We start from the raw sequence: 57,671 nt of genomic DNA, 5'->3' as shown, positions 1-57,671 counted from the left end.
CATGGAGCTATGCGTTCACGGCATTGGTGCGCAAAGATCCGGAGTTCCAGGACCCGCATCACATTGCTGCCGGTGTACGTGGCTGGAACCAGAAGATGGGCATCCTCGAACACCAGCTCGCGGCGACCAAAGCTTACGTCGCCGGGCCACGCTTCACCCTCGCCGACATTGTCATCGGGCTGTCCGTCAACCGCTGGCTGATGACCCCGATGGAGCGGCCCGATTACCCGGCCATCGACGAGTATTTTCAGCGACTGGCACAACGTCCGGGGTTCCTCAAGTTCGGCTGCAATGGCCTGCCTTGATGCCCTGCCTTGTTTGCCGCCAAGCGGCAAAGACTAACCGCAGAACCCACGTCACCCCCTCGGCCAGCACTCACCAACTAGTTGATTTATAGTGGTTTTTGCTTATAGGCATACTATTTGCTCAAAGCACCGCACCACAACTACCTGCAAGGTCTATTCATCATGTTGGTCAGTGCCACACAACAAACGTTAATGATCCCGCTCTCCAAGAAGCCCGGCGATGATCCTGCGGCTGAAGCCGCTGCCGGCCTTCAGGGGGCGATGCTGCAAACGTTGCAAAGCAACGTTCAGGCGCAAACCGCGCAGGTGCAGACTTCCGCCACCCGGGACGCCACCCGGCAAGTCAGCGAGGCGAGCAAAATCAGCGACAACGTGGATGAAGCGTTCGCCAAAACCCGCGTGCAATTGCAAGCGCTCGAGTCTTTCCAACTGCCGGCCGATGTTAAAGCCAGGGTCACGGACAGCGCCGCCATGAGCGACTTCAAGGACTACATGAGCAAAACGCCGGAGCAGCGCCTGCGCGACAGCATTCTGCAAGAGATGGGGCTGACTGAAGAAGAAGTACAAGCCATGCCACCGGAGAAACAACAGGCGATCGCCAAAGAGATCGCCGAGCGCACGGAGGACAAGGTCAAACTGGCGCAGGTCGAGAAAGAAAACGCCAACAGTGAGAAAGGCAGTAGCCAGGTGGTCGACAAGTTCCTCGCTTCGCTTTAACGGCAGGGAACCCTGCACTTCATGCAGCAACCGGCGCAGCCGGCTGCTACAAGAGACGCGACGCGATCAGTCAGTTCAACTGCAACGTTTCGTTGAACTGACTGATCGCATCCACCACATGCCGCGATCCCTGCTGAATCTCCAGGATCACCTCCCCCGCCTCGTTCGCCAGTTCCACCCCAAGTCCGGTTCGGCTCAAGCTCGACTGCATGCTGGTCACCGCGCTCAACGACAGGTCATGGTTCTTGCGCACCACGTCGACGATCTCCAGCGTCGCCTGACTCGTGCGTGCCGCGAGGCTGCGTACTTCATCGGCGACCACCGCAAAACCCCGCCCATGCTCGCCGGCCCGGGCCGCTTCAATGGCTGCATTGAGCGCCAGCAAGTTGGTCTGGTCAGCAATGCCGCGAATCGTCTGCACGATGGTGCCGATGATGTCGGACTGTTTGCTGACGGCATCGATACTGAGCGCGGCTTCGTTCAAATCCCGGGAAATGTCCTGGATGATCTGTACCGTTTGCTGCACCACCTGAGAACCTTTCTGCGCACAAGCGTCGTTTTGCACCGACGTGCTGTGCGCCGACTCCGCAGCGGTTTGCAACGTGGCGATTTGCCGGGTGATGTCGCTGGCAAACTTCACCACTTTGTAGAGCCGGCCCTTGGCGTCGAACAAAGGGTTGTAGGACGCTTCGAGAAACACGGTATGGCCGTGTTTATCTTTGCGTTCAAAACGATGAGAGTGATACTCGCCGCGATTGAGTGATGCCCAGAACGCTTTATAAGCCGACGACTCGGATTCGGCGCGGTGGCAAAACAGGCTGTGGTGTTTCCCCACCACTTCGTTGAGCGAGTAATGCATCGTCTTCAGAAAGTTATCGTTGGCCGTGATGACGTTGCCCTCGGGGGTGAACTCGATCACCGCCATGGAACGACCTATGGCGGCGAGCATGCTTTCTTCTTCGTGTTCCTTGTAAACCCTGGCGGAGATGTCAGTGGCAACTTTAATCACGCTTTTAACCTGACGGTCGGGACCGAACACCGGCATGTAACTGGCTTCGAGCCAGACCTCCTTGCCGCGCTTGTTCAAGCGCAAGAAGCTCCCGCCCACCGGTTCGCCACGGGCCAGGTCGCGCCACAACTTCGAGTAAGCCTCGCTGCGATAAAAAGCTTCCTCGCAAAAGATCCGATGATGTTTGCCGCGCACTTCGTCGGCGCTGTACCCCATGACACTGCAAAAGTTGTCGTTGGCATCCAGCACGATGCCGTCCGGCGTGAACTCGATCATCGCCATTGATCGACTGACCGCCGCCAACTTGGCGTTGGCTTCGCTCAACGCGCAGCTATAGCGCTCGATTTCCAGCAGGTCAGCCTTGTGATGTAGGTTAAACATGGGTCGTATCACCTTCAGCGCGTTCTTTTGATTGATGAAAGGTCTTTGGTCTTTCAACGGATCCACCACAACGTTCTATGGAACAGGCACACGCGTTCCTCCACGGGAGGAAGTGTCAGGTGATCAATGATGTTCAATCGGAGTGTCCATGCAGCAACGCACTCATCAAGACATCCTTCTCTTGATAGCCCGGGACCGGGCCAGCCCTAACGGTTTCATAAGTAATTCCCTTTACCGGCCAGCTCCTTGTTACTCCCTGTCGGCGCCTTGGGTTGGGCGCTCTTGCTGCGCCATCTTTCATATGGCGAGCGACATGGGTAGTTAGAAGTCAGCGTAGACAGTCGATAGAGGGGCGCAAGGCCACTAGTCGGCCAGTATTGAGGACAAAATCGGTTCAGCGAGGCAAATCAGGAATGCCTGTAGCGCTGCAGCGCATCAAACGAACTCGCAATGTCTGCCCGTGGGCGGCATCGAAGTAATGGGGCATGGCGTTGCTCAGATCGGGGACCGGTCCCCCTCTGTGCAATGGCGCAGGGAAATCTTGCGGATTATTGGGTTACTTCTTTAGGCATGCAGCAGGAGCCCGAAGACCGGGCTCCCTTGTGGCGAGATCAATGACCGAACACATCCACCTTCTTGGCCTTCTTGTCTGCGCGCTTTTCATCGGCGGTTTTCGCCGGTTTCTTCTTTGCCGCTTTTTTTGAATCCATGCCTTTGGCCATGATACGTACTCCACTCATACGGGATGTGAGATCAGGTATACACCTATCGCCGGCCGCGCGTTCTTTTATAATCGCCCGCTTTGCGCACCGACAGATCGAACCCATGCCCGACACCCAGTACACCCTGCTCGCCGAGCCGTTATGGCCGTTGATGAACAAGTTTTATCGCGCCCACCAATCGTCGATGAAAGCGGTTCGCGACGCTCAGCTGTGGGTCGCCAGACGCGAGGAGATCATTGGCGCGCTGTGTTTGCGGCCGGTCTCGGGGGGGCATTGGTTGACGGGATTGTTCGTCGATCCGGCCTGTCGCGAACAGGGCATCGCGGCGGCGTTGATCGCCGAAGCGGTGCGCGGTCTCGACCAACCGGTCTGGCTGTTCTGCCACCCGGACTTGCGGGGCTTTTATGAACGCCGAGGGTTTTCCTTCGATCCGCCAATGCCCTACGCCATGACCGAACGCTTGAGCCGTTACGCCCGCAGCAAACCGATGATCGCCATGGGCCTGGAACCGTCTGTGAGTTCGACATGTAGGAGCGAGCCTGCTCGCGAAGGCGGCGTGTCATTCGACATCATCGGTGAATGACCCGCCGCCTTCGCGCGCAGGCTCGCTCCCACCGTGGTTTGTGATGTTTTCGGCTCAGTCGTCGGCGTCAGGGTCGAGGTCGGGGAACATCACTTCGGTAAAGCCGAATTGGCTGAAGTCGGTAATCCGTGACGGGTACAACCGGCCGATCAGGTGATCGCATTCATGCTGCACCACCCGCGCATGGAATCCCTCGGCGATCCGCAAGATAGGCTGGCCCTTGGGATCGAAGCCTTCGTAGCGAATCTGCTGATAACGGTCTACCGCGCCGCGCAGGCCGGGCACTGACAGGCAACCTTCAAAGCCCTCTTCCATCAGCGAGTTCAAAGGTGTGATCAACGGGTTGATCAGAATGGTCTGCGGCACCGCTTCAGCGTCCGGGTAGCGTTCGCTGTGTTCGAACCCAAAGATCACCAGTTGCAGATCGACGCCGATCTGCGGCGCAGCCAGGCCGACGCCACCGACGCTTTCCATGGTCTGGAACATGTCGTCGATCAGTTGCCACAATTCAGGGCTGTCGAACATCTCGGCCGGCACCGGCGGAGCAATGCGCAGCAGGCGTTCATCGCCCATTTTCAGGATTTCACGGATCATTTTATGGTTTCGTCAGTGTGCGGCTTGATCGAGTGATCCCGACCCAGTCCGGAAACGTGGTGTTTGGGTTCGTGATCGAGCTCACCGGGGACTTTTTCACCGTCATTCTTGCCTTCGGTCGACATGTGCTCGATCACTGCATTCATCTCCGCGCCCAGCAACAGCACCGCGGCGGAAATATAAAAATAGAGCAGCAACACGATGATCGCGCCGATACTGCCATACATGGCGTTGTAGTTGGCGAACTCCTTGACGTACAGGCCAAAGCCCACGGAGGCAAGGATCCACACCACCACCGCCAGCACCGAACCTGGGGTGATAAAACGAAACTCTTGTTTAACGTCCGGCATGACGTAATAAATCAGCGCCACGGCCACCATCAGCAAAATCACCACCACGGGCCAGCGCACGATGGTCCACAGGGTCACGATGAAGTCTTCCATGCCGACTTGCGCGGCAATCCAGCCCATCAGTTGCGGCCCGAGCACCATCAACGCGGCGGCGATCAGCAGCATGCCGGCGATGCCAACGGTGTAGATGATCGACAGCGGAAAACGCTTCCACGCGGGCCGGCCTTCGACCACGTCGTAGGCGGCGTTCATCGCGCTCATCATCAGCCGCACGCCAGCGGATGCGGTCCACAGGGCAATCACGATACCAATCGACAGCAAGCCACCCTTGGACTGCTGGAGTTGGTCGATCACCGGGTTCACCTGTTCCAGCGCCTGGGGCGGCAGGACCAGTTCCGATTGCAGACGCAGCCACGAGAAGAAGTCCGGCAGGTGCAGGAAACCGATCAGAGCGATCAGGAACAGGATGAAGGGAAATAGCGAAAACAGCATTTGATAAGCCAGCGCCGAGGCATAGGTCGACATCTCATCGTCGACGAACTCGGTGACCGTGCGCATCATGACACGGTGCAGGCGCAGGCCTTTCATGTGGGGGAAAAACATTAGCGTCTCCTTTCGCCGCAGGTTGGGTTGAAGTCGAGGCGACTCAGGGGCCGTTTTCTACATCAAAGTAGCCTACTTGGCGACTTTGAAACAATTTCCGTGCGCAAGTTCAGGCTGACACAAAAACGGCCATCCGTGGATGGCCGTTCATGTTGTTCATCAAAGGCCGAATCAAGCCTTGTCGACGCCTTTCTTAATCGCGTCCTTGGCTTTGCCGACCGCTTGCTGGGCCTCGCCTTTTCTTTCCTGCACGACGCCTTCGGCGCGCATTTTGTCATTACCGGTGGCCTTGCCGACGCCTTGCTTGACGTTGCCGGCGGCTTCGTTGGCCATGCCTTTTACTTTATCGCCAGTGCTGCTCATGGTGTTTCTCCTGTGAACAATTCAACGGAAAAAGTCGTTACACAAAGATTGACCGGGGGCATTTGCACGGAGTTTCATTTATTTTCACGGCGACATTTCATCGTTCAGTGCAGGTTGGGCTTTATGTTTGCCGACCAACCCCCGAGAATGCGCAACGTATTCAGGCCATGGCGCTGAAGATCCAATCCCGTAGGAATGTTATGAAACTCGATAAAAAGCAGGCCATTGCCCGCAGAAACCAGGAACTCGGCGGTGCTGTGCTTGGCGTCAACAACTGCCATTTCACCGAACTGAACCGCAACCGCAACATCTGGTGGTTCGATATCCCGGTGGCGCGCCTGGCCATTGGTCAGTACGAATGGGTTCACCTGCTGATGCACACGCCGGAAACCGACGAACTGCTGCACTTGAAAGTGCCGACGGTGTTCCTGCGCGAGAAGCTTGAAGGCCTGGTGGTGCGCAACGAAGGCAAGCGCAAGGCCGCCTTGAGCCTGGAACTGAGCGCCGACAAGGACTCGTACCTCCAGGACATGCGTCCGGCGGGCACCAACGTCAATTTCGCGCCGTTTCGCCTGTAACTTTACACATCCCCTGTGGCGAGGGAGCTTGCTCCCGCTGGGCCGCGAAGCGACCCCAAATCAGACGCTGCGGTATTTTTGGTGTATCTCCATCGACTGGGTGACGACTGCTGCGCAGCCGAGCGGGAGCAAGCTCCCTCGCCACAAAAGCAGTTCTGATATCGCTGCAAACAAAAAGCCCCGCATCTGCGGGGCTTCTTGTTTGTTACGCGCCGACTTTCCTGGCGTTGAGCTTCTTCAGCTCTTCGTCGCGCAATTCGCGGCGCAGGATCTTGCCGACGTTGGTGGTCGGCAGCGCATCGCGGAACTCCACGGCGCGCGGGACCTTGTAACCGGTGACGTTCGCACGCATGTGCTCCATCACCTGCTCCTTGGTCAACGTCACGCCCGGTTTGGCGACGATGAAGATCTTGATCGCCTCGCCCGACTTCTCGTCCGGCACGCCGATGGCCGCGCATTGCAGCACGCCCGGCAGGGTCGCCAGCACATCTTCAAGCTCGTTCGGGTAAACGTTGAAACCGGAGACCAGAATCATGTCTTTCTTGCGATCGACAATTCGCATGTAGCCGTCCGGCTGGATCAGCGCGATGTCACCGGTCTTCAACCAGCCTTCGCTGTCGAGCATTTCATCGGTGGCGTCCTGACGCTGCCAGTAGCCCTTCATCACTTGCGGACCTTTCACACACAGTTCACCGATTTCGCCCAGCGGCTGTTCAACGCCGGCATCGTCGATGACTTTGCACACGGTCGATGGAACCGGAATACCGATGGTGCCGATCTGGATGTGCTGGATCGGGTTTACGGTGGCGACCGGGCTGGTTTCGGTCATCCCGTAACCTTCGCAGATGGCGCAGCCGGTGACCGCTTTCCAGCGCTCGGCTGCCGCCAGTTGCAGGGCCATGCCGCCGGACAGGGTGACTTTCAGCGCCGAGAAGTCCAGCTTGCGGAACGCTTCGTTGTTGCACAGCGCCACGAACAGGGTGTTGAGGCCGACGAAGCCGCTGAACTTCCACTTCGACAGTTCTTTGACCATCGCCGTCAAATCGCGCGGGTTGCTGATCAGGATGTTGTGGTTGCCGATCAGCATCATCGCCATGCAATGAAAGGTGAAGGCATAGATGTGGTACAGCGGCAGCGGCGTGATCAGGATCTCGCAGCCTTCGTTGAGGTTGGAACCCATCAGCGCCTTGCACTGCAACATGTTCGCCACGAGGTTGCGATGGGTCAGCATCGCGCCCTTGGCTACGCCGGTGGTGCCGCCAGTGTATTGCAGGACGGCAACGTCGCTGCTGGCCGGATTGGCTTCAGCCACTGGCTGGCCGTGGCCCTTGCTCAGCACGTCGTTGAACTTGATCGCCTTGGGCAAGTGATACGCCGGGACCATCTTCTTCACGTACTTGATGACGCTATTGACCAGCAGGCGCTTGAGCGGTGGCAGCAGGTCGGCCACTTCGGTGACGATCACGTGCTTGACGCCGGTTTTCGGCACGACGATTTCGGCCAGATGCGCCATGTTGGCCAGGCAGACCAGGGCTTTGGCACCGGAATCGTTGAATTGGTGTTCCATTTCCCGCGCGGTGTACAGCGGGTTGGTGTTGACCACGATCAGCCCGGCGCGAATGGCACCGAATACGGCGACCGGGTACTGCAACACGTTGGGCAGTTGCACGGCGATTCGATCGCCCGGCTGCAAGTCGGTATGCTGTTGCAGGTAAGCGGCAAAGGCACCGGACAATTCGTACAGTTCACCGTAGGTGATTGTCTTGCCCAGGTTGCTGAATGCCGGTTTGTCGGCGAAGCGCTGGCAGGAACGTTTCAACACTGCCTGAATATTCGGATACTCGTCTGGATTGATCTCGGCAGCAATCCCGGCAGGGTACTTATCCTTCCAAAAGTCTTCGTTCATGGAAGCCCACTCCTCAGCAACGCGAATTCAGCACCGCATTTGATGCGATTATTATTGGTGTGTGTTTGTCGGTGAATCTAGCGCTTTCATAAGCCCGAGACGTCACAAAGCGCGCCGAGAGTAGCAGCTTTGCCAAGGGTCGACTAGAGCCAAAAGCGGCCTCTACGGTCACAATTGTGACTCAAGAATTGCTAGCGGTCATTTTAGAGCAAAAATTCTATACACCCCTGAAAAGCCTGTGAAACCGGGGGCTTCAGATGTTTAAAAGCTTCGCGGGCAAGCCTCGTTCCTGCAGGCTCGCATCGTTCGCTGACTTAATGAACGACACGAACCTGCGGGAGCGAGGCTTGCCCGCGAACGTGCGAAGCGCGGCCATTCACCGACTACGCGATATCCCGCAACTCCCGCCGCAGGATCTTGCCCACCGGCGTCATCGGCAACGACTCCCGCAACACAATGTGCTTGGGCACTTTGTACGCCGTGAAGTTTTCCTTGCAGTACGCCTTCAGCTCTTCAAGGCTGACCCCTGATTCGCGGGCCACCACAAACAGCTTCACCGCCTCCCCCGAACGCTCGTCCGGCACGCCGATCACCGCACAGTTGGCGACTTTCGGGTGAGCCATCACGATGTCTTCGATCTCGTTCGGGTACACGTTGAAGCCCGAGACGATGATCATGTCTTTCTTGCGATCGACGATGCGCACAAAACCGTCCGGGTCGATCACCGCGATATCGCCGGACTTGAACCAGCCTTCGGCATCCAGCACCTCGGCGGTGGCTTCCGGTTTCTGCCAGTAGCCCTTCATGATCTGCGGGCCCTTGATGCACAGTTCGCCTCGCTCGCCCAGCGGCTGCTCGACGCCTTCATCGTTGATCACTTTCAGGGTGGTGCCCGGCACCGGCAGGCCGACCGTGCCGATCCGCGATTTGTCGCCGTAGGGGTTGGTGCAGGCCACCGGTGAGGTTTCGGTCAGGCCATAACCCTCGGTGATGCGGCAGCCGGTGAGCTGTTCCCAGCGCTCGGCGGTGGCCTTGACCAGCGCGGTGCCGCCGGAGTTGGTGAGTTTGAGGCTGGAGAAATCCAGGGTCTTGAAGTCTGGGTGATCCATCAATGCAACGAACAGCGTGTTAAGCCCCAGCAGTGCCGAGAACCGCCAGTTCTTCAGCTCCTTGATGAAGGCGCCGATGTCGCGTGGATTGGTGATCAGCACGTTGTGGTTGCCGGTCACCATCATGCACATGCAGTTCGCCGTGAAGGCATAGATGTGGTACAGCGGCAGCGGCGCGATCATCACTTCCTGACCTTCGCGCAGCAATGGCTGACCGTCGCTGCCGAACTGTCCGAGGCATGCCCGCGCCTGTTGCATGTTCGCCACCAGGTTGCCGTGGGTCAGCATCGCGCCCTTGGCCAGGCCGGTGGTGCCGCCGGTGTATTGCAACACCGCGATGTCGTCGAGGCTGACGTTCAGCGGCTTGATGCCCAGGCCCCGGCCCAGACGCAGCGCGCTCTTGAAGGAAATCGCCTGGGGCAAGGAATAGTCCGGGACCATTTTCTTGACCTTGCTCACCATCGTGTTGACCAGCCAACCCTTGGCGGCAGGCATCAGGTCGCCCATCTTCGCTTCGATCAGGTACTGGATGTCGGTGTCGGGCAGCACTTCCTGGACCTTGGCCCCGAACATGTTCAGGTACACCAACGCCCGGGCACCGGAGTCCTTGAACTGATGACGCATCTCCCGCGCGGTGTACAGCGGGTTGGTGTTGACCACGATCAGCCCGGCGCGCAAGGCACCGAACACGGCAATCGGGTAATGCAAAACGTTGGGCATCTGCACCGCGATGCGATCCCCCGGCACCAAGTCGGTGTGGGCTTGCAGGTAACCGGCGAACGCCAGGCTGTAGCGTTCCAGTTCGGCGTAGGTCAGGGTCACGCCCATGTTGCTGAAGGCGGGGCGATCAGCGAATTTCTTGCAGGAACGCTCGAACACCTCAAGCACCGACTTATAGGCCCCAAGGTCAATGTCCAGGGGCACGCCGGCCGGGCGTTTGTCATTCCAGAAATCAGGTTGCATTGTTCTTGTCCTCTTTACCTGAGCCTATCCGGGCCGCTTTTCTGTCACTTTTGTAAAAGCGGGGCTTCACGGACACTAGCAGCTATGGCGAATCAGGCAAATATGCCAATGGGCGTCATTGACCGCGTGAATCTTGCTGCAGCGGCGTGGCCTGATCAGACGGCAAGCGCTGGATGCGCTATACAATGCATCGAGGCTATTTTCATACCCGGCAGCCCCATGCAAAGGAATCGCCATGATCCACGACACTTTCTGGCTGACCGCGAGTGACCGCAGCCGCCTCTTCGTCAACCAGTGGCTGCCCGATCCGCCTTTGAAAGCCGTGATTCTGCTGGCCCATGGCATGGCGGAACACAGCGGTCGCTACGCCCGCCTGGCGGAAAAACTCTGCGCGCAGGGTTACGGTGTCTACGCGCCGGACCTGCGGGGACATGGCAAAACTGCCGAAAACGGGACACTCGGCCATTTCGCCGATGACGATGGCTGGTGCAAAGTGGTTGGCGATCTGGCGAGCCTCAACCAGCACATCGGCCAGCAACATCCTGGCGTGCCGATCGTGCTACTCGGCCACAGCATGGGCAGCTACATCGCCCAGGCCTACCTGCTGCATCACAGCGCCAGCCTGCACGGTGCGGTGCTCAGCGGTTCGAACTTCCAGCCCATCGCGCTCTATCGCGCGGCACGTCAGATTGCCCGTGTCGAAAAACTGCGTCAGGGGCCCAAGGGCCGCAGTGCGCTGATCGAGTGGCTGTCGTTTGGCTCGTTCAACAAAAAATTCAAACCGGTGCGCACGCGGTTCGACTGGCTCAGCCGCGATCCGGCGGAAGTCGATCGGTACGCCAACGACCCGCTCTGCGGCTTTCGTTGCACCAATCAGCTGTGGATCGATTTGCTCGGTGGGTTGCAGCAAATCAGCAAAGCGTCCAATCTCGCTCAGATTGATCCGGGCCTGCCGTTGCTGGTGATTGGCGGTGAATGTGATCCGGTGAGCGAAGGCAAACGTCTGAAGGATCTGGCCGATGCACTACGCGCGGCCGGCAGCCAGAACCTGCAACTGACTATTTACCCGCAGGCACGGCATGAACTGTTCAACGAGAGCAACCGCGATGAAGTGATCAATGACGTGTTGAACTGGATCGCCCAGGCGCTGAGCCACCGCCGGCCACCCAGATCGGAATAGTTTTTTTGTGGATTTTTTATTCGTCACAGGAATTGAAACAGATGACCCAGGTTACCAACACCCCATACGAAGCCCTCGAAGTCGGCCAGACCGCCAGCTACAGCAAGACGGTCGAAGAGCGCGACATTCAGTTGTTCGCCGCGATGTCGGGTGATCACAACCCGGTGCACCTGGACGCGGAATTCGCCGCCGGCACCATGTTCAAGGAGCGCATCGCTCACGGCATGTTCAGCGGTGCGCTGATCAGCGCTGCCGTGGCTTGCGAGTTGCCTGGGCCGGGGACTATTTATATCGGTCAGCAGATGAGCTTTCAGAAGCCGGTGAAGATTGGCGACACCCTGACCGTGCGCCTGGAAATCCTCGAGAAACTGCCGAAGTTTCGTGTGCGGATCGCCACGCGGGTGTTTAACCAGCGCGATGAATTGGTAGTCGATGGCGAGGCCGAGATTCTGGCGCCGCGCAAGCAGCAGACGGTGACGCTGCCTACCCTGCCGGCGATCAGCATCGGCTGATTCACCTCTCACCTGTGGCGAGGGAGCTTGTCGGAACGCCGCACCGTCCCGTTGGGGTGCGCAGCAAATCAGGCGCCGCGTTTGATCTGATCAACCGCGGCGTTAGTTTTTACGACTGCTTCGCAGCCGAGCGGGACGGTGTGGCGTTCCGACAAGCTTCCTCGCCACAATGATTGCGGCGCAGCGTATTTAGCGTTCGCTTACCTGCACACTCGCCGTCATCCCCGAACTCAGATTCATGCCCTCCGGCAATTTATCAATCTTGATCCGCACCGGAATCCGCTGTGCCAGCCTCACCCAGTTAAACGTCGGTTCTACCTCCGCCAACAACTGCCCATCTGGTGTGGTGTTGCGATCGGTAATCCCGCGACTGATGCTTTCCACATGCCCGTCCAGCGCTTCTCCCGCGCTCATCAACCAGATCTTCACCGGATCGCCAACCCGAATCCGCGACAACTTGGTTTCCTCGAAATACGCCTGCACATAGAAGGTCGAATCATCGATCAATGCCATCACCGGTTGCCCGGCGTTCACATAATTGCCTTGGGCCAGGCGCAGGTTGGTGATGTGGCCGCTGCGAGGCGCATGGACCTGACTGCGCGCCAGATTGAGTTCGGCAACCTTGGCTTCCGCCTGAGCTTCACGCAATTCACCCCGGGCGATACCGGCGTTGATTTGTGCGTTCTCGCGCAGTTCGGCGCTGATGGCTTGCGGCCCGAGGCTGGCGCGGCGACTGGCTTCGCGTTCGCGCAGATTGAGTTGTTGCTGGCGGGTCTGCACCACCGCCTGGGCCTTCTCCAGCGCCGCTTCGAACCGGTCACGATCGATGCTCAGCAACAGGTCGCCCGCCTTGACCGGCTGGTTATCGAACGCCTTGAGCTCACGCACCCACCCCGAGACGTCCGGGGCGATGACCACCACGTCGGCGCGGATCCGCGCATCCCGGGTCCAGGGCGTAAGCATGTAGTACTGCCACAAATGGAAGCCGGCAAAGATCGCCACCGCCACCAGGCACAGGGTTACCGCGACACGTACGGGGGTACGCATGTTCAACTCCTTATAAAGGTCCGAGGACGACGGTGATCAAGGCCAATACACAGACGTACAAGGCGCAATCAAACAGTGCTTCGTGCCAAATCCAGCGGCCGACCGGTGTCAGGCGCAACAGCATGCGCATGGCTCCGGTGACCAGCAGTGCCAGCAGCACATAAATCAAAAACGGACTGAGCAGCACGCCGCCCACCGACCACTCACGCAAGCCCATGGCTTTGCTCCTGTTGACGGCACCAGGCGCGCCAACTGCTCTGCAATTGCAGCACCGCGCCCTGAGCCAGTTTCACCGCGTCGCTGGGTGGCAACGCGTACAAGGTCTTCAAGAAATCTGCGCTGGGTCGTTCCAGCGCATCGGCGCGGTTGCCCGCAGGGCCCTGTTCAAGGACTTTTTCCAACTGCTCGAGATAACGCCGCTGCGGTGCGCTGACCGGCACTTGCGCCACCGCCAGGCTCAACCGCAGATGCAACAATTCATCGCCGATATCGAGGCCGAGCAAGCCGTCATCCCAGCGACTGCGCGCCGGTTCCGGCAACTCGGGATAGTGCCGCGCCAGTTGCAGCAAGCGGTCGGCCATGCGTCCGCCAAACCAGCTTTCGGCACCCCGCAGGTTACGTCGGGTCAGCCGCACCAGATCGTCGAGCGTCGCTGCCAGCAAGCGGCGGCCATGCCACGCCGGGTTACGCAGGATCAGCAAATGAAACGCCAGCACCGCCGCGCCGACACCGACCACCATCGCCTGGGCGCTGTTGAAGAACGTGGCGACGTCGAATTTCATCGCGTTCAGCGGCGACACCAGCACGATGAAATGCAGACAGAACGAAGTCGCCGTGGCCCCAATCTGCGGCTTGGCCATGCCCAGCGCACCGAAAAACAACGGCACGCCCATGCCCATGCAGAGCAAGGCAAATCCGCTCCATTGCGGCAGCAGAATCTGCCCGACGAAAAACGCCGCCGGAATCGCCAGGAAAATGCCCCGCATAAAACTCATGCCGATCTGCGCACCGTTCTCGCGACTGGCGAACAGGCTGCACACCACGCACGTCAGCACCAGGGCGCCCGACGCGGCGGGCCAGGCCGTCGCCAGCCAGAAGCACGACACCACCAGAAACGCCAAGGCACTACGCGCGCCAAACACCAGCGCCAATGACAGGTCGCGGTGCGGCGCCAGGGTGCGTGGCGGATCGACCGTTTCGCGCCCCTCCTCCACGGCTTTCATCGCCGCAGTGGCCGCCATCGCGGTATCGAGCAACAAGGTGAAACGGGCCAGGCAATAACTCTGCGCGGAGCTGATGTGCGGGTCATGGGACGCATCGAGCAACCTCGGCCGCAACGCTTGCAGGGTCGCCGTATCGTCGCCGCTGAGCGCAACCTGAACCTCGGTCATCCACGGCAACAGTTGCTCGGCTTCCTGTGGTTCCAGTTGCTTCCACTGACGGCGCACCGAACGGGCAATGCGCAGCAGCATCAAGAGCTTCTGGCTCAAGCCGCTGATGGCTCGTGCCCGCTGCCGACCCAGGCCACCTTCAAACCAGGCATGTTCGCGCTGGGCATCGACCGCGACAATTCGCCCGAGGATCTCCAGCAACCCCTTACGGGCCTGAGCATCGCCGGCCAGCGTTGCACGCGCAGCATTCATCCCGCTGTTCCAGGCGGCTCGCGCCTGATCCGCCAGTTGTCGCTCGACGCGCATCGGCCACAGCAACGCGCTGGCCGCCGTGGCGCACAGGATGCCCAGACAAATTTCCGTGCAGCGCGCCACGGCCTGGTCGAACACCGTCAGCGGATGGGTAATGGCCGGCAACGCGATGATCGCCACCGTGTAACCGGCCAGCACAAATGAATAGGACCAGGCACTGCGCAGCAACGTTGAACTCGCCGTACACAGCCCTAGCCACAACGCCAAGGCCAGCAAAAACAGCCAAGGCGTCTGGGCGAACAAGCCCATGAATACAACCGACATAATCGTGCCGACCAGCGTGCCCAGCAGCCGTGCCAGCCCCTTCTGCACCACCATTCCAGACAATGGCTGAGCGACGATGAACGCCGTCATCAATGCCCAGGCGGGTTGCTCAAGCCCCCAGCGCAATGCCAGCCACAGGGCCAGACCACCACCGATCAAGGTTTTGATTGCGAACTGTAGGGCGCGGCGGTCAGGCGCAAACAAAGCCTGCAAAGTGATAGGCACGTAAAAGACTCTTGAAAGGACGTTTTTAACGATAGTCGGGTTCACTGAAGCCACTTGAAAAACAAATTATTAGCGAGCTATCTATATTCCGTCCAGCGTTAAATCCCAGACAAAAAAAACGCCAGACTGGCTGGCGTTTTTGACAGGCTACGGACGCTTAAGAGCGTGCGCGAGCCTGGTTGCGCAGGGCTTTAACCTGGTCGTGATTGCGTTGCACGCCGTGGTACTGACGTTCAACCAGGTCACGAATGCCCACCAGATTGTGCTTGTTGATTTTTTCGAGGGCTTCTTTGTATGCCTTCAGTGCATGGTCTTCACCGCGTTCGGCTTCGTTCAGCACGGCTTCTTCATCCTTGCCGGTGAACATCGCTTTGACGTCGACCCAACGACGGTGCAGATCACCGCTGACACTGGTGGACGTTTCCGGATCGCCGCCCATCGAACGCACGGCACTCTGAAGTTCGGCAGCGGCGGTGGCGCAGTCGGCGGAGCGTTGCACGAACAAGGTTTTGAGTTCAGGGTGTTTGATGTCTTCAGCGCAAGTCTTGAACCCTTCCTGACCGTCTTTGCTGGTTTCAATCAGGTCGTTGAGTACAGAGATCGCTTCTTTATTCATGTCGGTCATTTTTCAATTCCTTGCGGGTTGATGAAAGATGCAATAGCTATTGCACCCTGCATGCCAGCTTCGAACTGAGAATTTATGCGTTATATTTCAACAAGTTAGTTATAGCGACCAAATCTGTATCCGCTTTTTTTGCATGAACTGTCAATTGGCCTGCATGCAGAATGCCTGTATTTTCCAGCCTGATGAATCAAGACGGCCGATAGATGAACCCTGAAAAGCTCGAACTGTTGATCACCCGTGAAATGCCCTTCGGCAAATACAAGGGTCGCATCATTGCCGACCTGCCCGGCCAATACCTGAACTGGTTCGCCCGTGAAGGATTCCCGCACGGTGAGCTGGGCGGATTGCTGGCCCTGATGCAGGAGATCGACCACAACGGTCTGTCGGACCTGCTCGAACCGCTGCGCGCCAAACACGGAAAACCTGCCCCGCGCCACTGACATCGTCATCAAAAAAGCCGAGTAGCTCATGCCCGATAACACCCGTCGCGCCCGTGATGAACATTTCTGGAAGACCTTTGCCGACCGCTACGCGGTCGAACCCGGGCCCATCAACCTTGAAAACGGTTACTTCGGACGGATGTCGCGCACCGTGGTCGAGGAGTACGAGCGCAATATTGAGCTGATCAACCGCAGCAACTCGGTGCATGTACGCCAGCGTTTCGAACAGATCGAAAGTCTCGAGATCCGGGCGCAGCTCGCCCGCCTGATCGACGTTCCAGTCGACACCGTGGCCCTCACCCGTAACGCGTCGGACGGCCTGCAATCGTTGATCCGCAATTACAATCGCCTTCAGCCGGGCGATCAGGTGCTGATTTGCGATCTGGAGTACGACACGGTCAAAGGCGCGATGCGTTGGCTGGCGCGGCATCGCGGCGTGGAAGTGATCGAAATCGACCACGCGCACCCCGCAACGTTTGACAGCTTGCTGGCGACTTATCGCGACGCTTTCGCGCGTTATCCAAAGCTCAAATTGATGGCCCTGACCCATGTCACCCATCGCACCGGATTGGTCATGCCCGTGCAGGCCATTGCTGCTGCCGCCAAAGAATACGGCATCGACGTGATCCTTGACGGCGCGCACGCCCTCGGCCAGATCGAGTTCAATCTGGATGAACTGGGCGTTTCTTTCGCCGGCTTCAACCTGCACAAGTGGATCGGCGCGCCCCTGACGCTGGGCTTTATCTATATAGACCCCGAGCGTTTGGCCGACATCGACCCGGACATGGGAGAGATGCACTTCCCGGTCACCGATATTCGCGCCCGCACGCCCTACAGCACACCGAACATCCCGGCCCTGCTGACGCTGCCGCTGGTGTTCGAGGAGCACCTGGCCATGGGCGGGGCCGCTGCCAAGAGCACACGCCTCAACTACCTGCGCAACCGGTGGGTCAGCGCCGTTCGCGAGCTACCGGGGATCGAGATCATGACACCCGATGACCCGCGACTGTATTGCGGCATTACCTCGATGCGCTTTACCCGGCATACCGATCAACAGGCGATGGTCGAGCGGCTGCTCAGCGATTACAACCTGTTCACCGTGGTCCGCAGTGGCGCGGCGAGCGGGCCCTGCATTCGCATTACACCGGGACTCACCACCACCGCTGCCGACATGGATCTGCTGGCCAGGGCGCTGAGCGAGTTGCGCTGACGTCAGACCGTGTATTTGTCGAAGTCCTCCGGCTTGATTTGCGTCGAAGCGGCGAACGTGTCGATACCGATGGTCGTATGCCCGAAAAAGCCATCCTCGTTCGAGTCTCGACCGAGGGTGTGGACCGTCAATGTCGAAGCCTCGCCACCCTGCTCGCGGTAATAAGTGTCTTCATTGTTGCTCAACGGCGAGACCGATCGGCCGCTGTAGTCCCGGGCGTTTAGCACCGAACGTGAAGCGGGTTCGGGGAAGTAGAGCTGACCGACCCAGGCGACGTGTCGTTCGTCGAGGTAATTGTTGCCGGACGTAATGCGCACGGCGACATGAATGTGCAAGGTACGGCCGGCATAGAACCCCGGGTAGATGGTGGTAAACCGCACAATGCCCTTTTTGTCGGTGAATTGTCCGCCTCGCAGATAGGTGTCGTCGTCGGTGCGCGGGATGGAGCCGATGTCCCCGACATCGACTTCCTGGTCCGGATTGACCTTGCTCCAGCCCGAATACGCACCGCGCGCATTGCAATGCCAGATATCGACCAGGGCTCCGGTCACCGGCTCCCCCGTCATGGCATCGACAATCGACAGTCGCAGCACCAGGGGAATGCCATCGACGCTCTCGCTGATGTTGCGCCTGATCAGTTTCGGATTGCGGAAATACGGGCCGGCAATTTGCTCGGGAGACAGCAGGTAAACGGAGGGTGCGGGTGTTGCGGAGGTGGTGTCGTCCATGACGTTCTCTCTTCCATAAGATGAACGCAGGTTAACGCTGGATGGGCGGCGAGAGGCGGTAACTATGTATCGCATCATTTCCCTTGCAGGAGCGGTATTTCATCAGGCAAAAAAAAACGGTGCACCGACCAAGCGCACCGTAAAGCCGTAGAACACACAACGAAGTGTTTGGTAAAAGCCGATCAGTCCAGCAGCGCCAAGGCCTCGGCGGTGCATTCCTGAATGCGGGCCCAGTCGCCGTTCTTGATCCACTCGGGATCCAGCATCCAGCTACCGCCCACGCACATCACGTTTTTCAACGCCATGTAGCTCTTGATGTTGGCCGGGCTGACGCCACCGGTCGGGCAGAATTTCACTTCACCGAACGGGCCGCCAAGGGCCTTGATGGCGGCAACGCCACCGCTGACTTCCGCCGGGAACAGCTTGAAGCGGCGATAACCCAGACCATAGCCTTCCATGATGCCGGAAGCGTTGCTGATGCCTGGCAACAGCGGGATCGGGCTATCGACGCTGGCTTCGAGCAGGTCACGGGTGATACCCGGGGTGACGATGAACTGCGAGCCGGCCGCTTCGGCAGCGGCGAGCATCGTGCGATCCAGCACAGTACCCGCACCGGTCACCAGCTCCGGACGCTGCTCACGCAGAATCTGGATGGCCTTGAGGCCGAACTGCGAACGCAGGGTCACTTCCAGGGCAGTCAGGCCACCGGCGGCCAGGGCATCGGCCAGCGGCAGGACGTCCTGTTCGCGGGCGATGGTGATCACCGGCAGGATCCGCGCCTTGGCGCAGAGGCTGTCGATCAGGGCAATTTTGTCCGCCATGGAAACGGTCGGGGATGTGATTGTCATAGCGGCTGATCCTTGGCTCATGGGCACCAGTAAATCTCTAACGTAGGTTGCAGAAACGCGCGAATCGGCATGGCGGCGACATCGTCACCGGCCAATGCGGCACTCAAAGTGGTCAGTTTGGACTGACCGGAAATCGATAGAACGGTGGTCTTGGCCGAGGCCAGCAGCGCGCGGCTCATGGTCAGTCGCTGATGCGGCACGGTCGGTGCCAGCATCGGATAGCACCGACGGGTGCCGTCGACTTTCAAGGCATCGATCAGGTTCGGGCTGTTGGGGAACAGCGAAGCGGTGTGACCGTCATCGCCCATGCCGAGGATCAACACATCGATCGGCGGCAATTCGGCGAGCAAACGGTCGGCCTGCTCGGCGGCCTGCTCAAGGTTCGCAGTGGCGCTGTAGAGGCTCAGAAACTGAGCCTTGGCTGCCGGGCCTTGCAACAGGTAACGCTTGAGCAGACCGGCATTGCTGTCGGCATGCTCGACCGGCACCCAACGCTCGTCGGCCAGGGTGACCACGACCTTGGACCAGTCGAGTTTCTGCTTCGCCAGGTTCTGGAAAAAAGCCACCGGGCTGCGGCCACCGGACACCACCAGCGTCGCGCTGCCGCGAGCGTCGATGGCGTCACTCAGTTGCTTGGCCACATTCAGCGCCAGACCATCGGCCAGCAACACCGGGCTTTTGAACTCATGGGCGCTGACGCCCTGAGGCAGTTTCAATTCAGATATCGCCATACCACGACCTCCCATCCCGCGTGATCAGAGCAATGGAGCTCATCGGTCCCCAGGACCCAGCCGCATACGGCTTGGGCGCATCACCGGATTTTTTCCACCCGGCGATCAACTGGTCACACCACTTCCACGCGGCTTCGATTTCATCTTTACGGACAAACAGGTTCTGATTGCCGCGCATCACTTCCAGCAACAACCGCTCGTAGGCATCGGGAATCCGTGCGCTGCGATAAGTGTCGGAAAAATTCAGCTGCAACGGACCGCTGCGCAACTGCATACCCTTGTCCAGGCCTTGTTCTTTGGTCATCACACGCAAGGAAATGCCTTCATCCGGTTGCAGGCGGATAATCAGCTTGTTGCTGATTTGCAGGCGCTGCTCGGGGGCGAAGATGTAGTGCGACGGTTCCTTGAAGTGGATGACGATCTGCGACAGCTTCTGCGGCATGCGCTTGCCGGTGCGCAGGTAAAACGGCACGCCGGCCCAGCGCCAGTTGCGGATGTCCGCACGCAGGGCGACGAAGGTTTCGGTGTCGCTTTGGGTGTTCGAATTCGGTTCTTCCAGATACCCCGGAACTGGTTTGCCTTCGCTGTACCCGGCGATGTACTGGCCGCGCACCACTTGTGTAGTCAGGCCTTCCGGGCTGATAGGCGCCAGGGCCTTGAGCACTTTGACTTTCTCGTCACGGATGCTGTCGGCGGACAGGTCGGCCGGCGGGTCCATGGCGATCAGGCAGAGCAGTTGCAGCAGGTGATTCTGGATCATGTCCCGCAGCTGACCAGCCTTGTCGAAGTAACCCCAGCGGCCTTCGATGCCGACCTTCTCGGCCACGGTGATTTCCACGTGGGAGATATAATTCTGGTTCCACTGGGTTTCGAACAGGCTGTTGGCGAAACGCAGGGCGATCAGGTTCTGGACGGTCTCTTTGCCCAGGTAGTGATCGATGCGGTAGGTGCGGTTCTCCGGGAAGAACTGCGCCACGGCGTCGTTGACCTTGCGCGAAGATTCCAGGTCCGAACCGATGGGCTTTTCCAGCACCACGCGGGTGTTTTCAGTCAGGCCGACCTTCGACAGGTTCTCGCAGATCGCGCCGTAAACGGCGGCCGGCGTGGCGAAGTAGGCAATCACACGCTGGGCGCTGCCGGCCATTTCGGCCAGGGCGACGTAATCGTCGGCCTTGAGGAAGTCGACATGCAGGTAGCTCAAACGGGCCAGGAAGCGTTCGACCACAGCTTCGTCCAGCTCTTTGGCACCTACATAACGGCGCAGTTCGGAGGCGATGAACGCCAGGTGTTCCTGCTCGCTGCCTGGCTCACGGGCCAGCGCGATAATCCGCGTTTCCTCGTGCAGCAGGCCTGCGCCATCGAGTTGATAAAGGGCAGGAAACAGTTTGCGCAGGGCCAAGTCACCGAGGGCGCCGAACAAGGCAAAGGTGCACGGTTCAACCGTAATCGAAGGCATGATGTTTGTTCTTTTATCAAGTTAAGCTACAAATACCTTTTTTCAAGGCATCACTCAAGGGAAAATGTAGTAATAACCACAACATTTTCGCAAAATACAGATTCCGAGTGGTGGTCGGTCGGAGCCATCAGTAGGATAGGCCACCGTGACGGGCCCGATCAAAGTCCCAATTTGCATAGCCGGGGCCCTTATTTGCATTGCTCTCTTGTTTGCGGAGCTAAGGAACATATATGGACCGCGTGCGAAATTTACTGGAACAGATCCAGAATCGCCTTGAAGACCTGAACAAGGCGGAACGCAAAGTCGCCGAAGTGATCCTGCTCAACCCTGAGCTGGCCACCCGGTTCAGCATTGCCGCGCTCGCCCAGGCCTCGAAGGTCAGCGAGCCGACGGTCAACCGTTTCTGCCGTTCGTTCGGCGTCAGTGGCTACCCGGAGCTCAAGCTTCAACTGGCCCAGAGCCTGGCCAGCGGCGCGGCGTATGTCAGCCGTGCAGTCGAGGCCGATGACAATCCCGAGGCGTACACCAAGAAGATTTTCGGCAGCGCCATCGCGTCGCTGGACAGTGCCTTGCAGGCACTGGACCCGAACCTGATCAGCCGCGCCGTCGACCTGTTGATCCAGGCCCGGCAGATCCACTTCTTCGGCCTTGGCGCCTCGGCCCCGGTGGCGCTGGACGCGCAGCACAAGTTCTTCCGCTTCAACCTGGCGGTCACCGCCCATGCCGACGTGCTGATGCAGCGCATGATTGCGTCAGTAGCGCATACCGGCGAGTTGTTCGTGATCATTTCCTACACCGGCCGCACCCGCGAACTGGTGGAAGTGGCGCGTATCGCCCGGGAGAACGGCGCTTCAGTGCTGGGGCTGACAGCCGAGGGGTCGCCTTTGGCCAAGGCCAGCACCTTGAGCCTGAACATTCCGTTGCCGGAAGACACCGACATCTATATGCCGATGACGTCGCGGATCATCCAGCTGACCGTGCTGGATGTGCTGGCCACCGGCATGACCTTGCGCCGTGGCGTGGACTTCCAGCCGCATTTGCGCAAGATCAAAGAGAGCCTGAATGCCAGTCGGTATCCGGTTGGGGATGAGTTTAACTAGGTCAATATCTTCATTGCCTGTCCTGGCCTCATCGCGAGCAGGCTCGCTCCCACATTAGATCTTCGGTGGACACTGTATTTGTATTCAAAGCAGGTCCACTGTGGGGGCGAGCCTGCTCGCGAAAGGGCCAGCCCAGGCGCAAAGATTCTGGAACTAAACCCCCACCCGCGCCTGCAAACTCAAATGCGCTTTCTGCCCCGGCGCCAGGCTCAAACTGTCGGTCCCGCCACTCGCCGCCTCGACACACACAAATTCTGAAATCTCGTTCCAGCTCACCCCCAGCAACGGTCGCGCCCCCGGATGCCAGACCACCGTATCCGCATGGTCACCGGTGTCGATGCACAACTCGCGCTGCCAGGCGTGGTCCTTGAGCTGCAATTCACCGTCATGCTGGAACACCCGCTGACACCCACCATCAACTCTCAACTCGCCTTCCTGCTGGCAAACCTGGCGGTTCAACTGGTCGTAACCGTGGGCGCCATCGAGTCCGGACAGCGCTATCTCACCGACATCACCAATACGCCAATAGGCATGCAACGCCTGGCTCAATTGGCACGGCAGGCTGTCCTGATGCTCGGTGCTCAGGCGCAGATCCATGCGTTCGCCCAAGTGTGCGTGCAGGTCCACTTGCCAGTCACACAGCTGAAGTTGCCAATGCAGGCGCACGCCATCGTCGTCATGGCTGCTGTCGAGCAGTTTCCAGTCGATCAACCGTGCCCAGCCATGGGAAGGCCAGGCGTTTTCGCTTGGATGACGGCCATACCACGGCCAGCATACCGGCACACCGCCACGAATCGCGCCGACTTGTGGCCACTTCGCCGCGCACCAGAGCCAGGGCTTCTGGCCCTTGGGCTGGAAGTGCAGCAACTGCGCGCCCTGCCGGCTGAACACCGCCTGACACAGCGGGTGATCGATCACCAGCACATCGCGCTTCTGATAGCGCTCCCACGCAAACACCGGACGTTCGCGCAAGGATTTGAAGAAGCGTTGTAGCGGATGCTCATGCATGTGCCACGGTCCTGAAAATCATCCGGGGTGCGCCGCCCCAAAAAAAAGCGGACAGCCAAGGCTGTCCGCAAAAATGCGCACATAGAGAGGAGCTTATCGCAACAGCGTTAGAACACCGACTGAATTTTCAGGCCGGCCACCAGCGCGTTGTCGACTTCATCCACACCGCCCGGGTGAGTGATGTATTGCAGGTTAGGACGCACGGTCAGCCAGTTGGTGACGTGGAAGCCGTAGTTGATCTCGTAGTTGTACTCAGTGTTACGCAGCGGCGCGAACAGCGGGTCCTGATAGTCAGTGACATTGTTGGAGGCGTTGACCAACTCTGAGTTTTTCTTAACGTCATCGTTGACATGGATACGGGCGGCACCGATACCGAAGTCATCCTTCGGCCGTGCATCGAACGGGCCTTTGTACACCAGCATCAGCGACTGGTAGTTATCGACGAAGTTGGTGTCCTTGTCGTGGAAGGTAGCGTTGGCAGCAATGTTCAGACCGCGGGAAGCGTCACCGTTGTGGGTGGTGAGTTGTTGCTGCGCAACGAACCAGTAGCCGGACTTGCTGCTGTGGCTGCGATAGGCGTTACCGCTGGTTGCGGCGTCATTACCGTTGTCGTCTTCACGAACGTCATCGGCCTTGGCCGTGCTTTTGTAGTAACCGACACGGTATTCGCCCGGCAGGTTGCCAGGGTTAGGCAACCAGACCAGTTCGACCGGCAACACGGTGCCCTTGGTACCACTGCCGCTCAGCTTGAAGCCGTTACCGTGCTCCAGTTGCGACGGGTTCTGGTTGTACGCGCCGATCTGCGCATACCACTCAGGCGAGATGTTGTACTTCACGCGAACCGCAGCCTGCATGACCGGCCAGTTGTACCAGATGTTGGTCGCCCAGTTACCCGCTTGGGAACCGCAGAACGCCAGGTTCTGGAACTCGCACGGGAAGGTGTTGAAGTCTTCGCCTTCGCCGAAGTAACCGGCCTTGACGTCCAGTTTGCCATCGAGGAACTGGTGCTTGATCCACAGTTGGGTCAGGCGAACCATGTGGCCACGGCCGTAGACTTCCTGGGAGGAACTCAAGGTGCCGGCACGCGGATCGCCGACACGGTCATTGGAGATGTTCTCACCGTTACGGTTGGTGAGCTGGACCTTGGCCTGGGTGTTATCCCAGCCCCACAGCTTTTGCAGGTCCAGCGCCACGCCCAGGCCAAACTGGTCGGCGTAACGCGCGGTCTTGTCGTTGTTGTAGCCACCGTGAAGGTTGCTACCGACTTCACCGACGTAGTCCATCTTGATGTCGATGCCCCGCTCGATCAGCTTGGTCCGCTCGCCCCCCCAATCGCCGGTCATCCATTCGGAATCGGCGCTGAACGCGTCAGCCGCGTGCACACTACCGGCCAGCATCATGGCCGCAACCGCGGACAACTGGCAGATAAGCTGAGCGTTGTTGTTCTTCTTCATCCCTACATCCTCGTTTTATTGTTATTAACTGTTTTTATTTAACGCGGTTACATCAGGTGCGGAGAGCGACAGGCCGCTCACCGCATATCCCCCCTGCAGGAGCCAGTTTTGCCGGCGAAGGCGACCCTGAAATCGCCTTCGTCGGCAAGCCTGGTTCCTACAGTTTTAATCTTCAGCGGCCTTTGAATTGGGCGACGTTGGCGCCGTGGCTCTCGGCTTTTGGTTGACCGGCCACCCCCAGGCGCTCCCCCGTCTTGGCATCGAACAACAGCACTTTCGATGGATCGAATTGCAGGGTCAGGGTCTCGCCCACATTCGGCGCGACGTCCGGCGCCAGGCGGCAGCAGACTTTGGTGTCGTTGAGATTGACGAACACCAGGGTGTCGGGACCGGTCGGTTCGGTGACCTGGACTTCGGCGCGAATGGTCGGCAAACCGTTCGGCTCGCTGCCCGCCAGAACGATCTGCTCCGGGCGCAGGCCGAGGATCACTTCACGGTCTTCCAGACCGGCGTCCTGCATGCCCATCGGCAATTCGCAACGCGCCTGGCCGCTGTCCAGCAGCGCCACCAGACGACCGTCCTTGCGCTGCAAACGCAGCGGAATGAAGTTCATCGGCGGCGAGCCGATGAAGCTCGCCACGAACAGGTTGGCCGGGTTGTTGTAGATGTCCTTTGGCGTACCGAACTGCTGAATGATCCCGTCCTTCATCACCGCAACTTTGTCGCCCAGGGTCATCGCTTCGATCTGGTCGTGGGTCACGTAGACCGTGGTGGTTTTCAGGCGCTGGTGCATCAGTTTCATTTCAGTGCGCATCTCGACGCGCAGCTTGGCGTCGAGGTTGGACAGCGGTTCGTCGAACAGATAAATCTTCGGACGACGCGCCAGGGCACGGCCCATGGCCACGCGCTGTTGCTGACCACCGGAGAGTTGACCGGGCTTGCGGTTGAGCAAGTGTTCGATCTGCAACAGCTTGGATACCCGCGCCACTTCCGCTTCGATGTCGGCGGCGGGCATTTTGCGGATCTTCAAGCCGAAAGCGATGTTCTCGCGCACGCTCATGGTCGGGTACAGCGCGTAGGACTGGAACACCATGGCGATGTCGCGGTCTTTCGGGCTCATGCCGCTGACGTCCTGATCACCGATCATGATCGCGCCGCCGGTGATGGTTTCCAGGCCGGCGATGCAATTCATCAGGGTCGATTTACCGCAACCCGAAGGTCCGACCAGGATCAGGAACTCACCGTCCTTGATCGACAGTTCGATGTTCTTGAGGGTGTCCGGCAGGCCGGGACCATAGGTCTTGTTTACATTGCGAAGTTCGAGCGTAGCCATGATTACCCCTTGACTGCGCCGGCCGTCAGCCCGCGCACGAAATACTTGCCTGCGACCACATAGACCAGCAGGGTCGGCAGCCCGGCGATCATCGCCGCCGCCATATCAACGTTGTATTCCTTGGCCCCGGTACTGGTGTTGACCAAGTTGTTCAACGCCACCGTAATGGGTTGCGAATCACCGCTGGAGAACACCACGCCGAACAGGAAGTCGTTCCAGATCTGGGTGAACTGCCAGATCAGGCAGACCATGATGATCGGGGTGGACATCGGCAGGATGATCAAGCGGAAGATGGTGAAGAAACCCGCGCCATCGAGCCGCGCCGCCTTCACCAGCGCATCGGGAACGCTGACGTAATAGTTACGGAAGAACAGCGTGGTGAACGCCAGGCCGTAGACCACGTGCACGAACACCAGGCCGGTGGTGGTGCTGGCCAGGCCCATCTTGCCGAGAGTGAACGAGGCCGGCAGCAGGACGGTCTGGAACGGCAGGAAGCAACCGAACAGCAGCAGACCGAAGAACAGTTGCGAGCCACGAAAGCGCCACATCGACAGCACATAGCCGTTCAGTGCACCGATGGCGGTGGAGATCAGTACCGCCGGAACGGTGATCTTGATCGAGTTCCAGAAGTACCCGTCAACCGTGCCCCAGGCCTTGACCCAGCCAATGCCGCTGACCACGGTCGGCCAGCTCAGCAGGTTGCCGGAGTTGATGTCTTCCGGCGTCTTGAAACTGGTCAACAGCATGACCACCAGCGGTATCAGGTAAAGGAATACCGCCAGGATCAGCACGCCGTAGATGGCGATGCGACTCAGGCTGATGGATGGTTTGGCAGCGAAATTAGTCATGACGCTTGGTCCTCAGCTCGGAGTACAGGTAAGGCACGATGATTGCGAGAATCGCACCGAGCATCAGAATCGCACTGGCCGAGCCCATGCCCATCTGGCCGCGACTGAAGGTGAAGGAATACATGAACATCGCAGGCAGGTCAGAGGAATAACCCGGGCCACCGGCAGTCATTGCCGCCACCAGGTCGAAACTCTTGATCGCGATGTGGGCCAGGATCATGACCGCGCTGAAGAACACCGGACGCAGGCTCGGCAACACCACTTTCAGGTAAATGCGCGGCATGCTCGCGCCATCGATCTGGGCAGCACGGATGATCGATTGATCCACGCCACGCAGGCCGGCGAGGAACATCGCCATGATGAAGCCCGAGGCTTGCCAGACCGCCGCGATCACCAGGCAATACACGACGCGATCCGGGTCGATCAGCCAGTCCAGGCGAAAGCCTTCCCAACCCCAGTCACGCAGCAATTTGTCCAGGCCCATGCCCGGGTTGAGCAGCCACTTCCACGCGGTACCGGTGACGATCATCGAGAGCGCCATCGGGTACAGGTAAATGGTGCGAATGAAACCTTCGCGACGAATGCGCTGGTCAAGAAACACCGCCAGCAGCACACCGATCACCAAGGTGATGCCGATGAACATGCCGCCGAACACCGCCAGGTTCTTGCTCGCTACCCACCAACGGTCGTTGTCGAACAGCCGCTGGTACTGCGCCAGGCCCGCCCATTTGTAAGTCGGCAGGAAGGTCGAGGTGGTGAACGACAGGATGAACGTCCACAGGATATAGCCATAGAAGCCCACCAGGACGATGAACATGCTCGGCGCCAGCACCAGTTTCGGTAGCCAGCGCTGCAGTGCATCGAACGGCGAGGCCTTGCTGAACACAGCAACAGAACTCATGGGAAGATCCCGTACGAGAGAAAATTTACGTTGGAAATGCTGACCCTTGCAGGCGTGAGACTGCTTGCGATAGCTGAGTGTCAGACTCTGGATGTATCAACTGATACACCGCTATCGCGAGCAGGCTCGCTCCTACAGGGGCCAAGCATTACTTGGCAGCTTTGACGGCCGTGCCCAATTGCTTGGCGGCAGTCGCCGGATCGGCTTTCGGGTCGTTGATGAAGTTGGTCACCACATCAAAGAACGCGCCCTGTACCGCCAGCGTGGTCGCCATGTTGTGCGCCATGCTCGGCTGCAGGCCGCCGGACTTGGCGTCCACCAGGAAGTCCTTGGCAGCGGTCTGGGCGCAGGAGTCGAAACCGTACTTGCCCATGTCGTTCAGCATGTCGATTCGAACCGGGATCGAGCCCTTGTTGATGCTGAAGACTTTCTGGAAGTTCTCACCCAGCACGACCTTGGCAATGTCCTGTTGAGCAGCAGCAGTGCCTTTGTCTTTCTGCTTGAACACAGCCAGGGAGTCGATGTTGTAGGTGAACGCCTTGTCGGTGCCCGGGAACGCTACGCACTCGTAGTCCTTGCCGGCGACTTTCTTGGCGGCTGTCCACTCGCTCTTGGCCCAGTCGCCCATGATCTGCATACCGGCCTTGCCGTTGATGACCTTGGCCGCTTCCAGGTTCCAGTCCTGGCCTTTGCCGTCGGCGTCCATGTAGGTCGCGACTTTCTTCAGCTCGGTCAGCGCCTTGACCATTTCAGGACCGGTCAATGCTGCGTTGTCCAGGTCGACCAGGGCTTTCTTGTAGCCGTCGACGCCCATGACCGACAGGACCACCGCTTCGAACACGGTGCTGTCCTGCCAAGGCTGGCCGCCGTGGGCAAGCGCAATGAAGCCCGCTGCCTTGAGCTTGTCACCGGCTGCGTAGAATTCCTGAAGGGTGGTTGGCGCTTTTTCGATGCCGGCTTTCTTGAAGACTTCCGGGTTGATCCACAGCCAGTTGACGCGGTGAATGTTCACCGGCACGGCCACGTAGTCACCTTCGTACTTCACGGTATCGGAGACTTTCTTGTCGAGCAGACTGTCCCACTTCTCGGTTTTGGCCGCGTCTTTCAAGACGTCGGTGTCGAGCAGACCGGTAGACGCCCATTCCTGGATGTCCGGGCCTTTGATCTGTGCGACGCCCGGTGGGTTGCCTGCAACGGCGCGGCTCTTCAGCACGGTCATGGCGGTCGCACCGCCACCACCGGCAACGGCGCCGTCCTTCCAGGTGAAACCGTCTTTTTCGACTTGGGCCTTGAGGACATCAACGGCCGCTTTTTCGCCACCGGAGGTCCACCAGTGAACGACTTCTACCGAACCTTTGGAATCGGCGGCAAGCGCACTGACAGGGAATGCAGAGATAGGGAGCAATGAGGCAAGAGAAATGACAGTAGCGAGGCGAGAAATCGCATTCATCTAGAATTACCTTTCTTGTTGTTATGCATGCAAGTCTGGTGCTTGCGCTGCATAGGATTTTAAACAGGAGTTATCCCCTCGCAGGTAACGAAGGGACGCTTGAATGTCACCACATGGTTACACAGGAGCGCTCTGGGACAACTGCCCCAAGGCCTTGGCCATGCTCGGCGCCAGTGGCAGGCGCGGGATCAGGACGGCTTGCCAGGCGTGATACAGATCCGGTTTACCGGCCCAGATATCGGCACTTGGACGGTTTTGCGGGTCGAGCTCATGGTGCCAACTGCCATCGCAGCGGTCGATGAAATGACTGTCACAGAAATCCCAGAACAGCCGGTACCAGGTTTCGTATTGCGTATCCCCAGTGCGTTTAAGCAACGCGCTGGCGGCGGCACTGGCTTCGCAATGGGTCCAGTGCAAGCGATGGCGAACCACCGCGCGATTGTCCCAGTCGAGGGTGTAGACAATCCCGGGCAGCCCGTCGACATCCCAGCCGTGACGGCAGTTGTGATCGAAGAGTTTTTGCGCGTCGGTGGCCAGCCAACCCGGCGTGAGCATGCCGGCTTGCACGCGTGCCGCTTCGAGGTGCAGCAACAGCCGCGCCCATTCGAAACCGTGGCCCGGCGTGGTGCCGTAAGGGCGGAAACCGTCGGCCGGGTTGTCGTGGTTGTACTCGCGCAGCGGCTGCCAATCGCGATCGAAATGCTCGACCACCAGGTAGTCGTTGGCAGCGGCATGACCATGAATGACGCGCTCGACGATGCGCTGAGCGCGGACCAGCCAGCGGTGGTCGTCGGTGACATCGGCCAGGGCGAGAAAGGCTTCGGTGGCGTGCATGTTGCTGTTGGCGCCGCGGTAGGCTTCTTCTCCGCTCCAGTCGCGAGCAAAGGATTCGCGCATCGCACCCTCCTCCTCGCTCCAGAAATGCGTGTCGATGATGTTGATCGCATCGTCGAGCAACGCCTGTGCACCGGGGCGCTGGGCGACGACCGCCGAACTGGCCGCGAGGGCCACGAAGGCATGCAGGTAAGCGGCCTTGCCGGTGTTGTCATCGTGATGATGGGCAGCGGCAAACCAGCCGCCGTGTTCGGCATCACGCAACGGGCCGCTGAGCGCCTGAATGCCGTGATCGACCAGCTCGGCAAACCCTGGCAAACCCTGAATATGCGCCATGGCGAAGCTGTGGGTCATGCGGGCGGTGTTCATGGTTTCGGCGTGGGCGTTGGCCGGGAGACGGCCCTTTTCATTGAGATTGCCGAAGCCTTCGGCAAGCTTTGAAGCCTTGGCAAATGCCAACAGGCGCAAGCCTTCGGCCGCGAGCCATTGTTGATGGGCAGGTGCATTCAGCCAACTGCTGAAGGCAGGTTGGAAGGTGTCCATGGGGTGCCTTTTTTGTTGTTTTGACTGAGGGCAGTCTAAACAACGGGCGGGGGCGGGCTTGTAACGAAGGGGGCGAGTTATGTCACCGGTTTGTGACATTTAGCTTGAGAGATTTGTTTAATGGTCTGACGTCTTCGCGAGCAGGCTCGCTCCCACATGGGTTCTGCGGTGCACACAAATTCCCTGTGGGAGCGAGCCTGCTCGCGAAGAACGATAACGCGGTCAATCTAGTCAACACTGCGAGGCAACTGCAACGTCACCCGCAACCCGCCTTCACGCAGGTTTTGCAGGCTGACTTCACCGCCATGGCTATGGGCAATGTTGCGCGCAATCCCCAACCCCAAGCCATATCCCTGCTGCTGCCCGGCCAACCGGAAGTGCGGTTCGAACACCTGCTCCATCCGTTGCTCCGGCACGCCTGGCCCTTCGTCATCGACATGCAGGATGAAGGCGCTCTCGTCGTCATCGATATGCAAATGCGCGTTCTGCCCATACTTCAATGCGTTGTCGATCAGGTTGCCGATGCAGCGCTTGAGCGCCAGCGGTTTGCCCGGGTACGCCGCCAGCGCCCGGCCCTGCTGGGTGACGCGACCATTACCGTTGGGCGCCAGGTACGGTTCCACCAGACAATCGAGCACATGGTTCAGATCCACCGGCTCGATGTTTTCGTGAATATCGGTGTCTTTCACGCATTGCAGCGCGCCCTTGACCAGCAATTCCAGCTCATCCAGATCGCGGCCGAACTTGGCTTGCAGCTGTTCGTCTTCAAGCAATTCGACCCGCAGCCTTAACCGGGTAATCGGCGTGCGCAGGTCATGGGAAATTGCGCTGAATAACTGGCTGCGTTCGGTCAGGTAACGGCTGATGCGCTCGCGCATCGCATTGAAAGCGCGGCCCACTTCGACCACTTCACTGCCGCCGCCTTCGGCCACCGGTTCGACTTCGGCACCGAGGGACATATCCCGCGCCGCCCGCGCCAGGCGTTTGAGCGGACGACTCTGCCAGTGCACCAACAGGCCGATGAACAACAGCAAAAAGCCACTGGTGAGCACAATGAACCAGACCTGCTGCGCCGGCAGGCCCTGTTCTTCAAGGCTGGTGTAGGGCTCGGGCAACAGCGAGGCGATGTACAGCCACTCGCCCGGCGCCATCTGGATTTGCGTGACCAGCACCGGCGGGTTCACCGGTTCCAGCGTCAGCGCGTAATGCGCCCATGAACGCGGCAACTCATCGAGTTTCAGCCCGCTGTTGAAGATCCGCAGGTCTTCGGGGCTGACGAAGGTCACCGAGATATCCGTGTCTTGGCCGAGGGACTCGCGCAATACCTGATCCACGGCCTTGAGCACGGCTTCCTTGCGCGGGGTGATCGGCAACACTTCCATGCCCAGCGGCTTGTCGTTGAGGGTCACCACGAAACGGGTGCCGCCCATGCTGCGCAATTGGTCGAGCACCAAGGGACGAAACGCCACCGGCAGCGAACGAAAATAACTGACGCTGGCCGTCATCGAATGGGCCAGGCTGCGGGCACTGGTGACCAGGCCTTCAAGTTGGGTGGCACGCAGTTGCGACACCCAGATCACGCTCGACAAGGTCTGCGCGAACAGCACCGCCAACAGGGTCAGCAGCAACATGCGCCCGAGCAGCGAACGCGGCATCGGCACGCGGGCGGCGAGCTTGCGCAACCACTCAGTGGCCATTGCTGGCAACCACATTGGCGGCCAGTTGGTAGCCGCTGCCACGCACGGTACGGATCAATCGCGGCGGTTTTTCGGTATCACGCAGGCGCTGACGCAAACGGCTGACCGCCATGTCGACGATGCGATCCAGCGGCATCAGATCGCGGCCACGGGTGGCGTTACCGATGGTGTCGCGGTCGAGGATTTCCTGCGGATGATCGAGGAACAGTTTCAGCAGCGCAAAATCGGCGCCGGAGAGAATCACTTCTTCGCCGTCAATGTGGAACAGCCGGTGGCTGACCATGTCCAGCCGCCAGTCGTCGAACGCCAGCACTTCACCGCCGGAACGTTCCTGACCGAACTGCGCGCGGCGCAACAAGGCCTTGATGCGCGCCTGCAATTCACGGGGGCTGAATGGTTTACCGAGGTAGTCGTCGGCGCCCAGTTCCAGGCCAATGACGCGGTCGGCCTCGTCGGAGCTGGCGGTGAGCATGATGATCGGCACCTGCGCCTGACGCGGGTGTTGGCGGATCCAGCGGCAAAGGCTGAAACCGTCTTCGTCGGGCAGCATCACGTCGAGGATCACCAGATCGCTCGGCGCTTCGTTCATCGCTTGGCGAAAGCCCGCGCCATCGGGCGTGGTGCGGACCTGGAAACCGGCGCGGGTCAGGTAGGTGTCCAGCAACTCGCGTATCTCTTGATCATCATCGACCAACAAAATCGACTTGTTGACTGAGCTCACGGGGCGGCGTCCTTGTTGTTTGAATTGGGCGGATTATGCCTGATCGCGGGTAAATCGTTGGTGCCTGTACGGACGCCTTCGCGGGCAAGCCTCGCTCCTGCAAGGTCAGAGCCGTTCGCGAATTCCGTGAACGACATAAAACCTGTAGGAGCGAGGCTTGCCCGCGAAGGGCGCGACTCGGTGTTAGGCCTGATCGAGCGCCACACCCGCACCCATCAACCCGGAATACGGCGCCGTCACCAGCCACACAGGGATGCCTTTGAAGTAATCGCTCATGCAGCCCTTGTCGGCGAAGCACCGGGCAAAGCCGCTTTCAACGAAGAAATCGGCAAACCGCGGAATCACTCCGCCGACGATATACACGCCACCGCGAGCTCCCGTGGTCAGCACGTTGTTGCCGGCGACACGACCGAGCCAGCAGCAGAACTGCTCCAGCACTTCCAGCGCAATCGGGTCACCCGCCAGACCGGCAGCGGTTATCGATTCCGGAGTATCGAGCACCGGCTCATGACCGTCCACCGCACAAATCGCCCGGTAGACCCGCGGCAAACCGCTGCCGCTCAAGGCCGTTTCAGCGCTGACATGCCCGATCTCATTGAAGATGTGTTGCCACAGTTGGGTTTCACGCAGACTGCTCAAGGGCAGATCGACGTGACCGCCCTCCCCTGGCAAGGCGGCAAAACGGCCTTCACCCAGGTCCAGCAAGGTGCCGACACCCAGCCCCGTGCCCGGACCGATCACCACGGCAGGCCGCAGCGGCTCAGGCGTGCCTTCGCAGACCACCCGAAACTCACCCGGCTGCAAACGGGTCATGCCCAGCGCCATCGCCGAAAAATCATTGACCAGCAACAACTGATCGACCTGCAATGCCTTGCAAAAATCTTTGCGACTGAGCCGCCAGTGATTATTGGTGAACTTGAATTCATCACCGCTCACCGGGCCGGCCACCGACAGGCATACCGAGCCGATCGAACCCGGCGCCAGGCCAAGCCCGCCCAGATAGAGGGCAATCGCCTCTTCCGGGCTGGCGTGGTCGGCCGTTGCCAGCACCTGGATCGCTTCCAGTTGCTGGTTTTTCCACAACGCGAAACGTGCGTTGGTCCCACCGATGTCACCGACCAAAGCCAGTTTCAATTAAGCGTCTCCAGGGCAGAAGTAAAGGCGCTGGCGCCCTGCTCTGCGGAGCTGAAGGCCATGCGCATGAAACCAAACAGTTCGCGACCGCTGCCAATGTTGTTGCCCAACAGGCCCTTGGCCGGGGTGCGCGCTGCAAATTCTTCGGCGTCCACCTTAAGCTCCAGGGTGCCTTTGACGCCATCGACGCGGATGATATCGCCCTCTTGCACCCGCGCAAGAGCACCGCCGACATAAGCTTCGGGACTGACATGAATCGCTGCCGGGATTTTCCCCGACGCGCCGGACATGCGCCCGTCGGTCACCAGCGCGACTTTGAAGCCGCGATCCTGCAGCACGCCGAGGAACGGCGTCATTTTGTGCAGCTCCGGCATGCCATTGGAGCGCGGGCCCTGGAAGCGCATCACCGCGACAAAATCCTTCTCCAGCAAACCGGCCTTGAACGCGTCGGCCAGGTCCTGCTGATCCTGGAACACCATGGCTGGCGCTTCGACGATCTGGTTTTCCAAGGCAACGGCGGAGACTTTCATCACGCCACGTCCGAGGTTGCCTTCCATCACCCGCAAGCCGCCCTCAGGCGAGAACGCACGCGCGACCGGGCGAAGAATGGTTTCGTCGAGGCTTTCGATCGGGCCTTCGCGCCAGACCAGCTCGCCGTTTTCGAGGAACGGCTCCATGGTGTAACGGCTCAAGCCGTGGCCCAGCACCGTGTTGACGTTTTCGTGCAGCAGCCCGGCTTCCAGCAGTTCGCGGATCAGGAATGACATGCCGCCCGCCGCCTGGAAATGGTTGATGTCGGCTTTGCCGTTCGGGTAGACGTGGCTCAGGGTCGGCACGACTTCGGAGAGGTCGGCCATGTCCTGCCAGGTCAGTTGAATGCCGGCCGCCATGGCGATAGCGGGCATGTGCAAGGTGTGGTTGGTCGATCCGCCGGTGGCGTGCAGCGCCACGATGGAGTTGACCAGCGAACGCTCGTCGACGATTTCGCCGATCGGCATAAAGTCACCGTTCTGCTTGGTCAGACGCGTCACCTGATGCGCCGCTTCGCGGGTCAGGGCATCGCGCAACGGGGTGTTCGGGTTGACGAACGAGGCGCCCGGCAAGTGCAGGCCCATGACTTCCATCAGCAACTGGTTGGTGTTGGCGGTGCCGTAAAAAGTGCAGGTACCCGGGCTGTGGTAGGACTTCATTTCCGATTCCAGCAGCTCTTCGCGACTGGCCTTGCCTTCGGCATAACGCTGACGCACGTCGGCTTTCTGCTTGTTGGAAATGCCCGAGACCATCGGCCCGCCCGGGACGAAGATCGTCGGCAGATGACCGAAACGCAGTGCGCCCATCATCAGGCCCGGGACGATCTTGTCGCAGATGCCGAGCATCAGCGCGCCATCGAACATGTTGTGGGACAGCGCCACGGCGGTGGACAGCGCAATCACCTCACGGCTCGGCAGGCTCAGCTCCATGCCCGGCTCACCTTGGGTCACGCCATCGCACATGGCCGGGGTGCCACCGGCGAACTGACCGACGGAGCCGATCTCGCGCAGGGCTTTTTTGATCTGTTCAGGAAAGACTTCGTAAGGCTGATGCGCCGAGAGCATGTCGTTATATGACGAAACAATCGCAATGTTGGCGGAGTTCATCATCCGCAGACTGTGCTTGTCTTCAGTGCCGCAACCGGCCACGCCGTGGGCGAAGTTGGCGCATTGCAGCTTGCCGCGCATCGGACCGTCGCTGGCTGCATCGCGAATAAGCGCAAGGTAAGCCTCACGGGTTGCGCGGCTACGGGCGATAAGCCGTTCGGTGACCTCAAGGACGCGGGGATGCATGTGTAGAACTCCAGGCTAACGGATGTGGCGACCTGATTGTCTATGCTGAGCAAGAGCCGGTGTCGATGGGATGACAGACGGTTTTCTTGATCGGTCGGACCAGTTGATTCAGGTCACTCGTTGTAGATTGAACAAAATATTGCCATTAAAAAGGCTTGTTTTCTATTTTTATGCGAATAATCTTGTAATTCCAACAACAAAACGACGGCGGCCCTGTTAAATGACTCTTCGAATCGCAATCAATGGTTTTGGCCGAATTGGCCGCAATGTCCTGCGCGCACTGTATACCCAAGGCTATCGCCAGGATCTGCAGATCGTTGCCATCAATGACCTTGGCGACAGCGCGATGAACGCTCATCTGCTCAAGTACGACACCGTTCACGGCACGTTCGACGCCGATGTCCAGCACGATCAAGAAAGCCTGACCGTCAACGGTGACCGTATTGCCGTCAGTGCCATCCGCAACCCGGCCGAGTTGCCTTGGGCCGCGGAAAAAATTGATGTGGTGTTCGAGTGCACCGGTCTGTTCACCGACCGTGCCAAAGCCGCCGCGCATATTACGGCCGGCGCGCGCAAAGTGATTATCTCGGCCCCGGCCAAAGGCGCCGACGCCACCGTGGTCTACGGGGTCAACCACGACATTCTGCGCCAATCGCACCAGATCATTTCCAACGCGTCGTGCACCACTAACTGCCTGGCCCCGGTGGCGCAGGTGCTGCACCGCGAACTGGGCATCGAAAGCGGTCTGATGACCACGATCCACGCCTACACCAACGACCAGAACCTGACCGATGTCTACCACACGGACCCGTACCGCGCCCGTTCGGCCACCCAGAACATGATCCCGAGCAAGACCGGCGCCGCTGAAGCGGTCGGCCTGGTGCTGCCGGAACTGGCCGGCAAACTGACCGGCATGGCGGTACGTGTTCCGGTGATCAACGTGTCGCTGGTGGACCTGACCGTGCAGCTCAAGCGTGAAGCATCGGCCGATGAAGTGAATGCACTGCTCAAAGAAGCCGCCCAGCACTCGAAGATTCTCGGCTACAACACCCTGCCGCTGGTCTCCAGCGACTTCAATCACAACCCGCTGTCGTCGATCTTCGACGCCAACCACACCAAGTCCAGCGGCAAGCTGCTCAAGGTACTGGCCTGGTACGACAACGAATGGGGCTTCTCCAACCGCATGCTCGATAACTGCCTGGCGCTGTGCAACGCTGAGTAACGGGGAGCTAAACCGATGATCGGTATCAGCTTCACGCAAAAGACCATGGCGGCGCGCAAGCGTATCGCCTTGGTCGCCCATGACCACTGCAAGGTATTTTTGCTGGACTGGGCCGAGCGGCAGAAGGACAAGCTTGCGCAACATGAACTGGTCGCCACCGGCACCACCGGGCTGTTGTTGCAACAACGCCTGGACCTGCCGGTGGAAAGCATGATCAGCGGCCCCTTGGGCGGCGACCAGCAACTCGGTGCGCGCATTGCCGAGCAGCGGGTCGACATGCTGGTGTTTTTCTGGGACCCGTTCGAACCGCAACCCCATGACCCGGACATCAAGGCGTTGCTGCGGGTCGCGGCGGTCTGGAACATTCCGGTGGCGTGCAACGAATGCAGCGCCGACTACCTGCTCAGCAGCCCGATGATGGAGCAGGCTCACGCCCACCGCATCCCCGATTACGCGACCTATCTGTTGGGTCGCGCCTGAACCGCTTTCGGATCCATCACTGATCCCTTGAACGGATAATGGACATCATCGTCCGTTCAAGAAGGATCAGGTACGCCAGCCTCAGAATCTCCCCGCGATTTCCCCCGTTTTAAGCCCTGTTTTCGGCAGATTTTTCCGCGCAAACGTTCAACCCCTACCGTTCGTCGGGGCCACCATCATGCATCCTCGTCCCACGCCGATGTGCATTGAATGGCGCTGAATGGACTTGGCGAACCGGGTCGACATCGACCCACAGCCAACACTTCATCCCTTCGCGAGTTCGCCCTATGTTCGACTCTCTCTCTATCCGTCTGAAAATCGTCTTGCTGTCCGGCCTGTGCCTGCTTGGCGTGGTCGCGTTGATCGTTGGTATGAACTTCTACCAGACCAACCAGAACGATGAGCTGGTCAGCGCCTCCAGCCGCAAGATGCTCACCACCAGCGTGCAGGACCTGCTCCAGGCCAAGGCCGCCGAGCAAGCGGTGCGGGTGCAGAAGACATTCGGTGAAAGCCTGTTGGTGGTGACTGCCCTGGCCGATCAGATCAAGGACATGCGCGCCATGGCCGCCAAGCGTTCGCTTGAGGCCGGGGCCCTGCGTGAGGAGTTGAACCAGAGCCTGAAAACCGCGTTTGAGCGCAACAGCAAAGTGCTGGGGATCTGGTTGGCGTTCGAGCCCAACGGCCTGGACGGCAAGGACAGCGAGTTCGCCAACGATGCGGCCCGCCAGTCCAACGAATCTGGGCGTTTTGCCAGTTACTGGAGCCGTGCCGGCGGGGCCGGGATCAACACGATCATGGTCGAAGACGACATGACCAAAACCACCCTGAGCCTCAGCGGCACGCCGTACAACAGCTGGTACACCTGCCCTCGCGACAGCAAACGCACCTGCTTGCTGGACCCGTATGCCGACACCGTCGGCGGCAAGGAAATGCTGATGACCACCATTTCCGTGCCGCTGCTGGTGGACGGCAAATCCATCGGCGTGGTCGGTATCGACATCGCCCTCGACGCCCTGCAAGCGGCCGCGGTCGATTCCCAGCGTGACCTGTTCAATAGCGCCGGGCACATGCTGATTGTCTCCGGCAGCGGTGTATTGGCTGGTTACAGCGTCGATGCGAGCAAGGTCGGCAAAGGCATTGATGCGACCCTCGGCGCTGACGGCAAGGACATCCTGCAACTGCTCAGCGGTGGCACGCCGAAGATCCTCGAACAAGGCGAAGTGATTCGTGCGGTGTACCCGGTCAGCCCGATCAGCGACTCCAAAGCCTGGGGCGTGGTGATTGACCTGCCCAAGCAAGTGCTGCTGGCCGATTCGGTCAAGCTGCAAGCGGTGCTCGATGAAGCCCAGCAAAGCGGCACGATCAAAGCGGTGCTGGTGGCTGTCGCGGCAGGCCTGGTCGGTCTGTTGCTGATCTGGCTCACCGCGTCCGGCGTGACCCGGCCGATCAACAGCGTCGCCGAGATGCTCAAGGCGATTGCCAGCGGCGACGGCGACCTGACCCAACGCCTGCACTACAGCAAAAAAGATGAACTGGGCGAACTGGTCAGCTGGTTCAACCGCTTCCTCGACAAGCTGCAACCGACCATCGCGCAGATCAAACAAAGCATCACCGACGCTCGTGGCACCGCCGACCAATCCTCGGAAATCGCCCGTCAGACCAGCGAAGGCATGCAGGTGCAGTTCCGCGAAATCGACCAGGTCGCCACAGCGTCAAACGAAATGAGCGCCACCGCCCACGAAGTCGCCAACAGTGCGTCGAACGCGGCCAACGCGGCTAAAGGTGCGGATCAATCGGCGCGCGATGGCATGTCGATCATCGAGCGCAGCACCCGCGACATCAATCAACTGGCCGACGAAGTCAGCAAGGCTGTGACTGAAGTCGAGGCGCTGGCGGTGAACAGCGAGCAGATCGGTTCGGTGCTGGAAGTGATCCGCAGCATTGCCGAACAGACCAACTTGCTCGCCCTCAACGCGGCGATCGAAGCGGCCCGTGCCGGCGAAAGTGGTCGCGGGTTTGCCGTGGTGGCCGACGAAGTGCGCAACCTGGCCAAACGCACCCAGGACTCGGTGGAAGAAATCCGCGTCGTGATCGAGCGCATCCAGACCGGCACACGCGGCGTGGTGGCCACCATGCATTCGAGCCAGACCCAGGCCCACAGCAACGCCGGACAGATCCAGCAAGCGGTCCAGGCCTTGAGCAAAATCAGCGACGCGGTCACCGTGATCAGCGACATGAACCTGCAAATCGCCAGCGCCGCCGAACAGCAAAGCGCGGTGGCCGAAGAGGTCAACCGTAACGTCTCGGCGATCCGCACCGTCACCGAAACCCTGACCGGCCAGGCCACCGAATCGGCGCAGATCAGCAGCCAGCTCAACTCGCTGACCACCCACCAGATGAAATTGATGGATCAGTTCCGGGTGTAACAGCCACAGCCCTGTAGGAGCGAGGCTTGCCCGCGAAGGGAGCGCTGCGGTTTTCAGATAGACCGCATTATCGTTCTTCGCGGGCAAGCCTCGCTCCTACAGGTTTCATCCGCTTCATCACCTGTTTGATCTATGCTCGGGCTCTCGTTCCGGAGGGCCTTCGATGACTGGTTTACTCACGTCCATTCAAGCCGCGCTTGGCTTGTCTCACACGCCAATTCCCTTTACGTCGAGCGGCGCCCTGCCCTCGGCGTTTGCCGTCACTGATCTGGCCTGTGCCAGCATCGCCGCCGCCGGTCAGGCAGTCAGCGAATTACTGCAACAACACACCGGTCGCTTGCCCAACCTTGAAGTCGACCGCCGCCTGGCCTCTTTCTGGTTCGCCACCTCGATCCGCCCCGTGGGCTGGAGCGTTCCGCCGCTGTGGGACCCGGTGGCCGGGGACTACGCGACCCAGGACGGCTGGATCCGCTTGCACACCAACGCGCCGCATCACCGCGCCGCCGCCGAAAGCGTGCTCGGCACTTGTGCCGACCGTGCGGCGATGGCGAGCAAGGTTGCGCAATGGGCGAAAACCGATCTGGAACAGGCCGTGGTCGATGCCGGCGGCTGCGCCGCCGAGATGCGCAACTGGGCACAATGGCAGGCGCATCCCCAGGGCCTGGCGGTGAACGCCGAGCCGTTGATTCAGTTCAGCGCCGGCAGCGGTCAACACGCGAAACCCTGGAAAGGTTCTGTGGCGCAACCGTTGGCAGGCATCAAGGTGCTGGACTTGACCCGCGTGTTGGCCGGTCCCGTCGCCAGTCGTTTTCTCGCCGGCCTCGGCGCCGATGTATTGCGCATCGACCCACCGACCTGGAACGAACCCGGCGTGGTGCCCGAAGTCACGTTGGGCAAACGCTGCGCACGGCTGGACCTGCACAACAACGATGATCGAGCGGTGTTCGAAAGCCTGCTCAAGGACGCCGATATCGTGCTCCACGGCTACCGCGCCGACGCACTGGAAAAGTTGGGTTACGGTGTCGCCGAGCGGGAAAAACTGGCGCCGGGCCTGATTGATGTGTGCCTCAACGCCTACGGTTGGAGCGGCCCGTGGCGTAACCGCCGTGGCTTCGACAGCCTGGTGCAGATGAGCAGCGGCATTGCCGACGCGGGCCGGCAGTGGAAGAAAGCGGACAAACCGACGCCGCTGCCCGTTCAGGCGCTGGATCATGCGACCGGGTATTTGATGGCGGCTGCGGCGATCACGTTATTGGGACGGGGTGGGTCGGCCAGGTTGTCGTTGGCGCGAACGGCGAAATTGTTGATTGAAAACGGTGCCGGGACGGATGAGGCGCTGCGAGCTGAAGATGAAAATGATCAGGGGATGTTGATCGAGCAAACGCCTTGGGGGCCGGCGCATCGGCTTCATATGCCTTTGAAAATCACCGGCACACCGTTGCAGTGGACACTTCCGGCTTCGGAATTGGGTGCCCATCGCGCGCAGTGGTGGTGACCGTCAGATAGCTATCGCGAGCAGGCTCGCTCCCACATTGGATCTGCGTCGAACACAAAACCTGTGGGAGCGAGCTTGCTCGCGATGGGGCCAGAACACTCAATACAAAACCGGTGCCAGCCGCCACCTCACAACGACAGCAACCCGCTGTACAACCCATACGCCGCCAGCCCCGCCCCGCTGATGACGCAGGTAAAAATCCCTTTCTCGAGATGGGTAAACAGCGGCTCGCCTTGCTCTCGCTTGGCCTTGGCAAACAAGATCACCCCCGGCGCATACAACAACGCCGACAGCAGCAGATATTTCACCCCGCCCGCATACAACAACCACACCGCGTAACCCAGGGCGATGCCGCCGATCATCAGGTCCTTGGTCCGCTCGGCCGATGCGTGCTCGTAGGTTTCGCCGCGTCCGCTCAACAGCACCGCATACGCTGCCGACCACAGATACGGCACCAGGATCATCGACGACGCGAGGTAGATCAGGCTGGTGTAAGTGCCTGCCGAAAACAGCGTGATCAGCAGAAAAATCTGGATCATTACGTTGGTCAGCCACAGCGCATTGACCGGTACATGGTTGGCGTTTTCCTTGGTCAGAAAGGCCGGCATGGTCTTGTCTTTAGCCGTGGCGAAAAGGATTTCGGCGCAAAGCAGCGCCCAGGACAACAATGCACCCAACAGCGAAATCGCCAGGCCGATGCTGATCAGCAGCGCCCCCCAAGGACCGACAATGTGCTCCAGCACCGCCGCCAGTGACGGGTTTTGCAGGGTGGCCAATTCCGGCTGGCTCATGATCCCCAGGGATAACACGTTCACCAGCACCAATAACGCCAACACGCCGAGAAAACCGATCACCGTTGCCCGGCCGACGTCCGAGCGTTTCTCCGCCCTGGCCGAGTACACACTGGCGCCTTCAATGCCAATGAACACGAACACGGTGACCAGCATCATGTTGCGCACCTGCTCCATGACACCGCCGAAATTCGGGTTGCTGCTTCCCCAGATATCGCGGGTGAAGACGTCCGCCTTGAAGGCCACGGCGGCGATGACGATGAACATGATCAGCGGCACGATCTTGGCCACGGTGGTCAGCTGGTTGATGAACGTCGCCTCCTTGATCCCGCGCAGCACCAGAAAATGCACGGCCCACAGCAGCACCGAGGCGCAACCGATGGCGATCGGCGTGTTGCCCTGGCCAAACACCGGAAAGAAATAACCGAGGGTACTGAACAGCAACACGAAATAACCGACGTTGCCCAGCCAGGCGCTGATCCAGTAACCCCAGGCGGATGAAAACCCCATGTAATCGCCGAACCCGGCCTTGGCGTAGGCGTACACCCCGGAATCGAGTTCGGGTTTGCGATTGGCCAGGGTCTGGAACACGAAGGCCAGGGTCAGCATGCCGACCGCAGTGATCGCCCAACCAATCAATATCGCCCCGGCATCGGCACGCGCCGCCATGTTTTGCGGCAAGGAAAAAATCCCGCCGCCGATCATCGAACCGACGACCAGGGCGATCAGCGCACTGAGGCGAAGCTTTTGCGTCGTTTGCACCATCTTGCGTCCCTTTTTTACGGCATGGCCATTGAGGCATAACTTTAACTAAATGGATAACGGGTTTAAGCGTTTATTAACTAACGGAAAATAACGCCTTCTATTTATAGCCGATAATTCTATGGGATCGGTGTGTAACAGTTTTGTATGTCAATTTTGATAAATCCATTCCACACCGAAAACAGATGACAAAATTGGCAGAAAGCCAAAACCGGACTAAGGTCAAAATTCAAAAGTGCTATGCATCATTCACGCCTGAACTGGCCGAAGCCTCTGGAAAGGGCTTTTCCAGCGATATCCTTATGCCCGTAAAAGTTTCATAAGTCTTTCATTAACAATGGAATGTGTCGATGTACTGATCTATGTCAGATGTCTGAATAGCTAACAGCATTAATCTGCTGTCTCTTTTCTCCTGCATTGGAGGTCATGCAATGTCTGAATCCCCCGGTAAACTGAAACTCGGCGCACTTGTGGCGCTGGTTGTCGGCTCAATGATTGGTGGCGGGATCTTCTCTTTACCGCAAAACATGGCCGCCAGTGCCGATGTCGGTGCCGTGCTGATCGGTTGGGCGATTACCGCGGTCGGCATGCTGACCCTGGCCTTCGTGTTCCAGACCCTCGCCAACCGCAAGCCTGACCTGGACGGCGGTGTCTACGCCTACGCCAAGGCCGGTTTCGGCGACTACATGGGGTTTTCATCCGCCTGGGGTTACTGGATCAGTGCGTGGCTGGGCAACGTCGGTTATTTCGTGTTGCTGTTCAGCACCCTCGGCTATTTCTTCCCGATCTTCGGCGAAGGCAACACCGTCGCTGCGGTGATCGGCGCGTCGGTGCTGCTCTGGGGCGTGCATTTCCTCGTGTTGCGCGGGATCAAGGAAGCGGCGTTCATCAACCTGGTGACCACCGTCGCCAAGGTCGTGCCACTGGTGCTGTTTGTGCTGATCGCGATTTTTGCCTTCAAACTGGACATCTTCACCGCCGACATCTGGGGCCTGAAAAACCCGGACCTGGGCAGTGTGATGAACCAGGTGCGCAACATGATGCTGGTCACCGTGTGGGTGTTCATCGGCATTGAAGGCGCGAGCATTTTCTCGGCCCGGGCAGAAAAACGCAGCGACGTCGGCAAGGCCACCGTGATCGGTTTTATCACAGTGTTGCTGTTTCTGGTGCTGGTGAACGTGCTGTCGCTGGGCATCATGACCCAACCGGAACTGGCCAAACTGCAGAACCCGTCGATGGCCGCGGTGCTGGAACACGTCGTCGGTCCATGGGGCGCCGTGCTGATCAGCGTCGGCCTGATCATCTCGCTGCTCGGGGCGCTGCTGTCGTGGGTGCTGTTGTGTGCGGAGATCATGTTCGCCGCCGCCAAGGACCACACCATGCCGGCGTTCCTGCGCAAGGAAAACGCCAAACAGGTACCGGTCAACGCCTTGTGGCTGACCAACGCAATGGTGCAGCTGTTCCTGGTCATCACCCTGTTTTCGGCCAGCACTTACCTGTCGCTGATCTACCTGGCCACCTCGATGATTCTGGTGCCGTATCTGTGGTCCGCGGCTTATGCCCTGCTGCTGGCGGTACGTGGCGAGAGCTATGAAAACGCTGCGGCCGAACGTCGCAAAGACCTGTTCATCGGTGCCGTCGCGTTGATTTACGCGGTCTGGCTGATCTATGCCGGCGGCGTCAAATACCTGCTGCTCTCCGCCCTGCTCTATGCCCCCGGCGCGATCTTGTTCGCCAAGGCCAAGATGGAGCTCAACAAACCGGTTTTCACCAACGTCGAGAAGCTGATTTTCGCCGCTGTTGTCGTCGGCGCCCTGGTGGCGGCCTACGGCCTGTATGACGGCTTCCTGACCCTGTAACACTCGACTCATTTGTCATCTGGAGGATCACTGTAATGACCACCGAAAAAGTTAAGTACGGCGTCCATTCCGAAGCCGGCAAACTGCGCAAAGTCATGGTTTGCTCCCCAGGCCTGGCCCACCAGCGGCTGACTCCGAACAACTGTGACGAACTGCTTTTCGATGATGTGCTGTGGGTGGCCCAGGCCAAGCGTGACCATTTCGACTTCGTCACCAAGATGCGCGAACGCAACGTCGATGTGCTGGAAATGCACAACCTGCTGACCGACATCGTTGCCATCCCCGAAGCCCTCGACTGGATTCTGGAACGCAAGGTCGCCGCCAACTCGGTCGGCCTCGGCCTGATCAACGAAGTGGGTTCGTGGCTGCGTAGCCTGGAACCGCGGCATATCGCCGAGTTCCTGATTGGCGGTGTCTCCGCCGATGACCTGCCGGACAGCTTCGGCGGCAAGACCATCCAGATGTTCCGCGACTTCCTCGGCCACTCCAGCTTCATTCTGCCGCCGCTGCCCAACACCCAGTTCACCCGCGACACCACTTGCTGGATCTACGGTGGCGTGACGCTGAACCCGATGTACTGGCCGGCGCGACGTCAGGAAACCCTGCTGACCACTGCCATTTACAAATTCCACCCACAGTTCACCAACGCCGATTTTGAAATCTGGTACGGCGACCCGGACCAGGATCACGGCAGCGCCACCCTGGAAGGCGGCGACGTGATGCCCATCGGCAACGGTGTGGTGTTGATCGGCATGGGCGAACGTTCGTCACGACAGGCCATCGGCCAACTGGCGGTGAACCTGTTCAAGCACAACGCCGTGGAGAAAGTCATCGTCGCCGGCCTGCCGAAGTCCCGCGCAGCGATGCACCTGGACACCGTGTTCAGCTTCTGCGACCGCGACCTGGTGACGATTTTCCCGGAAGTGGTAAACCAGATCGTAGCCTTCACCCTGCGCCCTGACGACAGCAAGCCGGGCGGCATCGACATCCGCCGCGAAGAAACCAACTTCCTCGACACCGTCGCCAAGGCCCTCAACCTCAAGGCGCTGCGCGTGGTGGAAACCGGCGGCAACAGCTTCGCTGCCGAACGCGAGCAATGGGACGATGGCAACAACGTGGTGGCCGTGGAGCCCGGCGTGGTGATCGGTTATGACCGCAACACCTACACCAACACCCTGCTGCGCAAGGCCGGTGTAGAAGTCATCACCATCAGCGCTGGCGAACTGGGGCGCGGCCGTGGCGGCGGCCACTGCATGACCTGCCCGATCATTCGTGACCCTATCGACTATTAATTTTTATGCCCTGCTTCGCGCTCATAAAGCGCGAAGCAGGCGGATAACCGAAACCCAAGGAGATCCAAAATGGCTTTCAATATGCGCAACCGCAGCCTGCTCTCGCTGATGCACCACACCACTCGCGAGCTCAACTACCTGCTAGACCTGTCCCGCGACCTCAAGCGCGCCAAATATACCGGCACCGAGCGTCCGCACCTGCAAGGCAAAAACATCGCGCTGATCTTCGAAAAAACCTCGACCCGCACCCGTTGCGCCTTCGAAGTCGCGGCCCATGACCAGGGCGCCCACGTCACCTACATCGACCCGGTGTCGTCGCAGATCGGCCACAAGGAAAGCATGAAAGACACCGCCCGCGTGCTGGGGCGGATGTTCGACGCCATCGAGTACCGGGGCTTCGAACAGGAAATCGTCGAAGAGCTGGCCAAGTTCGCCGGCGTACCGGTGTTCAACGGCCTGACCGCTGAATTCCACCCGACACAAATGATCGCCGACACCCTGACCATGCGTGAGCACAGCGACAAGCCGCTGCACGACATCAGCTACGCCTACCTGGGCGACGCCCGTTACAACATGGGCAACTCGCTGCTGATGATCGGCGCCAAACTCGGCATGGACGTGCGCATCGCCGCGCCCAAAGCCTTGTGGCCGCACGCTGATTTCATCGCCCAGTGCAAAGCCTTCGCTGAGGAAAGCGGCGCACGCATCACCATCACCGAAGACCCGAAAGTAGCGGTCAAGGGCGTGGACTTCATCCACACCGACATCTGGGTGTCGATGGGTGAGCCGGTAGAAGCGTGGGACGAGCGCATCGAGCAACTGCTGCCGTACCAGGTCAACGCCGCGATGATGAAAGCCTCCGGCAACCCGCGGGTGAAATTCATGCACTGCCTGCCGGCGTTCCACAACAGCGAAACCAAGGTCGGCAAGGACATCGCCGCACGCTATCCGCACCTGGCCAACGGCGTGGAGGTGACTGAAGAAGTCTTCGAATCGCCGGCCAACATCGCCTTCGAGCAAGCGGAAAACCGCATGCACACCATCAAGGCGATCCTGGTGTCGGCGTTGGCGGATATCTAACGGCCCACCCGGCTCTCCCGGCTGGAACAAAGCCCCTGTGGGAGCGGGCCTGCTCGCGATAGCGGAGTAACAGTCAACGTCTCTGTTGAGTGTTAAATAGTCATCGCGAGCACGCTCACTCCCACACTGATCGGGTTTCACCTGGGAGACCGAGTCACCTCATTTAGAAGGACTGCATTATGCGTATCGTCGTTGCTCTGGGCGGTAACGCCCTGCTCCGCCGTGGTGAACCCATGACCGCGGACAATCAACGCGCCAACATCCGGATCGCCACTGAACAGATCGCCAAGATTTATGCTGGCAACGAACTGGTGATCGCTCACGGCAATGGCCCGCAAGTCGGGTTGCTGTCGTTGCAGGCCGCCGCTTACACCTCGGTTTCGCCTTATCCGCTGGACGTACTCGGCGCCGAAACCGAAGGCATGATCGGCTACATCATCGAACAGGAACTGGGCAACCTGCTGGACTTCGAAGTGCCCTTCGCCACCTTGCTGACCCAGGTCGAAGTCGACGCCAACGACCCGGCGTTCCAGAACCCCACCAAACCCATCGGCCCGGTCTACGCCAAGGCCGAAGCGGAAAAACTTGCCGCCGAAAAAGGCTGGGCGATTGCCCCGGACGGCGACAAATACCGTCGCGTGGTGGCCAGCCCGAGACCGAAACGCATCTTCGAAATCCGCCCGATCAAATGGTTGCTGGAAAAAGGCAGCATCGTGATCTGCGCGGGCGGTGGCGGCATCCCGACGATGTACGGCGCCAGCGGCAAACTGCAAGGCGTGGAAGCAGTGATCGACAAAGATCTGTGCTCGGCGCTGCTGGCCGAACAGCTGGAAAGCGATCTGCTGGTGATCGCCACCGACGTCAACGCCGCCTGCATCGACTTCGGCAAACCGACCCAGAAAGCCATCGCCCGAGCCCACCCTGACGAAATGGAAAAACTCGGCTTCGCCGCCGGCTCCATGGGACCGAAGGTGCAGGCCGCCTGCGAGTTTGCCCGCCATACTGGAAAAACCGCGGTGATCGGTTCACTCTCGGACATCGAAGCGATCGTCCAGGGCACGGCCGGCACGCGCATCAGCACGGCGACACCTGGCATTACTTATTTATAAGGAGAAACGTCAATGGCAACGTTCGCCCCCGGTCACTTGCACATCGAGCGCCACGCGCTGACCTCGGATGATGTCAGCTACAACCTGCACTTCGACTATGAGGTCAGCAATAACGACAAAGGGGAAAAAGGCATCCAGTTCACCATGCATGGCAGCATTCAGGGAAAGGATATGAGCGAAACCTTCTTTCTACCCAAGGTTGAGGCCTACAACTTCGCCAACAACATAACGAATATCGCCGAGAAGTACGGTATTCCAAGGACACACAGCCAGATCGGCTCGGTTCACAAAAATTACGACGAGGTATTTGAAGACATTCGGAAGAAGCTGGATATGAAATCCGGCGACCCGGTAGATCTCAAAAACTTTGAGTAGCCTGCGTCCCCTTGTGGGAGCGGGCCTGCTCGCGATGACGGACTTTCATTCGCTATGGATGCCGACTGAAAGACTGCGGCCCCACGACCTGTAGGAGCGAGGCTTGCCCGCGAAGCTTTTAGCGGTCTTGATGGCCTCTTCGCGGGCAAGCCTCGTTCCTGCAGGTTGAACACGTGCATTTCACCTGAGACCCGCCCCAAGGCATACTTGCCCCCCCTCCGCTCGCCAGATTGAAAACCGCCCCATGCGTATCCACGTCAGCTTCATCGACCGCGTCGGCATTACCCAGGAAGTCCTGGCCCTGCTCGGTGGGCGTAATCTCAATCTGGATGCGGTGGAAATGGTCCCGCCCAACGTGTACATCGACGCTCCGACCCTGAGCCCGGAAGTGCTCGAAGAGCTGCGCGATGCGTTGCTCAGCGTGCGCGGCGTGCAAGCGATGACGGTGGTCGACATCCTTCCGGGGCAACGGCGGCACTTGCAGCTCGATGCGCTGCTCGCCGCCATGACCGACCCGGTGCTGGCCCTGGACAGTGACGGCAAAGTGCTGCTGGCCAACCCGGCGCTGATCGCGTTGTATGGTCGCGAACCGGCCGGTGAAAGCGTCGCCGATCTGTTTGCCGACCCGGCGCTGCTTGGCGTATTGCTCGAAAACGGCTTCCGCCTGCCGCTGCGCGAGATCACCGTCAACGGCCAGACCCTGCTGCTCGACGCCACCCCGATCACCGACGCCGGCGCCCTGCTGACCTTGTATCAACCGAACCGCATCGGCGAACGCCTCTCGGCGCTGCACCACGACCATGCCGAAGGTTTCGACGCGTTGCTCGGCGAGTCCCCGGCGATCCGTACCCTCAAGGCTCGCGCCCAGCGCGTGGCAGCACTGGATGCGCCGTTGCTGATCCAGGGCGAAACCGGAACCGGCAAAGAACTGGTGGCGCGGGCCTGCCACGCCATCAGCGCCCGGCACGGTTCGCCGTTCCTGGCGCTGAACTGCGCCGCATTGCCGGAGAACCTCGCCGAAAGCGAACTGTTCGGCTACGCCCCTGGCGCCTTTACCGGTGCGCAACGGGGCGGCAAACCGGGGCTGATGGAACTGGCCAACCAGGGCACGGTGTTTCTCGATGAAATCGGTGAAATGTCGCCGTACCTGCAGGCGAAGTTGCTGAGGTTCCTCAACGACGGCAGCTTCCGGCGAGTCGGGGGTGATCGCGAGGTAAAGGTCAATGTGCGAATCCTCAGCGCAACTCACCGCAACCTGGAAAAAATGGTCAGCGAAGGTTCGTTCCGCGAAGACTTGTTCTATCGCCTCAACGTCCTGAATGTCGAAGTCCCGCCCCTGCGCGAACGCGGTCAGGACATCCTGCTGCTGGCGCGCTATTTCATGCAGCAGGCCTGCGCACAGATCCAGCGCCCGGTCTGTCGTCTGGCGCCGGGGACTTATCCTGCACTGCTGGGTAACCGCTGGCCGGGCAACGTGCGGCAATTGCAGAACGTGATCTTCCGTGCGGCGGCGATTTGCGAAAGCAGCCTGGTGGACATCGGCGACCTCGACATCGCCGGCACCTCGGTGGCGCGCCAGAGTGACAGCGATGTCGATAGCCTGGAGCAGGCGATGGAAGAGTTCGAAAAGACGCTGCTGGAAAAACTCTACGTCAGCTACCCCTCTACCCGGCAACTGGCCAGCCGCCTGCAAACTTCCCACACGGCGATCGCCCATCGACTGCGCAAGTACGGCATTCCCAATAAGCCGTGAGGCCGGATATACAATCTCCCAACCGACACAAAACAACTGTAGGAGTGAGCCTGCTCGCGATAGCGGAGTGTCAGTCGCTGCATCTGTTGACTGACACACCGCTATCGCGAGCAGGCTCACTCCTACAGAGGTTTGTGTCTGGCCTGAAGACCTGTTTAAAAACGACCTCCATCTGTACTGAAAGCGCTACAGCGGAACGATATCGCTACACCCTCCCCTGATCACCGCAGTGCAAGGCTTTGATCCACTTAGGCTTTTTTCTTCGCCTCTTGCTGTAGCGATTTCGCTACAGCCATCAATCTACCGCACATCGCAATATCAACTAAGCGATTGATTTATAACGATAAAAAAACATTGGCCGCGAAATTGCTTAGTAACCCGCCATAAAGCAGGGCTTTAGCCCAAGCATTCCATCGCGTCCACCAGACAAGTCTGGCCCCCTTAGGAGTTTCCATGAGCGAGTTGCGTTTTACTGAAGATCACGAATGGCTGCGCACCGAAGCTGACGGCAGCGTCACTGTCGGCATCACCGCCTTCGCACAGAACGCCTTGGGCGACGTGGTTTTCGTACAACTGCCTGAGCTGCAGTCCTACGACAAAGGCGCCGAAGCCGCCACCGTGGAATCGGTAAAAGCCGCCAGCGGCGTGTACATGCCTTTGGACGGTGAAGTGGTCGAGACCAACCCGGCCCTCGAGAGCAGCCCTGAACTGGTCAACGAAGATCCGCTGGGCGAAGGCTGGTTCTTCCGCTTTAAGCCAACCGACGCTTCGGCTGTCGCCAAACTGCTGGATCAGGACGCTTACGACCGTCTGATCAAAGCCAACGCCGAAGCCTGAGGAGCGCTGACATGACTCAAGTCAACCTGACGACCGCCAACGAATTCATCGCCCGCCACATCGGCCCGCGTTCCGGCGACGAGCAAGCCATGCTCAACAGCCTCGGTTTTGACTCCCTGGAAGCCCTGAGCGCCAGCGTCATCCCGGAAAGCATCAAAGGCACCAGCGTCCTCGGTCTCGAAGACGGCCTGAGCGAAGCCGATGCCCTGGCCTTGATCAAGTCCATCGCCGGCAAAAACCAGCTGTTCAAGACCTTCATCGGCCAGGGTTACTACGGCACCCATACGCCGTCGCCGATCCTGCGCAACCTGCTGGAAAACCCGGCGTGGTACACCGCGTACACCCCGTACCAGCCAGAAATCTCCCAGGGTCGTCTCGAAGCGCTGCTGAACTTCCAGACCCTGATCAGCGACCTGACCGGCCTGCCGATTGCCAACGCATCCTTGCTCGACGAAGCCACCGCCGCCGCCGAAGCGATGACCTTTTGCAAACGCCTGAGCAAGAACAAGGGCAGCCACGCCTTCTTCGCGTCCGTGCATTGCCACCCGCAAACCCTCGACGTGCTGCGCACCCGTGCCGAGCCGCTGGGTATCGACGTGGTCGTTGGTGACGAGCAGGCACTGACTGACGTGACACCGTTCTTCGGCGCCTTGCTGCAATACCCGGCGAGCAACGGTGACGTCTTCGATTACCGCGAACTGACCGAACGCTTCCACGCCGCCAACGCGCTGGTCGCCGTCGCCGCCGACCTGTTGGCCCTGACCGTGCTGACCCCTCCGGGTGAGTTCGGCGCCGACGTGGCCATCGGCAGCGCGCAACGCTTCGGCGTGCCGCTGGGCTTCGGTGGCCCGCACGCGGCTTACTTCTCGACGAAAGATGCGTTCAAGCGCGACATGCCGGGCCGTCTGGTCGGTGTCTCCGTGGACCGTTTCGGCAAACCGGCCCTGCGCTTGGCGATGCAAACCCGCGAGCAGCACATCCGCCGCGAGAAGGCCACGTCGAACATCTGCACCGCGCAGGTTTTGTTGGCCAACATCGCCAGCATGTACGCCGTGTACCACGGCCCGAAAGGCCTGACGCAGATCGCCAACCGCATTCATCACCTGACCGCGATTCTGGCCAAGGGCTTGAGCGCACTGGGCCTGACGGTCGAGCAAGAAAGCTTCTTCGACACGTTGACCATTAAAACCGGCGCCAACACTGGCGCGTTGCACGACAAGGCTCGCGCCCAGCAGATCAACCTGCGCGTCGTGGATGCCGAGCGTCTGGGCCTGTCCCTCGACGAAACCACTTCGCAAGCCGACGTGGAAACCCTGTGGGGCCTGTTCGCCGACGCTAAGGCGCTGCCAGACTTCGCCGCCCTCGCCGGTTCCGTGGTCAGCACCCTCCCGGCCGCGCTGGTTCGCCAATCTCCGATCCTCAGCCACCCGGTGTTCAACCGTTATCACTCGGAAACCGAGCTGATGCGCTACCTGCGCAAGCTGGCCGACAAGGACCTGGCCCTGGATCGCACCATGATCCCGCTGGGTTCGTGCACCATGAAACTCAACGCCGCCAGCGAAATGATCCCGGTCACCTGGGCCGAGTTCGGTGCCCTGCACCCGTTCGCCCCGGCCGAGCAAAGCGCCGGTTACCAACAGCTGACCGACGAACTGGAAGCGATGCTCTGCGCCGCCACCGGTTACGACGCGATCTCCCTGCAACCGAACGCCGGTTCCCAAGGTGAATACGCCGGCCTGCTGGCAATTCGCGCCTATCACCAGAGCCGTGGCGAAGACCGTCGCGACATCTGCCTGATCCCGTCCTCTGCCCACGGCACCAACCCGGCCACCGCCAACATGGCCGGCATGCGCGTAGTCGTCACCGCGTGCGATGCCCGCGGCAACGTCGACATCGAAGACCTGCGCGCCAAGGCCATCGAGCACCGCGAACACCTCGCAGCATTGATGATCACTTACCCGTCGACCCACGGCGTGTTCGAAGAAGGCATCCGTGAAATCTGCGGCATCATTCATGACCACGGCGGCCAGGTGTACATCGACGGCGCCAACATGAACGCGATGGTCGGCCTCTGCGCCCCGGGCAAGTTCGGCGGCGACGTGAGCCACCTGAACCTGCACAAAACCTTCTGCATTCCCCACGGTGGTGGCGGCCCGGGCGTTGGCCCGATTGGCGTGAAATCGCACCTGACCCCGTTCCTGCCGGGTCACGGCACCATGGAGCGTAAAGAAGGCGCGGTCTGCGCGGCACCGTTCGGCAGCGCGAGCATTCTGCCAATCACCTGGATGTACATTCGGATGATGGGCGGCGCCGGCCTCAAGCGCGCTTCGCAGCTGGCGATCCTCAATGCCAACTACATTTCCCGTCGCCTCGAAGAGCACTACCCAGTGCTGTACACCGGCAGCAACGGTCTGGTGGCGCACGAATGCATCCTCGATTTGCGTCCGCTGAAAGACAGCAGCGGCATCAGCGTCGATGACGTCGCCAAGCGCCTGATCGACTTCGGTTTCCACGCCCCGACCATGTCCTTCCCGGTCGCCGGCACGCTGATGATCGAGCCGACCGAAAGCGAATCCAAGGAAGAACTGGACCGCTTCTGCGACGCCATGATCCGCATCCGCGAAGAAATTCGCGCGGTGGAAAACGGTACGCTGGACAAGGACGACAACCCGCTGAAAAACGCCCCGCACACCGCTGCGGAAATCGTTGGCGAGTGGACGCATCCGTACAGCCGTGAGCAAGCGGTATACCCGGTTGCGTCGCTGATCGAAGGCAAGTACTGGCCACCGGTCGGTCGCGTCGACAACGTGTTTGGCGATCGCAACCTGGTTTGCGCTTGCCCGTCGATCGAAAGCTACGCTTGATCCATAGGGGGCGGTTCACCGCCCTCACAAGGACACACCGGTTCTGTAGGAGCGAGGCTTGCCCGCGAAGAGGCCATCACGGCCGCTAAAAGCTTCGCGGGCAAGCCTCGCTCCTACAGGTCGTGTGGTGCTCCTCATAACAAGAAACCGGAGAACAACCATGTCGTTAAGCGTGTTCGACCTGTTCAAGATTGGCATCGGCCCTTCCAGCTCCCACACCGTCGGCCCGATGCGCGCTGCTGCGCGTTTTGCCGAAGGCTTGCGCCGTGAAGGGCTGCTGACTGCAACCGCCTGCGTCAAAGTCGAGCTCTACGGCTCGCTCGGCGCCACCGGTAAAGGCCACGGCAGCGACAAGGCCGTGTTGCTCGGCCTGGAAGGCGAACACCCGGACACCGTGAACACCGAAACCGTCGCCGCCCGTCTGCAAGATATTCGCGGCAATGGTCGCTTGAACCTGCTCGGCGAACACAGCATTGCGTTCAACGAGAAAGAACACCTGGCGATGATCCGCAAACCGCTGCCCTATCACCCCAACGGCATGATCTTTCGTGCGTTCGACGCGGCGGGCCTACAGGTCCGCAGCCGCGAGTACTACTCGGTCGGCGGCGGATTCGTGGTCGATGAAGACGCCGCTGGCGCCGACCGCATTGTCGAAGACGCCACGCCGCTGACCTTCCCGTTCAAAAGCGCCAAGGACCTGCTCAGTCATTGCGCCACGTACGGCTTGTCCATCAGCCAGTTGATGCTGACCAACGAAAGTGCCTGGCGCCCGGAAGCGGAAACCCGCGCCGGCCTCCTGAACATCTGGCAAGTGATGCAGGATTGCGTCGCCGCCGGTTGCCGCAATGAAGGAATTCTGCCCGGTGGCTTGAAGGTCAAACGTCGGGCCGCTGCGCTGCATCGGCAACTGTGCAAGAACCCGGAATCGGCGCTACGTGATCCGCTGTCGGTGCTGGACTGGGTCAACCTCTACGCTTTAGCGGTCAACGAAGAAAACGCCAACGGCGGGCGCGTCGTCACCGCGCCCACCAACGGAGCAGCGGGCATCGTCCCGGCGGTGCTGCATTACTACATGCGCTTCATTCCCGGCGCCAACGAAGACGGCGTCGTGCGCTTTCTGCTGACCGCCGCCGCCATCGGCATTCTCTATAAAGAAAACGCCTCGATCTCTGGCGCCGAAGTCGGTTGTCAGGGTGAAGTCGGCGTCGCCTGTTCCATGGCAGCCGGCGCGCTGTGCGAAGTGCTTGGCGGCACGGTGCAGCAAGTGGAAAACGCGGCGGAAATCGGCATGGAACACAACTTGGGCCTGACCTGCGACCCGATTGGCGGGCTGGTGCAAGTGCCTTGCATCGAGCGCAACGCCATGGGTTCGGTGAAAGCCATCAATGCCGTGCGCATGGCCCTGCGCGGCGACGGTCAGCACTTCGTCTCCCTCGACAAGGTCATCCGCACCATGCGCCAGACCGGCGCCGACATGAAAAGCAAATACAAGGAAACCGCCCGTGGCGGTTTGGCGGTCAACATTATCGAGTGCTGATGCCCACGCGCATCCGCACACTTTTTCAGGAGCTGAATATGTCCACCGAACAATTGCTGAAAACCCCGCTGCATGCACTGCACATCGAACTCGGCGCGCGCATGGTGCCGTTCGCCGGCTACGACATGCCGGTGCAATACCCGTTGGGCGTGATGAAAGAACACCAGCACACCCGTGATCAGGCCGGGCTGTTCGATGTCTCGCACATGGGCCAGATCCGCCTGACCGGCGCCAATGCCGCCAAGGCCCTGGAAACCCTGGTGCCGGTGGACATCATCGACCTGCCGGTGGGCATGCAGCGCTACGCGATGTTCACCAATGAAACCGGCGGAATCCTCGACGACCTGATGGTCGCCAACCTGGGTAACGACGAACTGTTCCTGGTGGTCAACGCCGCCTGCAAGGATCAGGACCTTGCGCATCTGCAAAAGCACATTGGCGACCAGTGCACAATCGAACCGCTGTTCGAAGAACGCGCGCTGCTGGCCCTGCAAGGCCCGGCCGCCGTGACCGTGCTCGCTCGTCTGGCGCCTGAAGTCGCGAAGATGACTTTCATGCAGTTCACCCGAGTGAAACTGCTGGGTGTCGAATGCTTTGTCAGCCGTTCGGGCTACACCGGTGAAGACGGCTTCGAAATCTCCGTACCGGCCGCCAACGCTGAAGCCTTGGCGCGCGCGCTGCTGGCTGAGCCTGAAGTGGCGGCCATCGGCCTCGGCGCTCGCGACTCCCTGCGCCTGGAAGCCGGCCTGTGCCTCTACGGCCACGACATGAACACCGAGACCACTCCGATCGAGGCCAGCCTGCTGTGGGCCATCTCCAAGCCACGTCGCGCCGATGGCGCACGGGCCGGCGGCTTCCCTGGCGCAGAGACTGTGTTCGCGCAACAACAAGCCGGCGTCAACCGCAAGCGTGTGGGCCTGTTGCCTCAGGAACGTACACCGGTGCGTGAAGGCGCGGAAATCGTCAACGAAGCAGGCGACATCATCGGCGCTGTGTGCAGCGGTGGTTTCGGCCCGACTCTGGGCGGACCGTTAGCCATGGGCTACCTCGACAGCGCTTATATCGCTATTGATACACCCGTATGGGCGATTGTTCGTGGGAAAAAGGTGCCTTTGCTTGTAAGCAAAATGCCATTTGTTCCACAACGCTACTATCGCGGCTGATTGACTGTTTCTATAAGTAACGCGGTTGCGTTAACAGTGCACTAATGTGTAACGCAACCGCCATAAAACAGTGCATGTCTTTGGCTCTAAGCTTCGTTTATGAACGTTGCTTATAACGTTCGAAAACAATTGAACAACCCGATCGAATAAGCCCGCACTAGTGGACACGCTATCGCCATCAACCTGAGCAAAACCGGGGCTCTCACAGGGCTTGTTTTTTCTCACGTAGTTGGCGTAGAGTTTGTTCACTGTGTTTGCATGGGTCGCTTGGAATCGTGACCTGGGCAGTAGCCTACAAGTTAGCTACATCCCGTTCGACGTCTTCTTACTCTCCTGCAACCAGCCCCAGTACTCTTTCATGAGAAGGAGACTGTCATTAATTTTTGCGTCAAAGGAAATAAGAAATGTCCCAACGTCAGAGCGGTACCGTCAAGTGGTTTAACGACGAGAAAGGTTTTGGTTTTATCACTCCAGAAAGCGGTCCGGATCTGTTCGTGCATTTCCGCGCTATTCAGGGCAACGGCTTCAAAAGCCTGAAAGAAGGCCAGAAAGTGACTTTCGTTGCTGTGCAAGGCCAGAAAGGCATGCAGGCTGACGAAGTACAAGCAGAAGCCTAATCTTCTGTAAC

49 protein-coding genes and 3 pseudogenes (1 of these 52 only partly in view) are annotated in these 57,671 nt (G+C 59.8%); 25 read left to right on the top strand and 27 right to left on the bottom strand.

The window, feature by feature from the left end:
• On the top strand, positions 1-305 hold the end of the coding sequence (locus AB4N91_RS04100; RefSeq protein ID WP_010457337.1) for a glutathione S-transferase family protein. 328 nt of this gene lie to the left of the window's left edge; 305 of the gene's 633 nt are visible here — the last part of the coding sequence; its start codon lies off the left edge, out of view; the stop codon is at positions 303-305.
• Between the two features lie 162 nt (positions 306-467).
• Positions 468-1,022, top strand: a complete 555-nt coding sequence (locus AB4N91_RS04095) for a hypothetical protein (RefSeq protein ID WP_460112642.1) — start codon at positions 468-470, stop codon at positions 1,020-1,022.
• Between the two features lie 70 nt (positions 1,023-1,092).
• Here the strand turns inward: AB4N91_RS04095 and AB4N91_RS04090 are convergent.
• Positions 1,093-1,521, bottom strand: a pseudogene (locus tag AB4N91_RS04090) (methyl-accepting chemotaxis protein); the annotation flags it as partial.
• 171 nt (positions 1,522-1,692) lie between these two features.
• A pseudogene (locus AB4N91_RS04085) lies at positions 1,693-2,307 on the bottom strand (PAS domain-containing protein); the annotation flags it as partial.
• 930 nt (positions 2,308-3,237) lie between these two features.
• Here AB4N91_RS04085 and AB4N91_RS04080 point away from each other — a divergent pair.
• Positions 3,238-3,717 carry a GNAT family N-acetyltransferase gene (locus AB4N91_RS04080; protein ID WP_010457343.1) on the top strand — a complete coding sequence of 160 codons (480 nt, stop codon included), beginning with the start codon at positions 3,238-3,240 and terminating at the stop codon, positions 3,715-3,717.
• Between the two features lie 54 nt (positions 3,718-3,771).
• Here AB4N91_RS04080 and def read toward each other — a convergent pair whose 3' ends face one another.
• The 3 genes from def to AB4N91_RS04065 all read right to left on the bottom strand — a co-directional run bounded on the left by def (position 3,772) and on the right by AB4N91_RS04065 (position 5,627).
• Complete coding sequence (gene def / locus AB4N91_RS04075) at positions 3,772-4,311, bottom strand: peptide deformylase (protein WP_010457345.1); 540 nt, start codon at positions 4,309-4,311, stop codon at positions 3,772-3,774.
• Positions 4,308-5,264 carry a YihY/virulence factor BrkB family protein gene (locus AB4N91_RS04070; RefSeq protein WP_010457347.1) on the bottom strand — a complete coding sequence of 319 codons (957 nt, stop codon included), beginning with the start codon at positions 5,262-5,264 and terminating at the stop codon, positions 4,308-4,310. Before AB4N91_RS04070 ends, def begins: the two co-directional genes overlap by 4 nt.
• 171 nt (positions 5,265-5,435) lie before the next feature.
• Positions 5,436-5,627 (bottom strand): CsbD family protein, encoded by a 192-nt coding sequence (locus AB4N91_RS04065; RefSeq protein ID WP_010457349.1) that lies wholly within the window; start codon positions 5,625-5,627, stop codon positions 5,436-5,438.
• A 200-nt stretch (positions 5,628-5,827) separates the two neighbouring features.
• On the opposite strand from AB4N91_RS04065, the gene AB4N91_RS04060 reads away from it, so the two are divergent.
• Positions 5,828-6,205: a hypothetical protein gene (locus AB4N91_RS04060; protein WP_010457352.1), complete on the top strand. Its 378-nt coding sequence runs from the start codon at positions 5,828-5,830 to the stop codon at positions 6,203-6,205.
• A 205-nt stretch (positions 6,206-6,410) separates the two neighbouring features.
• On the opposite strand, the gene fadD1 is transcribed toward AB4N91_RS04060, so the two are convergent.
• Together fadD1 and fadD2 are read right to left on the bottom strand one after the other, a co-directional pair.
• Entirely contained in the window at positions 6,411-8,111 is a 1,701-nt protein-coding gene (fadD1, locus tag AB4N91_RS04055; RefSeq protein WP_010457354.1) for a long-chain-fatty-acid--CoA ligase FadD1, read from the bottom strand.
• 383 nt (positions 8,112-8,494) lie between these two features.
• Positions 8,495-10,183 carry a long-chain-fatty-acid--CoA ligase FadD2 gene (gene fadD2 / locus AB4N91_RS04050; protein ID WP_010457356.1) on the bottom strand — a complete coding sequence of 563 codons (1,689 nt, stop codon included), beginning with the start codon at positions 10,181-10,183 and terminating at the stop codon, positions 8,495-8,497.
• A 235-nt stretch (positions 10,184-10,418) separates the two neighbouring features.
• On the opposite strand from fadD2, the gene AB4N91_RS04045 reads away from it, so the two are divergent.
• Positions 10,419-11,363 carry an alpha/beta hydrolase gene (locus AB4N91_RS04045; RefSeq protein ID WP_010457358.1) on the top strand — a complete coding sequence of 315 codons (945 nt, stop codon included), beginning with the start codon at positions 10,419-10,421 and terminating at the stop codon, positions 11,361-11,363.
• 41 nt (positions 11,364-11,404) lie between these two features.
• Positions 11,405-11,875 carry a MaoC family dehydratase gene (locus AB4N91_RS04040; RefSeq protein ID WP_008151121.1) on the top strand — a complete coding sequence of 157 codons (471 nt, stop codon included), beginning with the start codon at positions 11,405-11,407 and terminating at the stop codon, positions 11,873-11,875.
• 189 nt (positions 11,876-12,064) lie between these two features.
• On the opposite strand, the gene AB4N91_RS04035 is transcribed toward AB4N91_RS04040, so the two are convergent.
• From AB4N91_RS04035 to AB4N91_RS04020, 4 genes are all read right to left on the bottom strand, one after another.
• Positions 12,065-12,922, bottom strand: coding sequence for an efflux RND transporter periplasmic adaptor subunit (locus AB4N91_RS04035; protein ID WP_010457361.1), 858 nt, complete (start codon positions 12,920-12,922; stop codon positions 12,065-12,067).
• Between the two features lie 10 nt (positions 12,923-12,932).
• A complete protein-coding gene (locus AB4N91_RS04030; RefSeq protein ID WP_154912411.1) occupies positions 12,933-13,139 on the bottom strand; it encodes a DUF1656 domain-containing protein in 207 nt (68 codons plus the stop codon).
• A complete protein-coding gene (locus AB4N91_RS04025) occupies positions 13,126-15,114 on the bottom strand; it encodes an FUSC family protein (RefSeq protein ID WP_154912410.1) in 1,989 nt (662 codons plus the stop codon). Before AB4N91_RS04025 ends, AB4N91_RS04030 begins: the two co-directional genes overlap by 14 nt.
• Positions 15,115-15,271: 157 nt before the next feature.
• Positions 15,272-15,739 carry a ferritin-like domain-containing protein gene (locus tag AB4N91_RS04020; RefSeq protein WP_010457366.1) on the bottom strand — a complete coding sequence of 156 codons (468 nt, stop codon included), beginning with the start codon at positions 15,737-15,739 and terminating at the stop codon, positions 15,272-15,274.
• Between the two features lie 203 nt (positions 15,740-15,942).
• On the opposite strand from AB4N91_RS04020, the gene AB4N91_RS04015 reads away from it, so the two are divergent.
• Entirely contained in the window at positions 15,943-16,179 is a 237-nt protein-coding gene (locus tag AB4N91_RS04015) for a DUF3820 family protein (RefSeq protein ID WP_010457368.1), read from the top strand.
• Between the two features lie 28 nt (positions 16,180-16,207).
• Positions 16,208-17,389, top strand: coding sequence for an aminotransferase class V-fold PLP-dependent enzyme (locus AB4N91_RS04010; protein WP_154912409.1), 1,182 nt, complete (start codon positions 16,208-16,210; stop codon positions 17,387-17,389).
• Positions 17,390-17,391: 2 nt separating this feature from the next.
• On the opposite strand, the gene AB4N91_RS04005 is transcribed toward AB4N91_RS04010, so the two are convergent.
• The 4 genes from AB4N91_RS04005 to zwf form a co-directional block, all read right to left on the bottom strand.
• A complete protein-coding gene (locus tag AB4N91_RS04005) occupies positions 17,392-18,117 on the bottom strand; it encodes an intradiol ring-cleavage dioxygenase (protein ID WP_460112138.1) in 726 nt (241 codons plus the stop codon).
• 182 nt (positions 18,118-18,299) lie between these two features.
• A complete protein-coding gene (locus tag AB4N91_RS04000) occupies positions 18,300-18,965 on the bottom strand; it encodes a bifunctional 4-hydroxy-2-oxoglutarate aldolase/2-dehydro-3-deoxy-phosphogluconate aldolase (protein WP_010457374.1) in 666 nt (221 codons plus the stop codon).
• A 17-nt stretch (positions 18,966-18,982) separates the two neighbouring features.
• The gene (pgl, locus tag AB4N91_RS03995) at positions 18,983-19,696 is read right to left on the bottom strand and encodes a 6-phosphogluconolactonase (protein WP_083375895.1); all 714 of its coding nucleotides are present in this window, start codon (positions 19,694-19,696) and stop codon (positions 18,983-18,985) included.
• Positions 19,683-21,152 (bottom strand): glucose-6-phosphate dehydrogenase, encoded by a 1,470-nt coding sequence (zwf, locus tag AB4N91_RS03990; RefSeq protein ID WP_010457378.1) that lies wholly within the window; start codon positions 21,150-21,152, stop codon positions 19,683-19,685. The genes pgl and zwf overlap by 14 nt, the downstream gene beginning before the upstream one ends.
• A gap of 239 nt (positions 21,153-21,391) precedes the next feature.
• Here zwf and AB4N91_RS03985 point away from each other — a divergent pair, with 239 nt between their 5' ends.
• Positions 21,392-22,252: a MurR/RpiR family transcriptional regulator gene (locus tag AB4N91_RS03985; RefSeq protein WP_169858048.1), complete on the top strand. Its 861-nt coding sequence runs from the start codon at positions 21,392-21,394 to the stop codon at positions 22,250-22,252.
• A gap of 153 nt (positions 22,253-22,405) precedes the next feature.
• Here the strand turns inward: AB4N91_RS03985 and AB4N91_RS03980 are convergent, their stop codons facing one another.
• From AB4N91_RS03980 to edd, 11 genes are all read right to left on the bottom strand, one after another.
• Positions 22,406-23,260, bottom strand: coding sequence for a D-hexose-6-phosphate mutarotase (locus tag AB4N91_RS03980; RefSeq protein WP_010457382.1), 855 nt, complete (start codon positions 23,258-23,260; stop codon positions 22,406-22,408).
• Between the two features lie 107 nt (positions 23,261-23,367).
• Positions 23,368-24,714 (bottom strand): carbohydrate porin, encoded by a 1,347-nt coding sequence (locus AB4N91_RS03975; protein WP_154912407.1) that lies wholly within the window; start codon positions 24,712-24,714, stop codon positions 23,368-23,370.
• Between the two features lie 172 nt (positions 24,715-24,886).
• Entirely contained in the window at positions 24,887-26,047 is a 1,161-nt protein-coding gene (locus tag AB4N91_RS03970; RefSeq protein ID WP_010457386.1) for an ABC transporter ATP-binding protein, read from the bottom strand.
• A 2-nt stretch (positions 26,048-26,049) separates the two neighbouring features.
• Positions 26,050-26,895 carry a carbohydrate ABC transporter permease gene (locus tag AB4N91_RS03965; RefSeq protein ID WP_077748691.1) on the bottom strand — a complete coding sequence of 282 codons (846 nt, stop codon included), beginning with the start codon at positions 26,893-26,895 and terminating at the stop codon, positions 26,050-26,052.
• Positions 26,888-27,796 carry a carbohydrate ABC transporter permease gene (locus tag AB4N91_RS03960; RefSeq protein WP_010457390.1) on the bottom strand — a complete coding sequence of 303 codons (909 nt, stop codon included), beginning with the start codon at positions 27,794-27,796 and terminating at the stop codon, positions 26,888-26,890. Before AB4N91_RS03960 ends, AB4N91_RS03965 begins: the two co-directional genes overlap by 8 nt.
• Before the next feature lie 148 nt (positions 27,797-27,944).
• Positions 27,945-29,246, bottom strand: coding sequence for an ABC transporter substrate-binding protein (locus tag AB4N91_RS03955; RefSeq protein WP_010457391.1), 1,302 nt, complete (start codon positions 29,244-29,246; stop codon positions 27,945-27,947).
• A 117-nt stretch (positions 29,247-29,363) separates the two neighbouring features.
• Complete coding sequence (locus AB4N91_RS03950) at positions 29,364-30,623, bottom strand: D-mannose isomerase (protein WP_460112137.1); 1,260 nt, start codon at positions 30,621-30,623, stop codon at positions 29,364-29,366.
• Positions 30,624-30,850: 227 nt separating this feature from the next.
• On the bottom strand, positions 30,851-32,320 hold the full coding sequence (locus AB4N91_RS03945) for an ATP-binding protein (protein WP_042932631.1): 1,470 nt from the start codon (positions 32,318-32,320) through the stop codon (positions 30,851-30,853).
• Complete coding sequence (locus tag AB4N91_RS03940; protein ID WP_010457397.1) at positions 32,310-33,041, bottom strand: response regulator; 732 nt, start codon at positions 33,039-33,041, stop codon at positions 32,310-32,312. The genes AB4N91_RS03945 and AB4N91_RS03940 overlap by 11 nt, the downstream gene beginning before the upstream one ends.
• A gap of 183 nt (positions 33,042-33,224) precedes the next feature.
• Positions 33,225-34,175 (bottom strand): glucokinase, encoded by a 951-nt coding sequence (locus tag AB4N91_RS03935; RefSeq protein WP_010457399.1) that lies wholly within the window; start codon positions 34,173-34,175, stop codon positions 33,225-33,227.
• Entirely contained in the window at positions 34,172-35,998 is a 1,827-nt protein-coding gene (edd, locus tag AB4N91_RS03930; protein WP_010457401.1) for a phosphogluconate dehydratase, read from the bottom strand. The genes AB4N91_RS03935 and edd overlap by 4 nt, the downstream gene beginning before the upstream one ends.
• Positions 35,999-36,218: 220 nt before the next feature.
• Here edd and gap point away from each other — a divergent pair, with 220 nt between their 5' ends.
• The 5 genes and pseudogenes from gap to AB4N91_RS03905 all read left to right on the top strand — a co-directional run bounded on the left by gap (position 36,219) and on the right by AB4N91_RS03905 (position 41,621).
• Entirely contained in the window at positions 36,219-37,220 is a 1,002-nt protein-coding gene (gene gap, locus AB4N91_RS03925; RefSeq protein ID WP_077748694.1) for a type I glyceraldehyde-3-phosphate dehydrogenase, read from the top strand.
• Between the two features lie 15 nt (positions 37,221-37,235).
• Positions 37,236-37,700 (top strand): methylglyoxal synthase, encoded by a 465-nt coding sequence (locus AB4N91_RS03920; protein ID WP_200666866.1) that lies wholly within the window; start codon positions 37,236-37,238, stop codon positions 37,698-37,700.
• A gap of 287 nt (positions 37,701-37,987) precedes the next feature.
• A pseudogene (locus tag AB4N91_RS03915) lies at positions 37,988-39,220 on the top strand (methyl-accepting chemotaxis protein); the annotation flags it as partial.
• A gap of 150 nt (positions 39,221-39,370) precedes the next feature.
• Complete coding sequence (locus AB4N91_RS03910; protein ID WP_412070806.1) at positions 39,371-40,126, top strand: methyl-accepting chemotaxis protein; 756 nt, start codon at positions 39,371-39,373, stop codon at positions 40,124-40,126.
• A 163-nt stretch (positions 40,127-40,289) separates the two neighbouring features.
• Positions 40,290-41,621 carry a CoA transferase gene (locus AB4N91_RS03905; protein ID WP_460112136.1) on the top strand — a complete coding sequence of 444 codons (1,332 nt, stop codon included), beginning with the start codon at positions 40,290-40,292 and terminating at the stop codon, positions 41,619-41,621.
• 128 nt (positions 41,622-41,749) lie between these two features.
• Here the strand turns inward: AB4N91_RS03905 and arcD (AB4N91_RS03900) are convergent, their stop codons facing one another.
• Positions 41,750-43,177: an arginine-ornithine antiporter gene (gene arcD, locus AB4N91_RS03900; protein WP_460112135.1), complete on the bottom strand. Its 1,428-nt coding sequence runs from the start codon at positions 43,175-43,177 to the stop codon at positions 41,750-41,752.
• Between the two features lie 428 nt (positions 43,178-43,605).
• On the opposite strand from arcD (AB4N91_RS03900), the gene arcD (AB4N91_RS03895) reads away from it, so the two are divergent.
• The 11 genes from arcD (AB4N91_RS03895) (at position 43,606) to AB4N91_RS03845 (ending at position 57,660) form a co-directional block, all read left to right on the top strand.
• Positions 43,606-45,033, top strand: a complete 1,428-nt coding sequence (arcD, locus tag AB4N91_RS03895; RefSeq protein WP_077748699.1) for an arginine-ornithine antiporter — start codon at positions 43,606-43,608, stop codon at positions 45,031-45,033.
• Positions 45,034-45,068: 35 nt separating this feature from the next.
• Positions 45,069-46,325, top strand: coding sequence for an arginine deiminase (gene arcA, locus AB4N91_RS03890; RefSeq protein ID WP_460112134.1), 1,257 nt, complete (start codon positions 45,069-45,071; stop codon positions 46,323-46,325).
• Positions 46,326-46,394: 69 nt separating this feature from the next.
• Complete coding sequence (locus AB4N91_RS03885) at positions 46,395-47,405, top strand: ornithine carbamoyltransferase (protein ID WP_154501449.1); 1,011 nt, start codon at positions 46,395-46,397, stop codon at positions 47,403-47,405.
• Between the two features lie 179 nt (positions 47,406-47,584).
• Positions 47,585-48,514, top strand: a complete 930-nt coding sequence (gene arcC / locus AB4N91_RS03880; protein ID WP_010457419.1) for a carbamate kinase — start codon at positions 47,585-47,587, stop codon at positions 48,512-48,514.
• A 12-nt stretch (positions 48,515-48,526) separates the two neighbouring features.
• The gene (locus AB4N91_RS03875) at positions 48,527-48,889 is read left to right on the top strand and encodes a DUF5064 family protein (RefSeq protein WP_077748701.1); all 363 of its coding nucleotides are present in this window, start codon (positions 48,527-48,529) and stop codon (positions 48,887-48,889) included.
• 244 nt (positions 48,890-49,133) lie between these two features.
• Complete coding sequence (locus AB4N91_RS03870) at positions 49,134-50,642, top strand: sigma-54-dependent transcriptional regulator (protein WP_077748702.1); 1,509 nt, start codon at positions 49,134-49,136, stop codon at positions 50,640-50,642.
• Between the two features lie 453 nt (positions 50,643-51,095).
• Positions 51,096-51,479 carry a glycine cleavage system protein GcvH gene (gcvH, locus tag AB4N91_RS03865; RefSeq protein ID WP_154501450.1) on the top strand — a complete coding sequence of 128 codons (384 nt, stop codon included), beginning with the start codon at positions 51,096-51,098 and terminating at the stop codon, positions 51,477-51,479.
• A gap of 11 nt (positions 51,480-51,490) precedes the next feature.
• The gene (gene gcvP, locus AB4N91_RS03860; protein WP_102595464.1) at positions 51,491-54,343 is read left to right on the top strand and encodes an aminomethyl-transferring glycine dehydrogenase; all 2,853 of its coding nucleotides are present in this window, start codon (positions 51,491-51,493) and stop codon (positions 54,341-54,343) included.
• A 160-nt stretch (positions 54,344-54,503) separates the two neighbouring features.
• Positions 54,504-55,880 carry an L-serine ammonia-lyase gene (locus tag AB4N91_RS03855; protein WP_010457430.1) on the top strand — a complete coding sequence of 459 codons (1,377 nt, stop codon included), beginning with the start codon at positions 54,504-54,506 and terminating at the stop codon, positions 55,878-55,880.
• Between the two features lie 38 nt (positions 55,881-55,918).
• A complete protein-coding gene (gcvT, locus tag AB4N91_RS03850; RefSeq protein ID WP_083375885.1) occupies positions 55,919-57,043 on the top strand; it encodes a glycine cleavage system aminomethyltransferase GcvT in 1,125 nt (374 codons plus the stop codon).
• A 404-nt stretch (positions 57,044-57,447) separates the two neighbouring features.
• Positions 57,448-57,660, top strand: coding sequence for a cold-shock protein (locus AB4N91_RS03845; protein ID WP_003175786.1), 213 nt, complete (start codon positions 57,448-57,450; stop codon positions 57,658-57,660).
• The last annotated feature ends 11 nt before the right edge of the window (positions 57,661-57,671 follow it).

Source organism: Pseudomonas sp. H3_D04, from assembly GCF_054669175.1.
This window is presented reverse-complemented; position numbering and strand designations above follow the sequence as displayed.

What these genes read in the sequence shown, in the direction of transcription:
- AB4N91_RS04095 (WP_460112642.1), top strand. Translation starts at nt 468, where the DNA reads ATGTTGGTCAGTGCCACACAACAAACGTTAATGATCCCGCTCTCCAAG.
- AB4N91_RS04080 (WP_010457343.1), top strand. Translation starts at nt 3,238, where the DNA reads ATGCCCGACACCCAGTACACCCTGCTCGCCGAGCCGTTATGGCCGTTG.
- def (WP_010457345.1), bottom strand. Translation starts at nt 4,311, where the DNA reads ATGATCCGTGAAATCCTGAAAATGGGCGATGAACGCCTGCTGCGCATT.
- AB4N91_RS04070 (WP_010457347.1), bottom strand. Translation starts at nt 5,264, where the DNA reads ATGTTTTTCCCCCACATGAAAGGCCTGCGCCTGCACCGTGTCATGATG.
- AB4N91_RS04065 (WP_010457349.1), bottom strand. Translation starts at nt 5,627, where the DNA reads ATGAGCAGCACTGGCGATAAAGTAAAAGGCATGGCCAACGAAGCCGCC.
- AB4N91_RS04060 (WP_010457352.1), top strand. Translation starts at nt 5,828, where the DNA reads ATGAAACTCGATAAAAAGCAGGCCATTGCCCGCAGAAACCAGGAACTC.
- fadD1 (WP_010457354.1), bottom strand. Translation starts at nt 8,111, where the DNA reads ATGAACGAAGACTTTTGGAAGGATAAGTACCCTGCCGGGATTGCTGCC.
- fadD2 (WP_010457356.1), bottom strand. Translation starts at nt 10,183, where the DNA reads ATGCAACCTGATTTCTGGAATGACAAACGCCCGGCCGGCGTGCCCCTG.
- AB4N91_RS04045 (WP_010457358.1), top strand. Translation starts at nt 10,419, where the DNA reads ATGATCCACGACACTTTCTGGCTGACCGCGAGTGACCGCAGCCGCCTC.
- AB4N91_RS04040 (WP_008151121.1), top strand. Translation starts at nt 11,405, where the DNA reads ATGACCCAGGTTACCAACACCCCATACGAAGCCCTCGAAGTCGGCCAG.
- AB4N91_RS04035 (WP_010457361.1), bottom strand. Translation starts at nt 12,922, where the DNA reads ATGCGTACCCCCGTACGTGTCGCGGTAACCCTGTGCCTGGTGGCGGTG.
- AB4N91_RS04030 (WP_154912411.1), bottom strand. Translation starts at nt 13,139, where the DNA reads ATGGGCTTGCGTGAGTGGTCGGTGGGCGGCGTGCTGCTCAGTCCGTTT.
- AB4N91_RS04020 (WP_010457366.1), bottom strand. Translation starts at nt 15,739, where the DNA reads ATGACCGACATGAATAAAGAAGCGATCTCTGTACTCAACGACCTGATT.
- AB4N91_RS04015 (WP_010457368.1), top strand. Translation starts at nt 15,943, where the DNA reads ATGAACCCTGAAAAGCTCGAACTGTTGATCACCCGTGAAATGCCCTTC.
- AB4N91_RS04010 (WP_154912409.1), top strand. Translation starts at nt 16,208, where the DNA reads ATGCCCGATAACACCCGTCGCGCCCGTGATGAACATTTCTGGAAGACC.
- AB4N91_RS04005 (WP_460112138.1), bottom strand. Translation starts at nt 18,117, where the DNA reads ATGGACGACACCACCTCCGCAACACCCGCACCCTCCGTTTACCTGCTG.
- AB4N91_RS04000 (WP_010457374.1), bottom strand. Translation starts at nt 18,965, where the DNA reads ATGACAATCACATCCCCGACCGTTTCCATGGCGGACAAAATTGCCCTG.
- pgl (WP_083375895.1), bottom strand. Translation starts at nt 19,696, where the DNA reads ATGGCGATATCTGAATTGAAACTGCCTCAGGGCGTCAGCGCCCATGAG.
- zwf (WP_010457378.1), bottom strand. Translation starts at nt 21,152, where the DNA reads ATGCCTTCGATTACGGTTGAACCGTGCACCTTTGCCTTGTTCGGCGCC.
- AB4N91_RS03980 (WP_010457382.1), bottom strand. Translation starts at nt 23,260, where the DNA reads ATGCATGAGCATCCGCTACAACGCTTCTTCAAATCCTTGCGCGAACGT.
- AB4N91_RS03975 (WP_154912407.1), bottom strand. Translation starts at nt 24,714, where the DNA reads ATGAAGAAGAACAACAACGCTCAGCTTATCTGCCAGTTGTCCGCGGTT.
- AB4N91_RS03970 (WP_010457386.1), bottom strand. Translation starts at nt 26,047, where the DNA reads ATGGCTACGCTCGAACTTCGCAATGTAAACAAGACCTATGGTCCCGGC.
- AB4N91_RS03965 (WP_077748691.1), bottom strand. Translation starts at nt 26,895, where the DNA reads ATGACTAATTTCGCTGCCAAACCATCCATCAGCCTGAGTCGCATCGCC.
- AB4N91_RS03960 (WP_010457390.1), bottom strand. Translation starts at nt 27,796, where the DNA reads ATGAGTTCTGTTGCTGTGTTCAGCAAGGCCTCGCCGTTCGATGCACTG.
- AB4N91_RS03955 (WP_010457391.1), bottom strand. Translation starts at nt 29,246, where the DNA reads ATGAATGCGATTTCTCGCCTCGCTACTGTCATTTCTCTTGCCTCATTG.
- AB4N91_RS03950 (WP_460112137.1), bottom strand. Translation starts at nt 30,623, where the DNA reads ATGGACACCTTCCAACCTGCCTTCAGCAGTTGGCTGAATGCACCTGCC.
- AB4N91_RS03945 (WP_042932631.1), bottom strand. Translation starts at nt 32,320, where the DNA reads ATGGCCACTGAGTGGTTGCGCAAGCTCGCCGCCCGCGTGCCGATGCCG.
- edd (WP_010457401.1), bottom strand. Translation starts at nt 35,998, where the DNA reads ATGCATCCCCGCGTCCTTGAGGTCACCGAACGGCTTATCGCCCGTAGC.
- gap (WP_077748694.1), top strand. Translation starts at nt 36,219, where the DNA reads ATGACTCTTCGAATCGCAATCAATGGTTTTGGCCGAATTGGCCGCAAT.
- AB4N91_RS03920 (WP_200666866.1), top strand. Translation starts at nt 37,236, where the DNA reads ATGATCGGTATCAGCTTCACGCAAAAGACCATGGCGGCGCGCAAGCGT.
- AB4N91_RS03910 (WP_412070806.1), top strand. Translation starts at nt 39,371, where the DNA reads ATGCAGGTGCAGTTCCGCGAAATCGACCAGGTCGCCACAGCGTCAAAC.
- AB4N91_RS03905 (WP_460112136.1), top strand. Translation starts at nt 40,290, where the DNA reads ATGACTGGTTTACTCACGTCCATTCAAGCCGCGCTTGGCTTGTCTCAC.
- arcD (WP_460112135.1), bottom strand. Translation starts at nt 43,177, where the DNA reads ATGGTGCAAACGACGCAAAAGCTTCGCCTCAGTGCGCTGATCGCCCTG.
- arcD (WP_077748699.1), top strand. Translation starts at nt 43,606, where the DNA reads ATGTCTGAATCCCCCGGTAAACTGAAACTCGGCGCACTTGTGGCGCTG.
- arcA (WP_460112134.1), top strand. Translation starts at nt 45,069, where the DNA reads ATGACCACCGAAAAAGTTAAGTACGGCGTCCATTCCGAAGCCGGCAAA.
- AB4N91_RS03885 (WP_154501449.1), top strand. Translation starts at nt 46,395, where the DNA reads ATGGCTTTCAATATGCGCAACCGCAGCCTGCTCTCGCTGATGCACCAC.
- arcC (WP_010457419.1), top strand. Translation starts at nt 47,585, where the DNA reads ATGCGTATCGTCGTTGCTCTGGGCGGTAACGCCCTGCTCCGCCGTGGT.
- AB4N91_RS03875 (WP_077748701.1), top strand. Translation starts at nt 48,527, where the DNA reads ATGGCAACGTTCGCCCCCGGTCACTTGCACATCGAGCGCCACGCGCTG.
- AB4N91_RS03870 (WP_077748702.1), top strand. Translation starts at nt 49,134, where the DNA reads ATGCGTATCCACGTCAGCTTCATCGACCGCGTCGGCATTACCCAGGAA.
- gcvH (WP_154501450.1), top strand. Translation starts at nt 51,096, where the DNA reads ATGAGCGAGTTGCGTTTTACTGAAGATCACGAATGGCTGCGCACCGAA.
- gcvP (WP_102595464.1), top strand. Translation starts at nt 51,491, where the DNA reads ATGACTCAAGTCAACCTGACGACCGCCAACGAATTCATCGCCCGCCAC.
- AB4N91_RS03855 (WP_010457430.1), top strand. Translation starts at nt 54,504, where the DNA reads ATGTCGTTAAGCGTGTTCGACCTGTTCAAGATTGGCATCGGCCCTTCC.
- gcvT (WP_083375885.1), top strand. Translation starts at nt 55,919, where the DNA reads ATGTCCACCGAACAATTGCTGAAAACCCCGCTGCATGCACTGCACATC.
- AB4N91_RS03845 (WP_003175786.1), top strand. Translation starts at nt 57,448, where the DNA reads ATGTCCCAACGTCAGAGCGGTACCGTCAAGTGGTTTAACGACGAGAAA.